Genomic DNA, 57,671 nt, shown 5'->3' with positions numbered 1-57,671 from the left:
AACCAGCAGGGACAGCGGTTCTTTAACGAAGAACAGGTTCAGAATACGACGTATACCGGCAATTCCTTATGCAATCAGACCGGCAATACAGGTTTCATGATTCTCGATGAGGCAATTAAGCAGAGCTATGTCGAAGCTAACCATGTCGATTTCACCAGCCGTGTTTGGAATACCGATGATTTCACTCAGTTTGACGCGAATTTCAAAACGATGGAAGAATCCGGATATATCGCGATCATCAAAGCTGATTCGTTAGACGAGCTGGCTGCGAAGATGGGCATTGACGCCGCAGGTCTGACAGCCACGGTGGAAAGCTACAATCAGCTGTGTGCTCAAGGCTATGATCCACTGGGAAAGAGTGCGGCTTATCTCAAACCGATCACCACGGCGCCGTTCTATGCCGCTCAGTATTATCCATCGAGTTATGGAACCCTGGGTGGAATCAAGGTTAATTCAAACCTGGAAGTGCTGGATCAGAACGATCAGGTCATCGCGGGTCTGTATTCCGCCGGAACGGATTCCTGCACAGTCTATGGCGACAGCTATATGTTTTTGCTTCCAGGCAACACGATGGGCTATTCCGTCAACACCGGAAAGTTTGTCGGAGAAGCCGTCAGCGAACTGCTGAAAAAATAGATTCAATCCCATCTCAGGCAGAACTGGAATCGAAGGGTTCCAGTTTTTGCTTTCTTTTCTCATCTAACAAAAAGGCAGAGAAAGGATGAAAACAAAACTATTGAATTAACAATGATTCTTAAAAAATGCTTAAAAGGATAGAAATGTTTTCCAAAAGATTGGAAAAATCCCTTGTTTTAAAGGGAGATTGAAGGATTTCACTAGGCAAATCAAAAAAATATGGTAAACTGTACCATGAACATTTCGGAGGTGAGAGTGTGCTGAACGATACGATAGCGGCGGTCTCTACCGCTTTGCAGGACGGGGCGATTTCGATCATTCGGATAAGCGGTCCGGAAAGTCTGATCCTTGCAGAAAAGCTGTTCAGCCGCAGCGTAGTGGACCAGCCGACGCATACCGTTCGGTATGGGTATATCCTGGATCCGATCAGCCGGGAAGCGGTGGATGAGGTGCTGCTGACGGTTTTCCGCGCGCCGAAAACCTTTACGTGCGAGGATGTCGTGGAAATCAGCTGCCATGGCGGCCGCTACATCACCCGAAGGATTCTGGCGCTGGTGCTGGCCGAAGGCGCTCGGCTGGCCGATCCCGGGGAGTTTACCCGCCGGGCTTTCCTCAACGGCCGCATCGATTTGACCCAAGCGGAAGCGGTGATGGATATGATCGACGCGGACTCTTCCCAGCAGGCACAGATGGCGATTCAGGGCATTCGCGGCAGCATCCGCCGTCTGATTGAACCGCTGAATGAAGCCCTGCTCAACATCATTGCTAATATTGAAGTGAATATCGATTATCCTGAATATGAAGATGCCCAGCAGCTGACCTGGGAAAGCGTTCTGCCGCAGGCCCGCCGGTGGCTGGGGCAGATGGATGAAATTCTGCAGCGCGCCGAAAGCGGACGAATTATGAAAAAAGGCGTAAAAACCGTCATTCTTGGCAAGCCGAATGTCGGCAAGTCGAGTCTGCTCAACGCCCTTTTGGAGGAAGACAAAGCGATCGTCACCGAGATTGCCGGAACGACCCGGGATCTGGTGGAAGGTGAAATCCATCTGCGCAATGTGACGCTGCATCTGATTGACACTGCCGGTATTCACAAAACGGATGACCGTGTGGAACAGATCGGCATTGAGCGGTCAATGAAAGCGCTGGAAGAAGCGGAACTGATTTTGATCGTGCTCGATGCCAGCCGGCCGCAGGATGATGAAGATCGCCGTCTGCTCGATCTGACCGAGGGCCGCAACCGCATTGTCGTCGTCAATAAAAAAGATCTGGCGCCGCAGTGTGAGGATCGTTCCGGAACAATTTCCATCTGTGCCGCGCAGAATCAAATTGAACCGCTGATCGGTGAGATCAATCAGCGTTACGAGCACCATCATGCGATGCTGGAACTGCCGTCGTTAGCCAATGAGCGGCAGATCGCTTTAGCTCGGCAGGCCCGTCATTCCATGGCTCAGGCCGTCAGTGCCCTGGAAGAGGGAGCGGAACTGGATCTGGTGACGATTGACCTGCAGGCAGCCTACATGGCATTAAAAGAAATCATCGGCGAAGCCAGTCGGGAAGACCTGCTGGATGCGCTGTTCTCCAAGTTTTGTTTAGGAAAGTGAGGGAAATCCCATGAAATTATTTGTAAACCGTTTTATTGCTTTAGTGATCGACAGCCTTTTGATCGGAATTCCGGTCGGAATTATTGAAATGGCGTTTTCGCTGATTCGCTGGATTTTAAGCTGGCTGCCGTTTCTGCATTATTTCCGCTTCCTGTTTTCGACATCGTTTTTGTTCATGATTGTCTATGCTTTGTATGAGGCGGCGATGATTTACTTCGCCGGCGGGACGGTAGGCAAGCTGATCATGAAGCTGGAAGTCGAGAAGGAACGCGGGGCCATGACCTTCGGCGACTGTCTGATCCGCGGCGTGATGAAAGCCTTCTCGCTGCAGATCTGGATTCTGGGCGTGTTCTCTGCGATTCTGGCCTATTCGGATCAGCACAGTTCATTGCATGATCGGATGGCCGGCACTTCAGTATGGGAAAAGCTCTAGGCTGGATTGATTCGCACTGTCATCTGACCTGTGCTGATCTGATTGAAGAGGCTCAAGGGGTCCGCCAGCGGGCGCTGGAAGCCGGTGTGGCGCGGATGATGATCGTGTGCTGCCGGCTTGAAGAAGCCGAAGCTGCCTTGAAAATGAAAGCGGAAGATGCCCGTTTTGACGTCGCGGTGGGCTTTCATCCCAGTGATCTGCGGGATTTTACGGAAGAAGACTGGCATAAACTAGAAACTCTGGTCTATAATGAGAATGTCACGGCCATTGGTGAAATCGGCCTGGACTACTATTGGGATAAGGATAACCACCCCGAACAACAAGCGGCGTTTATCCGCCAGATTGAGCTGGCAAACCGAGTCAATAAGCCGATTTTGGTGCACAGCCGCGATGCGATTGCTGAAACCTATGCCATCCTTCGCGATCATCCGGCGGCCCGGCGCGGGATTATCCACTGCTTCAGTTCCAGCCGGGAGATGGCCCGGGAGTTTGTCAAGCTGGGCTATACGATCGGCTTGGGCGGCCCGGTAACCTTCAAAAACGCCAAGACTCCAAAAGAGGTGGCGGCTGACGTGGATCTGAATCATCTTCAGATTGAAACCGACTGTCCCTATCTGACGCCCGTTCCATATCGGGGAAAACGGAACGAGCCGATGTATCTGCCGCTGACAGCTCAAACGATTCTGGAGCTGCGCGGGATTGATGAGGAAGCGCTGAAGCAGCAGCTTTGGGATAACTATCAAGCCTTATTCCATCCGCAAGACGAACTCTGAAAATAGAGAAGCGTCTACGATCTCTGGTGAAAGGAGGAAAATAAAATGAAAAAAGCAGTGCTTTTTGGAATTTTAGTATGCTTAGGTCTGGGCATGACCGCATTGATCATGATCCCGGAAGAAGTCAAGACACCACTGATCCTGCAGACCTTTAGTTATTCGCGAGCCGCAAGCGAAGAACCGCTTCCGTATAGAACTGCGCAGGAAACGATCACCACCTTCCTGGAAGCGCAGGAAACGATCTTTGTCCATCCGGAGGAAATCCCGGCCGACGGTGTTTCCTGGATGATCTCCAAGACGGATGACGGAAGTCCGAAGGTTCAGAATGATACGTATGAAATGACCTACGACCAGGAGGGCAATCTGTTGTCCCGTGTCCTGGTTCCTTATTCGACAGAAGTGATTGAAGCCCAGCCGATCGTCATGAGCTATGGCTCAGCGGTCAAGGAAGAAGCTTATTTCTATTCCAGCCGGGTTACTTCCTATGGCGCAGATTGCGTCGGATGCGGCGGGGGAACGCCGGCCGGCATTGCGATCAGCACCTCCGGAGTTCGTCAGTCTGACGGTACCTGGAAAGATGGAATTACTTATGACGGTTATTATTTGATCGCAGCGTCATCCACGCTCCCGCTCTGCACCCTGGTTGAGATCAGCGACCATAAGTTCAATGGTCAGGGATTAACCCCAGGCGAACCATTTCTAGCGGTGGTCGCCGACCGCGGCGGCGCTGTACAAGGATCCACAATTGATCTGTTTACCGGTTCGGAAGCTTATCCCAGCGTGCGTAACGGCAAGCGCTCCAACGTCAAGGTTTCGATTGTGGACTTCGGCCGCAAACGGGCCAACGGCTGTCGGTTTAATTAAAAATTAAAGAAGAGAAAGAGGGCATTCTGATTCAGGATGTCTTTTTTTTGGACTTGCGCTTTAACTGTGCCTATCATATAATAACAGTGGAGGAAGAGTTATGCGCATACTTCTGGATCCCAGTTCCCATGATCCGAATTATCTGCAGATCGAAAACGCGATTCGATCGGCAATCTGTCAGGGACAGCTGCACCCTCAGGAACAGTTGCCTTCGATCCGGCAGCTGGCGAAACAGCTGCAGGTGGCAATCATCACGGTCAAACGGGCGTATGACGACCTGGAACAGGCAGGATTGATTGAAACCCGTCAGGGCAAGGGGTGTTTTGTCTGTCCGATGGATCTGTCCGATCTCTACCAGCAGGCCGGAATTCAGCTGAAGCAGCAGTTTCAGACGACTTTGGAACAAGGCTTAAAGTTGGGAATGACGGTTGAGCAGATCCGGGAATTATTTGATCAGGCCTGTCTTGCGGTGAATTCTGGAAAAGAGGAATAATCAATGAGTGAATATGCGATCAAAGCTGAAAACCTGCAGGTACATTATCCAAATTTTGAATTGGCTGTGGATCAGTTTTACTTGCCCAGCGGTTATGTAATGGGATTAATCGGCCGCAACGGGGCAGGCAAAACGACTTTGATTGACGCTTTGCTGGATAGTACGCCCGCTCACGCAGAACATTGTGAGCTGTTGGGAATGCGGATGGATAGGCAGGAGCGTCTGATCAAAAATCAGATCGGTCTGGTTAGCGACCGCTTCATTTTTCCTAACGCTTATCATGCGATGAAATTGATACGCCGGATCGGTCCGTTCTATGACCAGTTTGATGAATCTTTGTTTCGATCCTTCATCAAACAATTTAAGCTGCCGTTAAGCAAACCGTTTGGGGAATTTTCAGCGGGAATGAAAGCGAAGCTTTCGATCATTTTCGCCCTTGCCCATCATCCGAAGCTGATGATCCTGGATGAACCGACGGCTAATCTTGATCCGGTATCCCGAAGGGAAGTGCTGAATTTGCTGTATGAGTTTATGCAGCAGGAGGATCATTCCTTGTTGTTTTCGACTCACAATACCGCGGATTTAGATAAGATTGCGGATTATGTTACCTGCTTGGAAAATGGCCGGGTGAAGTTTTCTTCATCAAAAGAAACATTAATGGAAAATATTCAGCATTTCCAGTGTGAAGGAAAAATGCCCAAAGCCATGAAGGAATTCGTACTCAAGCCGAAAGCGACGGAGACGGGCTGGGAAGGCGTGTGTACCCGTGCGAGTCAGCTGCGGCATCTTCCGGTGGAATTTACCCCCTTAACTCTGGAAGAAATCATGTTAGCTCAGGATTTGACTTATGAAGACTTCTGAAATCCTGCGCAGGGCTTGGGGGTATTGGCTTAGCTGCAATCGCGGACTTTTGGGCATTGTCTTGATCGCACTGATTTTATCGCTGCCCTTCGTCACGTTTGGAATGACAGCGCTGTTACTTTACACAATCGTCCAGACCCGCAGCATGCTGGACTGGCGCAAGGATACGGAAGGCAATTTCGGCTTGATGCTGGAAAGTTTGCCGATGACCCGGCGGGATCGGAAAAAGATCTTAATCCTGAATGTTGCTTTTAACTGGATTGGGATCTTCAGCGGGTGCGGCTTGCTGATCACGATCCGCAAGCCTGAAATGCTGGGAATTGTTTTAGTAACGGGTGTGCTTTACTGGCTTTTGTACAGCTTCATCGTTTTGCGGTGGGAAAAAGAAAAGCAAGTTCTCAATACGTGGAGAACTGGAGTCTTGTTTCTGGCTTTGGTAGGGATGGCGATCATGGCTGCTCAGGAAATCGCTGATCAAAATCTGCTTTGGACAGAAGTTCTGCTTGCTTTGATGATTATTGCGGCGTACTTTGGATTAACCCGATTGGAATTGATTTCCAAACAGAAAGCGGATACTGAATCGGAGAATACGTTCTTTTGGTTTCCGGAATCCATCCGTGGGGTGCTGGATCTGGCGGAAATCGAGCTGCAGGATAATCGTACTTCAATGACGCAGTTAGGCCGTGGCGTAATGCTTGCGGCAACCTTTTGCAGTCTGGTGCTCCTGTCGGGCAGCTATGTGTATCTGATCTTTTTTATCACAGACTTCGTAGTCAGCTGGCAGCTGACAAAGAAATTTCAAAGCGGGATGTATGCTGTCAATCTGATTCCCATTTCACGTCTTGCACGCCTAGGCTGCCAACTGCTCGTCCAAAGCTTAACGCTGGCAGGTTTATGGGGAGTCAATCTTATTTCCCTGGGAATTCATCGGATCCTGCCAACCAGCAGTGCCGGGCTGCCGCTCACATTGAGTTCGGTTTTGATTTCAATCTGTGCTACGATCTGTTTTGTGGCTTACAGTCTGACCTGGGGTTCAGGATATCGGCAAAATACAAGATCCGCATCCTATTTTACAGGCTGCTTGATTGTGTGTGTTTGTTCAGCCGGAGCCTCTGCCGGCAAAATTCCACTTTTGCGAACAGGGTTATTCTGGAGCTGTCTGCTGCTGGTGAGCTTCGTTCTCATTGCACGCTGGCTGCGGAAGCAGGCTCGCCAAGGCGGATTTTAAACTAAGAACAGAGAGTGAAAAGTTTCCGAGGATTATTGCGGAAGCTTTTTACTCAATATACGGAATAATGAGAAAATTCTACAAGAAAGTGATGCAAGCATCACTTTGAAAGTCAAAACCCATAAAGTCCCTCTTTAATTTTAGTAATATGTGTATTTCTGCAGCATAAATAAAAAAGGAACAGCGAGATAAAGCAGTCGATTACATGATGCTTATTCGCGTCTGTTCTTTTTTGTTCTGAACAGGATTTATTCACCCTGAATTTTTATCCAAATTTCCATCTGATATCCATGGTCTTTGATTAAACTATATTTTTCAGCGGAGAAGGGATCGACGTGGAGCTGATGTGCAGGTAACCAGGTACCAAACAAATATTTTCCAGCTTTATCCAGGATATCAGTTACCAGCATTTCAAAGGTTTCGGCTTCGAGCTTACACACGATATACTCTCCTTTCGGCAAAGTGACTGTTGTAAAATCGGAAAGTTTCGGACACGCGGTAATCAGCGGTGCACCTGCGAAATAAGTGAAGGTTTCTTTCTGCGGATCGGCCTGATAAGACATTCCTAGTTCATAATCAGGGCTGATATAATCTGACAATTTTGCTTTTTCGTGATGGAAAGAAGTCCAAAGCTCTCCCGGCATATCTATTCCGGTACTCTCACCCATCGGTATCTGCCCAGCGATGGATACCTCGGCTTCAACGCCAATAAAGGTTTTTGCGGAGTTGAAGGTCTTCCGTTTGATTTCCATCAGAAAATCATCCAGAAGCAAAGGAACATCTTCATCGAGATGCTGATAAGCTAAAGCAATCTCGGGTTTGATCAACGTATTCAGCCGAGGTTGATTTTGTCGGTAAGCAGAAGGTGTCAGTCCATACGCCTCCTTGAAAGCCCGGGTGAAATGGGCGTGGCTGGAAAATCCATACTCCAGCGCCAGATCCACGATTCTGCAGTCTTGCTGCTTCAGAGCTTCGGCGGCTTTTGCCAGTCGGCGAAGCTGAATATATTCCTGCGGTGATTTGCCAACTAAGCGTTTAAATAATTTTTGAAAATAAAACGAGGATAAAGATACCTGATCGGCCAGGTCCTGTGTCTTCATTTCTTCAAACAGATGTGCTTCAATTTCATCAACAGCGGTTTGTATTGCTTCCCATGCGTGCATGATTGAGTCCTCCTAAACTGTTTCCATTATATCAAAGGAAAGGACCTGCGGCTTTTCCCGGAATGTCCTTTTTAAATGTGAAAACGGTCAAGCAAAGAAGACCTTTTTCTGTAAGAAGGACAAGCCTGCGAATGGGACAAAAGACAAAAGGATGCATTTGATCGTAGAGGAGTACTGTCAAAAACAAAGAAAGTTCAGTAAAATGTCGGTATTTTAGGATAAAATAGCTGATTTTTCGCATAGTAAAGCGCTTACATTTTACATACAATAAAATCAGAAAACCGAGGAGGGAATGAAATGAAGAAAATAACTACACTTCTGCTGGGTATGCTTTTAGTCTTAGCGGGTTGCGGTTCACCAACAGAAAAAACACCGGAAACCAACGCGCCGGACGACCATGCCGATTCAGGAACCATCACAATTTATACGCCGACTGCCCAGGATAATCTGGACGTCATGATTCCAGCTTTCGAAGAAGCGACTGGCATCAAGGTTGAAGTGATTCGCGGTTCTTCCGGCGAAGTCTATTCCCGCATTCAGGCCGAAGCCGAGAATCCGAAAGCCGATGTCGCCTGGATTCCAACCAGCACCGTCTTGTTGGATACATCCTATTTTGAAGCCTATACTTCTGCCTACGATGATCAATATGATGAAACCTTCCGCAATACCTCCGGCTTTACCACTCAAATTGGATACAACGCTCCGGTTATCATTTACAATACCAACCTTGTAGATTTTGAAATTCACGGCTACGCCGATCTGTTAAACCCGGAATTAAAAGGCAAGATCGCAATGGGAAATGCGGCCAGCAGTTCAAGCGCTTATAATCACCTGGAAAACATGCTTTTAGCCATGGGAACCGGGACGACCAATGATGAAAAAGCAGCTTCGAAAGAAGCCTGGGATTTCGTTCGGGCATTCTATGAAAATCTGGACGGCAAGATTGTCGACAGCTCCAGTGTTACTTATGAAGGCGTTCTGTCTGGCGAATATGCGGTAGGCATGACCTGGGACACACCGGCGCAGGCCTATATGGCTGAAGGGATTGACAACTTGAAGGTCGTTTATATGGATGAAGGCGTCATTCCGGGAACCAGTAGCGTCAGTCTGATTAAAAATGCTCCGAATCCGGAAGGGGCAAAGAAATTCATCGACTGGTTTGCTTCACCGGAAGGCCAGTCGGTTTATGGAATGGACTGCCTAGGTGCGAATCCGATTCTGCCGGGCGCCAAGGTTGCCGATTATAAGCTGGGCATCAAAGATCTGAATGTCATTCCGCGGACGACGGAATGGCAGGCCGAGAACAAAGAGAAGATTCTGGATCTGTACGAGGATATGTATTTGGAAATCTTTGAATAATCCAATCATCCAACAAAGGGATAGACAAACATATCCCTTTGTTCTTCTCATCAGCAATCATAAACATGCAAAATAAGTGAACAGGAGGGGCTACGATGAGCGTATCCATTGATATTCAGCATGCGGTGAAGCGATTTGGAGATAAAACCATCATTCCGGATTTGTCGCTGCACATTGAAGAAGGGGAATTCTTTACTCTGCTGGGATCCAGCGGCTGCGGTAAGACAACCTTGCTCAGAATGATCGCCGGCTTTAACAGCATTGAAGGCGGAGAGTTTTATTTTAACGAGAAACGGATTAATGATCTGCAGCCTTATAAACGCAACATTGGAATGGTGTTTCAAAACTATGCGGTTTTTCCGCACATGTCTGCGGGTAAGAATGTCGGCTATGGCCTTAAACAGCGGCAGGTTAAAGAACCGGAATTCAGCCGGCGCGTGGATGAAATTCTGAACGTTATGCAGATTCAGGAACTAAAGGATCGAATGCCGGCCAACATGTCCGGCGGGCAGCAGCAGCGGATCGCTCTGGCCCGGGCGATTGTCATTCAGCCGGATGTCCTGTTGATGGATGAACCGCTGTCCAATCTGGATGCCAAGCTGCGGGTAGAAATGCGGCTGGCAATCAAGCGCATTCAGAACCAGTTTAAGATCACGACGCTTTACGTAACCCATGATCAGGAAGAGGCGCTGTCCATGTCTGATCGGATCGCGGTCATGAATCATGGCGTGATTCAGCAGATCGGCAAACCGATGACGATCTATTCTCATCCGCGAAACCTGTTTGTGGCGACATTTATCGGCCAAAGCAATTTGTTTGATGCTGAGGTGGTCGAATGCGAGGGAAAGAAAGCGTTAAAGTTCTTTGACGGCAGTCTGCAGGTCATGCCGCGGCTGCAGAGCAGCGTTCCAGTTGGAACACCGGTGAAGGTCGTCATCCGGCCTAATGAAATTGATTTTGCCGATCAAGGTATTGTCGGAATGATCGTGGAAACAATCTATCTGGGAGCGGAAATCCGATATACTGTAAATTTGGAGAACGGCCAGACAGTTGAAGTTTCGCATGACATCAAACGCCGGTTTGCCCAAAATGGCGAGGTCGTGCACCTGGCTTTTGATCATACCCGGGCCAATGCCTTTGACGCTCAAACCGAGCTGTCGCTGATGGAGGAAAAATAAGATGAGCCGCAAACGTTGGAAGCTGGACGGCTGGACGCTGGTGTCGCTGCTGTGTTTCCTTTACTTTGCCGTCTTCTTTATCTATCCGATTACCCGTATTCTCATCAGCAGTGTCTACGATGCAGCGACCAACACCTTTGATTTCAGTTATTTTATTAAATTCTTTTCCAAGAAATATTACACCAATACAATCATCAACAGCCTGAAGGTAACGGTGCTGGCTACGGTATTTACCTGTGTTGCCGGAACCGCTTTGGCCTATGTAACACGAACCGTGAAAATTAAATTTAAGAGCACGCTGGATATCCTGCTGATCATCTCTGTCGTGTCTCCGCCGTTTATCGGCGCTTATTCCTGGATCACTCTGCTGGGACGGCAGGGCGTTCTGACCAAAATAATCAATCAGGTATTTCATATTACCTATCAGGGAATTTACGGATTCGCGGGAATCCTGCTTGTCTTTACAATTAAATTGATTCCGTTAGTGTATCTGTATGTTTCCGGAGCATTAAAAAGTATGGACAGCTCGCTGAGTGAAGCGGCAGAAAGCCTCGGCGCTGTCGGCTGGCGGAAAATCAAAGACATCGTCATTCCGTTGGTGCTGCCGACGATCCTGGCTTCCGGTCTTTTGGTCTTCATGCGGATCATGGCCGATTTTGGCACACCGAAGCTGATCGGAGAAGGCTACCGTACCTTGCCAACGCTGATCTACGATTCGTTTGTCGGCGATCTGTCGGCCGATAAGCGCCTGGCAGCCACAATCAGTGTGATTGTCGTCCTGTTTACAACCGTGATTTTCTTAGTCCAACGGTATGTTTCCAACCGTAAGCAGATCGAAATGACCGGCATGCATCCGATTGAACCGCGGGCAGAAAAAGGGTTTAAAAATATTCTTTGCCACTTCTATGTCTATCTCTGCGTCTTCCTGGCGATGCTGCCGACTTTAGTTGTGCTGCACAACTCCTTCCGCAATACCAAGGGAACGATTTATCTGCCGGGCTATTCATTGAACAATTATAAAAAAGCATTCAGCACGATGGGGCGGGCCATCACTAACACCTATCTTTATTCCTTTGCGGCGATTCTGCTTGTTGTGATCATCGGCGTGATCATTGCCTACACTTCCGTCCGCAGGAAAAACAAGCTTACCAATGTTCTGGACGTGATTTCGATGTTTCCTTATATTATTCCGGGATCCGTTCTGGGCATATCCCTGATCTTGGCGTTTAATAAAAAACCGCTGCTGCTCAGCGGAACGGCGTTGATCATAATCATGGCCTATGTCATTCGGCGTTTACCTTATACAATCCGAAGCAGCTCGGCCATTCTTCGGCAGATTGACTTGGGCGTCGAAGAGGCATCGCAGAGTCTGGGAGCCAATCCTGTGAAAACCTTCTTCGCTGTGACGCTGCCGATGATGGCTTCCGGGATTTTATCCGGAGCGATCATGAGCTGGCTGTCGATCATCAGCGAGCTGAGCGCTTCTGTGATGTTGTGGGTTACATCAACGCAGACGCTTTCCATCGCGATCTATTTTCAGGTCATGGATGGAAACTACGGCGTCGCCTCAGCATTGTCAAGCATCCTGATTCTGACGACGATTATCGTGCTGCTGCTGTTTTTCAAAATCACAGGCAAGCGTGAAATTGAATTATAAAGTTCTGTTATAATAAGAAATAGAAAAAGAAAGGACAGATGAATATGGAAGAAACGCAGTTTCCCTATCATAAGGTCATTCAGGAAAAGCTCGTCAGATCGACGCTGATCCCGGTGGCTTTGTTAGGAATGGCGCTGATCGTCATCACGCCCTTTCTTTTGGTTTTTCTGCTTTGGCAGCAGGTCAATCATGAAGCGTATCTGGCCAGTCAGGCAGTCAGCGTCCCGTTAAAGGAATACATTGAAGGCATGAAGCAGCTGCAGTCAGATCCCAAACTGATCTCATTTCTGACAAGCGGCGAACATTCCATCGAAGCGTATGAACGACTTTATCAATTCCGCAATGAACAATCCGTATTTGCGTATTTCCAGCTGGAAAATGAACAGTACAGTGCGGCGCAGATGCCGCCGTCCAGCGCCAACCGCCTGCTTCCCTCCATTCGGGCGGAGGTCAGCCGCAGTTCAGAAATTGTCGGCAGCACCAGCACGATGACAGGACTGTTTACCGATCCTATCCTGTTCACACTGTCCTGCCGGATGGGAGAGGAAGGTCTGGGTACCTTGTCCTTTCATTTTACCGAAGGCAGTCTGAAAGCTCTGCTTCAGCAGGGCGGTGTTCATTCGATGCTGCTCAACGCCAGCGGTCGGTTACTGGTCAGTACCGATCCGATGTTTGCGGTTTATGAACGGCTGGAGGATCAGTCGATCGTGGGACAGCTCAGCCGGATTAACGGTGAAATCATGCTGATTCAGAAAACCCCGCTTTCGGTATTGGGTTTATCTGTGTGGACAGTTCACTCACTGGATATTGTGATTTCTATGATGGCCGCGGAATTGGTCATCGGGTTTCTGATCTTTCTGTTCTGCGCGTATTTTATTGATAAAATCAGCCGCATGACTGCCCGCAGCAGTCTGAAGAATGTGGATAATTTATTTTTGTCCTTACAGAGCTATGCTCAAAGCGGCCGGCTAGAATATCTTCCGGAAGAAGAAAATGAAATGCGCCCGATTGCCCAACAGTACAACCGTATTTTGGATGAAGTCAAGCAGCTGATCGATCAGAACGGGGAGCTGCAGAAACAAACCCGAATCGCTCAGATCCGTCAGCTGCAGTCGCAGTTTAATCCGCATTTTATCTTTAATACGCTGGATACCATTAAATATATGATGGTGCTGGATCAAGATAAAGCGGAAGACATGATTGTCCGCTTATCCAAGCTGCTGCGTTATTCACTGGAGGCTTCTGAGGAATCCCTGGTTGATCTTGATCAGGATCTGGCTTATATCGAGGATTATCTGCAGCTGCAGAAGGTCCGTTTGGGTGAAACCTTTCGTTATCAGATCGAAGCGCCGAAGCAATCCGGCCTGCGAATTCCTAAGATGGTCATTCAGCCGATGGTGGAAAACAGTCTTGCGCATGGATTTGTGCAGGATCGGGAGTTCCGGCTGCGGATCAAGATTCGTCAGGAAGGCGAGATACTGCAGGTCATCGTACAGGATAATGGCGAAGGTATGGATCAAGCTCAGCTCAATCAGATCCGCAGTGATCTGAAAACCATGCGGGAAGACTACCGGCATATTGGGATTATGAACAGTCATAAACGAATCCTGCTGCATTTTGGCGAGGGCTGCGGGATACAGGTAGAAAGCGTCCTGCATGAAGGGACGACAGTAACCATGACGATGAAAGCGATGGGAGGCATGAGCGATGATTCGGATTCTAATTGTGGAGGATGAAGCGATTCTGCGGCAGGGATTTCGGCAGTCGCTGGATTTTTCCCGGCTGGGCTGTCAGATCTGCGGCGAAGCGCGCAATGGTAAAGAAGGGCTGGCCCTGATCCGTCAGCTGCACCCCGATATCGTGTTTACCGACTTGAAGATGCCGGTGATGGACGGTTTGGAAATGCTTCGCCAATCGAAGGAAACGGAACAGTATGAGGCGGTGATTTTGACCGGCTATGGTGAATTCAGCTATGCTCAGGAAGCGATATCTCTGCAGGTGGCGGAATACTTGTTAAAACCATTTAACCGCAAAGAATTGGAAGCAGTGCTGATCAAGCTGACCGAACGGGTGCGGAAGAAGCGGGAACAATCCAATCCGATGATTCCAGAATCCATTCAGGTGCTGATGGAGATTCCCGCAGGCTGCTCGGCCTATGTTCAAAGCGCGGCGGAATGGATTGGCGTGCATTATGCCCAACGGGTTACCGATGAAATACTGGCGGAAACACTGGGGGTGTCTGCGGATTATCTCAACCGCCTGTTCCGTCGGGAAACCGGCTGGACGCTGCACCGCTATCTGAATCGTTACCGCATTGCCCAGGCATGTCTGCGGATTTTGTGGGGCAGTGAGAAGATTTATGAAATTGCCGAACAGGTAGGTTTCAGTGATTATAAATATTTCTTTCAGGTATTTACACGGTTAACCGGAGTATCGCCGACGCAGTATAAGAAAGTTCAGCTGTCTTCCGCAAAGAAAGATGCTGAAGCTGATCGGTGAACTGCTTCAGGCGATTCTGTCTGAAACGTAAGCCGTGAAACAAAAGGACCGAAATCAATGATGCATCTAAAACAGGGAAGATGGAGGAGTATCTTTCTGGTTATCTGAATTCTAATTCAGATTTATAGCTAACTGAGCGGATAAAGATCGATTCATGGAAAGGAAACGGGAAATTTCCAAGTCTGGTCTTGACTTTCAAAGTTAGCTTTTTTCTGTTTGTTGGAATCTGAAAGTCCGCTGTGATAGTGTTTGGCGCTTATCTGCCACTTATGATAAAATAAAAGCGGAATGAGGAACGAACATGAAGATCAAAGAAATCATCGTCGTGGAAGGTAAAAAAGACACGGCGAATTTAAAACGATGGCTGGATGTGGATACGTTGGAAACCAGCGGCACAGGTTTGACAGACAGCACGCTGGATCAGATCCGGCAATGGGCCACAACCCGCGGCGTGATTATCTTTACCGATCCGGATACACCTGGAGATCAGATCCGCCAGCGGATCAATGAAGCTGTACCAGGATGTAAGAATGCCTTTTTGCCTTCGAGGAAAGCCTGGGAAATTGTCCGCGGCAAGCGCAAGGTCGGTGTGGAACATGCCGGAAAAGAAGAGATTCTGGCTGCTTTGGAACATTGCCTGACCTATCAAACTAAGGAAGAATCTACGCTGAGCTGGCAGGAATTTGTAGAGCTGGGTCTGACCGGTTTGCCCAACAGCGCTGAAAAGCGGCGTGAAGTGGGAATACGCTGGCATGTCGGCGAAGCGAATGCCAAAACGTTGTGGAAACGTCTGAATATGCTGAAAGTGACGAAAGCCATGTTGGAAGAAGGGCGGGATACCGATGAATAAACCGATTGCCACGATGGCGCGCACGAATGAAATTTTGGAAAAATATGATCTGTACGCAAAGAAGAACTTCGGACAGAACTTCATTATTGAACCAGGTATTGTGGAAAAGATTGCGCGCTTGTCCAAAGCGGATGAGCACAGCGCTGTGATCGAGATTGGCCCGGGAATCGGCGCTTTAACTGAACAGCTGGCGCATGTCGCCGGTCAGGTGCTGGCGTTTGAGATTGACGATCGGCTGATTGATGTACTGGCCGATACCCTTTCTGCCTGTCTCAATGTCACGGTTGTTCATCAGGACTTTCTGGAAGCTGATTTAAACGCAACCGTCAGCCAGCTGAAAACAACCTGGGACCAGGTTCTGGTGTGCGCTAATCTGCCGTATTATATTACGACACCGATCTTGTTTAAAATCTTTGAAAGCAAAGCTGATATTCCGGTGATTACGGTCATGATGCAGAAAGAAGTAGCGGATCGCTTCACTGCTTCGGTTTCCACCAAGGACTACAACGCCCTGAGCGTGATTGTGCAGTATCAGTATCAGGTGCAGACGGTGATGAAGATTCCCAAGACGATCTTTAATCCCCGCCCGGCGGTGGATTCCGCCGTCGTGCAGTTTACCAAAAAGCAGCCGGACCGCATCGCCGGCGATGAAGCCTTGTTTTTTGCGATGGTTAAAGGATGTTTCAAGCAGCGCCGCAAGACGCTCTACAACAATTTCCGCGAATATCTGCAGGATAAGGAGGAAGCGATGCGGCTGCTGAACGAAGCCGGGTTGGAGCCTTCGCTGCGCGCGGAAACGATGACGTTGGATCAGTTTCTCGATCTGTATGAGGTGACCTATGAAACAAAGAGCTTACGCGAAAATTAATCTGTGTCTGGACGTCGTATGCCGGCGAGAAGACGGGTATCATGAACTGGAAATGATCATGGCTCCGGTCAATTTATACGACACGCTGAATTTTGAGTTCTGTGATGAACTGCGCTTGCAAAGCAATGTCCCTTATCTGCCGTTAGACCGCCGCAATACGATCATCAAGGCGATTGAGCTGCTTCGGGAGGAATATGGATTCAAGGAAAACTTTGAAATCACCCTGCAGAAGCACATTCCGACTCAGGCCGGCATGGCCGGGGGCAGCACCGACGGCGCGGCAGCGATCCGGGCGCTGAACAAGATGCTGCGCTTAGGGATGGATAATGACAAGATGGTGGAAATCGCCAAGAAGGTCGGGGCGGACGTGCCGTTCTGCCTGCGAAGCCGTCCGGCTTTTGTCACGGGTATCGGCGAGAATCTTGAACATTTCCGCGTGCATACGCCGTTCTATCTGTTATTAGTGAAACCCTATAAAGGTGTATCGACCAAGGTTGCGTTTGAAACACTGGATTTTAGCAGTGCGCAGCATCCTGATTGTCGGAAAATGCGTCAAGCTTTGATGAATAATGATTATGACGGAGTGATTCAATCGCTGGGCAATACGCTGGAACAAAGTGCCTTTAAGCTTGTTCCGCAGATTGCGGCCATTAAAAAAGATCTGTTGGCAATGGGTTTTGACGGAGCTTTGATGTCGGGCAGCGGCTCGACGGTTTTCGCTTTGACGCGGGATCCTGAGCTGTTGGAGAAAGGAGCGGCCGCGATGCGGAAGAAGGCGGCGTTTATCCGCAAGACCGAACTGCGTCCGCAGGAAACAGTAAAGCATAGTTTTTATTAAAATAGAAAAGAGGAAGAACATGAAGCCGAATATCGTATTTTATTTTACCGATCAGCAGCGCTGGGATACCTTGGGCTGTTATGGCCAGCCGCTTCCGATTTCCCCGGTTTTGGATCAGCTGGCCGAATCCGGCGTACTCTTTGAACAAGCTTATACTGCACAGCCTGTCTGCGGGCCCTGCCGGGCTTTATTTCAGACAGGATTATATCCTACGCAAAGCGGCTGTTTCCGCAACAGTATCGCTTTGCCAGAAGGGGTTAAAACCCTAGGAGATTACCTGACAGAGGCTGGCTACGAAACTGGATATGTTGGAAAGTGGCATTTGGCCAGTACAGGAGAATTGGAAAAGAAACCGGATATTGACTATACGATAACCGCGGTTCCGCCTGAACTGCGGGGCGGCTATCGGGGTTTCTGGAGAGCGGCTGACGTTTTGGAATTTACATCCCATGGCTATGATGGCTATGTCTTTGACGAACACATGCAGAAGCGGGAATTCAAAGGCTACCGCGTGGACTGCATTACCGATTTTGGGCTGGAATTTTTAGATCAGGTTCAAAAAGACAAGCCGTTCTTTTTAACGATCTCGCACATTGAGCCGCATCATCAGAATGATCGGCATTGTTATGAGGGGCCGGCAGGTTCTAAGACCCGGTTCCAGGATTTTGTGTTGCCTGCGGATTTACAGGCTTTGCCGGGGAATGCGGCCGAGATGTATCCAGATTATTTGGGCTGTTGCCGCTCTTTGGATGATAACTTAGGCCGTGTAGTGGATAAGCTGAAAGCCATGGGCATATGGGAGAATACGATCCTGATCTTCGCTTCCGATCACGGATCCCATTTTATGACCCGCAATCGGGATGCCCATTTAAACGGCTATGATGATTACAAACGTTCCTGTCATGACGCCTGTCTGCATGTACCGTTAGTGATCTGCGGGCCAGGGTTTGAAGGAGGCAAACGAATTAGCGAACTGGTCAGCACCGCTTCGCTGCCAAAAACAATTTTAGCCATGGCGAGTATCGACGTTGGAGATCAAATGATCGGCGAAAATCTGCAAACAGTGGTTGATGGTAAAATTCAGAACCGGCCAAACCGAATTTTTGCCCAGATCTCGGAAAGCCGTGTGGGCCGCTGCATCCGGACTGCGGATTATCTTTACAGTGTGTATGCGCCGGGCGTGCATGGCGGAGAGGTTATGGACAGTGATCTCTATGAAGACGATTTCTTATATGATCTGAAAGCCGATCCAGCTCAGCTGCACAACTGTGTCGCAGATCCTCGTTATCAGAAGATCAAGGAAGACTTGCGAGCACAATTAATTGAGGAAATGATCCAGGCTCACGAGAAAAAACCGGTTATCCGTGACGGAAAAATAGAAGCTTAATCTTTACCCAGCTTATTTTCATGACATTAGGATTGAGAATAAGCTTTTCTTTTTCCAAATGCGATCCATTCAGACGATCACAAAAGAAAAGTCAGTGTTTAGAGAATGAAAAGCAGGCGGATCCTGCATCAAGAAAGATGGATTCTGTGATCTATATGAAGAAACATTATGGTTTCAACGGCTGGATGATCGGATTTCTGTAACGTCAAACAAAAAGGAAGAGGATGATGGAAATTCGATGTAAGCCCCTTCATTGAAGCGCTGAGGTCAGGGAATCTCCTGACTTTTCAAAAAAGGACGTAAAAAACGGGAAAACAAGGGAAAAAAGATCACTTTAGGCTTTTTTTAAAGGTCGAGTTTGGGTAAAATAGACTATGGAGGACGATGGAGAATGAAATCTGCGATTATTATGGCGGCAGGTAAAGGGACGCGTATGCATTCCGAGCTGCCGAAGGTTATGCATCCGGTCTGCCAGAAGCCGATGTTGGGACATATTCTTGACAATCTGAAAAAGATTCAGGTAGACAAGATTGTGACGGTAGTCGGTTTTGGTCACGAACAAGTGGAAGCGGCAATGAGCGGACAGACGGAGTTTGTGCTTCAAGCCCCACAGTTGGGAACGGGTCATGCCGTGATGCAGGCGGCGCCGATTCTAAGCCAGGCAGAAGGAAAAACCCTAGTCGTCAATGGGGATTGTCCCTGCATTCAAAGTTCAACTTATCAGGGAATGCTGGACGCCCTGGATCAGTGCGGCATGGTCGTTTTGACCGCAGTGCTGGACGATCCGAAACAGTACGGCCGAATTGTCCGTAATTCCGAAGGGTTAATTGAAAAGATCGTCGAATTCAAAGACTGTACGGAAGAACAGCGGAAAATCTCGGAAATCAATACCGGCATCTATTGTTTTGACAATCAGGCTCTGTTTGAGCATCTCAAGGAAATCCGCAACGACAATGCCCAGCAGGAGTATTATATTACGGATTTAGTTGAAATCTTGAACCGGCACGGACTCGGTGTCAAAGCCAAGATTGTGGAAGACAGCTTTGAAGCCAGCGGCGTCAACGACAAGAAGGAACTGGCGCAGGCAACCCGCTGGATGCAGAAGCGGATCAATGAACATTGGATGGAGGAAGGGGTCACGCTGATCAATCCGGACAGCACGTATATCGGACCGGATGTCATTCTGGGCAAAGACGTCACTTTGTATCCGAACGTCTATCTGGAAGGCAATACCGTGATTCATGACGGAACGACAATCCTTCCGCAGTCGTTTCTGGTTAACGCCGTGATCGGAAAGAACTGCACGGTCGACAGCTCGCGCATTACCGACAGTATTATCCATGACGAAGTGAAGATCGGACCTTACGCTCATCTGCGCATGAACTGCGAAGTAGACAGTAAGAATCGAATCGGAAATTTTGTCGAGTTTAAAAACACCAAGTTTGGCTTTGACAGCCGCTGTGCTCATCTGACCTATCTGGGTGACAGCGAAGTGGGCTCCAAGGTGAACATTGGCTGCGGCGTCATCACCGTCAATTATGACGGAAAAAACAAGTTCCATACTGTGATCAAAGACGGAGCCTTTATTGGCAGCAACGTCAATTTAATTGCACCGGTAACGGTCGGAGAAAATGCCGTCGTTGCCGCAGGATCCACTGCGACCAAGGATGTGCCGGACGGGGATATGGCCATCGGCCGCGTACGCCAGGAAAACAAACCGGGTTATGGTCTTGTCTACAAAAATAAAGAGAAAAAATAAAAGGAGAAAACATGATCGAGAATGCAATTGTCTTCGCACTGTCCAGCAGTGTTGAACTGGCTCAGGAAATCGTTGAATACCTGGGCTTACCGATGGGAAAGATTTCTGTTAAGCATTTTGCCGATGGAGAAATTATGGTGGAGCCGGAAGAAACCGTTCGCGGCCGTTCCGTTTATATCGTTCAGTCGACTTGTTCGCCGGTATCGGATCGATTAATGGAAGTGCTGATTGCGATTGATGCCTGCAAGCGGGCCAGCGCAGGTGAAATCACAGTCATTATGCCGTATTACGGATATGCGCGTCAGGACCGCAAGGCCCGCGCACGGCAGCCGATTACAGCGAAGCTGGTTGCGGATCTGCTTCAGACAGCCGGCGCCGACCGCGTTGTTACGATTGATCTGCATGCTACGCAGATTCAGGGTTTCTTCAATATTCCAATTGATGATTTAAGTGCTGTGGCGATGATCGGCCAGTATTTCCGTTCCAAGAACTTGGATAATGTTGTGGTTGTTTCTCCGGATCATGGCGGAACAACGCGGGCCCGGCGTTTGGCAGACTGCCTGAACGCACCGATGGCCATTATTGACAAACGCCGTCCGAAACCGAATGTTGCTGAAGCGATGAATGTCATTGGTGAGGTTGAAGGCAAGACCGCGATCATCGTTGATGATATGGCAGATACATGCGGTACGTTAATTGCCGGTGTTAATATTCTGAAAGAAAAGGGCGCTAAAGAAATTTATTTCGCCTGCACTCATGGCCTGTTAAGCGGCCCGGCGATTGAACGGATTCAGAATTCCTACATTAAGGAAATGGTCATTACCAATACGATTCCGTTAAGTGAAGAAAAGAAACAAGGCACGGATAAGATCACATTATTATCTGTCGGCTACATGCTGGCGAAGACGATTGAAGCGATTCAACTGAAAAATCCAGTCAGCGCTGTTTACGATCTGTTTAACGACTAATTTACACTCCACTCTTTAACAAAAGGAACGCTCTCAGCTGGGTGTTCCTTTTTTTGGTACACCCGACATGGGTGATAACTAGACGGTGAAAGACCGTTGCGCGGTTGTGGCAACAGGGATTAAATCGCTGGCCGAAGGCAAGGTTAGTGGTGTTAACCTAAGAAATGAGGTTGACATGATTTTTTATTTTCGAACTTAATTATATTTTAAATACAGATCATTCAAGCTTTTTATAAGAAATACTCGATTATCTGTGCCTGCTTTTTAATTGTATAAAAAGTGGATAATAATATCAATTCATGACTGCGTTTGCACAGTTCTAAATTTTCAGTGCGTGATCTAATAAAATGGCATAGATTATTTTTTCGGAATCAAATAATAAATTACAGAATACTAACTATATATTAAGGTATTTTTCTTAGCTTTATTGTTTAGCATAGCTCCCAAAAATATAATAAACATTTTATCTTTAATTATAATATATAATAAGAATGATTAATTGAAATGCGATCAATAACATGACTTAACTACATACGAGATACTCATATTTAGAGTGATTATAATGACAGAAAAATCGTCAACTCATTTCTTGGTTCTTACTCGAATTTGAGTAAACCATAACGAACAAAAAAGAGGAATAGTTAAATTATGTGCAGTCAAAGGCATAATCTTATTGTTCTTTTATAATTGTCTTTAACTATACCCTTGACTGAGTAGAACCCATTTCATAGGTTAAAATCATTGTCCTTTATTCAAAGGTGTTTCTAACCTTTGTCTGACCAGATTTCATCCAAAAGTGTTGAAAATCCGACGAATTGGGAAAACATCAATATCTTGTTTGTATCAATTATGAGCTTAGTTACAATATTAGTATTATGTGCTGTAAATCAAAAATTTGTGTTATACTAAAAATAGGTTAAGAATATACCAAAACGTCAAACCTAGAAGGAGGTGCACATAAAATAGGAGACGTATCTAATAATAATGAAGAAAGGGTGAAGAATATGAAAAAAGTTGTTTCAATTATTATTAGTATTGGATTTATTCTCAGTTCTTTTATTTCAATTGCTGCTGAATCTTCGATCTCCAGTGATCTTGTAGACCAGACTGCAAAGTTGATTGCAGGAAGTGATTTGTACCCATATGTATCTGGTCAGGAGGCTTATCTTGGTGAAAGATTATTATAAGTCAACCAATTCTGGAATAATTGATTTGTATCCTAGTCAAGAATATTATCCTTTGTATTCGGGAGAAAATGTGATTGGGATTATAAGTGTATCGAAAGACGAAGATGCATTTAAAACATATACATTATCTCCAAGTTTTGCTAATGATATGAACAAAATTCAGAAAATCACTAATCAGTTTGCTATAATTTATAAAGACACTTCTGTTATTATAGTAACAGCTAATGAAATTGAATCTTTTGGAGAAATAATTCAAGATCTAACACTGGAAGAAATTAATGAGATTAGAGCTAATATTAAAAATGTTAGATATAATGAAAAAAGAAAAGTACCATTATTTCCTCAAGTGCGTGCACAAAAGTACTATAATCTTCCTGTTAAATCTCAAACGGATACTTATGATTGTTGGGCTGCGGCTGCAGCTTCTATACATGAGAAAAAATCAGGAAAGTATACATCAGTTGCAGATGTGAAAGATGATTGGGGATTTTCTACAGCAATTCCAACAGATTGGGCGGTATCTAGATTCAATTCAGTTTGGGGATATGATAGCTATAAAACAACAGGATCGACTGCAATTAGTGATTTAATGATTTTAGTTTTAAATAACAAGCATTCAATGATGTTGTTTAGTGGACCAACGAGTGGACATTTTTGTGCATTAAATGGCTATTACAGTCCAACAAGTACGATCAGTTTTATGGATCCTGCTAAGGAAGGCTCCAATTATGGACAAATTCGTACATCTTCAAGTGAAAATAGCCAAGGACATTTGACTTTTACAAGTAATGGTAATACTTGGACTCTGTCAGAACAAGCTGTAATTAGTCCATGAAGAAATTTTTAATACTAATTTTAAGTTTCCTTGTTTTATATGGATGTTCATCTGCTAATCCGGAAAAATATGAAACCGTGCAAAATGAGGAAATACCGTTGACCATTCATGATACGATACTCTATGAGGAAACGAGTGAAAAGATTTTTACAATTACGAAACTCAAGGATAAAAGAAAAATTATTGATGAGATGGTATTGCATCAAAATGGTACTGAGATTCAACCGGAAGATCTCTTCCTTTTGTCCATGGGGCGTATTCTTCGCTTTGTTTCACAGGAAAGAGATCTTGTAATGATATATTACGATCAAGGCACATACGACTATATAATCTATTTCTACGGGCAAAGTGATCCGGATAAAATAACAGCGCAGTATGATTTCAATATAGCTGATAAAATTTTAAGATTTGATGACCCGCACGGAAAAGATTCTAGCTTGGAAATCATAAATTATCTGCGTAAGGTATATTCCAAAGAAATTGTTATATCAGGACTGGAATGAAGTTTAATTCAGGAACGCTCTCAGCCGGGTGTTCCTTTTCCTATGTCTTTATTGACATTCTAACAATTTCATTACCTTTCTGCTTGATTGACGACGGTTCCGGACAAACATGGTATAATGAAAACGACAAAATTCGACACCGCGGAGCAGGAGGAAAATCATGAGTAAAAAACAGAATCAGTCGATCATTCGTAAGATGATCAGCATTACAATCATTGCATTAATATTAGGCGCAGTTTGCTTTTTAGGCGGTGTCCTGTTAGCCCAGCGCACCCATTCTGGGAAAACTGTGATTACCAGTGATACACTGTTCCAGCAGCTGCGGTCTGTCAGTCAGCTGACAACGGTAGAATATCATTATACCAATATGGGGAAGTTTGAGAAAAACGCGGATCTTAATGGCTGGACGATCCCGCTGACCAAGGCTAGCTTTATCCTAGCTTATGATGGTAAAATCACAGCTGGAGTTCGTCTGGATGACGTCAAGATTGATGTCGCTCAGACGACGATTACGATCACACTGCCCGCCGCGGAGATATTAAGTCATGAAGTAGATGAATCCAGTATTGAAGTGTATGATGAGTCCAATAATATCTTTAATCCGATCAGTATTTCTGATTATGCCGCTTTTTCCAAGCAACAAAAAGAAGTGATGGAAAATAAAGTGATTGAAGGCGGATTGCTTCTGCAGGCGCGGCAGAAAGCAGGCGAAGTGATCAGTCAGTTATTGACGACGGCCAATCCAGAATATACAATTGTCGTGCAGGAAGCAAAATCGGAATAGCTCATTGAAAAAGAATTGCTTTTCATCGAAACAAAACAAAAATGTTATGCTGCAATAAAAAATCTCTGATCTTCTCCATGCGGGACAAGCAGAGATTTTTTGTTTTGTTCTAGTTGGTCAGAAAGCGCGTTAATCTGTTCTGCGAGATTCATTCATAACGATTAGAATGAAATGTGAAAACAGGCAGTGCTAAGTCGTTTTTTAGAACTAACAAAGTAAAACTAAGCAGCCGCTAGTTCTGTTTCCGGCGTCATTTCAATAAATTGATCAAGATCAAAAGAATACAGATAGGCCTGGATCTGCTTTTCTGGGTACATTTGATGTAAACAGCGCTGATAAATAGAAATCTGCCGGGCATACAGCGTCTTTAGCTGATCGACCTGAGCATGACGGTCGCTCTTGAAATCAATGAGAATCACATGGGATTCATCCTGAGCAACATAGTCCATCTGCCCATGAATCAATTCATTGCCGGAAAGAACGGCAAAGGAAAGTTCTTTCTCTATGTTCATCCTCTGACATTGTTGAAATAACGGTTGTCGGTTCAGCTGAAGCAGAAGCCGAATATCAGAAAACCTGATTTCCGGAAGAAGTGTGCGGATCAGAGTTTCCGTCCACGCTTCATTCGGCAACCTTTCTACCGCTTCATGCAGTTGAATGCCGCGCTGAGCCGGCCGGATTGCCGCTCGATTTGGAAACAACGCGGGAATATAGGCTGTTTGTTCCGTTTCCGAGGGCGTCAGTGTGACTGGAAGCGGCTTTTCTTCCGTGTAGCGCGGCAGCGTTACAACGGAATGGCGGCGGCGCTGAAGCTGCTGGACTTCCCAACGATCTTCGATTATGCGGACTTTCCAGAAATCAGCCTGACTTTGACTCATCGCGGATAAAATCAGGTCGGTTGTGCCTTTCCGCTCCAGCAGAGTGTTCATCGTCATTGGTTTTTGCGGCAGTTCCCCTTTGACCGTATCGACAAGAATCATTTGATTCTGGGCCCGCGTTAATGCGACATAAAGAATCCGGATGTTTTCTTCCAGTTCTTCCAATGTGATTTTGTATTCAATGGCCTGCCGAATGACGGTAGGGCGCTTAAAACGCCACGGCAGTTCCAAAGCCGGCAGACCAATACCCAGATCAGCGTCGGCGATGCAGGTTTCCTTTTTATCCATGATGTCGATGCGGCTGCTTGCCCAGTAAAAGACAACCGGAAACTGCAGACCCTTGGATTGATGAATCGTCATGACCTTCACAACGTCATCTTCATTCCCTACAGGAATGGCTTCTGAGGTTTTTTCTTCGCTGACCTGTTCAATCATGCCCAGAAATCCAGTCAGAGAATCAGAATGCTCTCGACTGTATTGTTCCGCTTTCTGGCGCAGTAAGTCACAGTTGGTGCGTTGCTGAGCCGTGCAGTGTTCTTCATAAAAATGATGAATCTGAAACATTGCGTCAAGCAGGGCGCACAGACCCTGTTTCTGCACAAGGCCATTCAGTCGCTGGCGGTCAGCGACGAGCGGGTGGTGAATTTCTTTCAGCATATCAAACAAGAGCCGGCGTCCGCGTTTCATTGCCAGCTCAGCCAGTTCTTCATCGTCCATCTGATAAAAATCCGAAGATAAAACCGCGGTCAGCGATAAATTATCAGCGGGATTGATCAAGATTCTAAACCAGGAAAGCAGGATCTGCATCGCTTCCGATTGGAAGAAACCGGCTTTGGCATCAATGTAATAGGGAATGCCGGCCTGTTCAAAAGCCTGCTTTAAATGCGTTTTAACCGCATGGGAGCGAACGAGAACCACATAGTCTTTCCAGTGCCGGAAGTCTGAGGTTTCATGCATTGTCAGAATCTGCTGGGCGATGTACTGAGCTTTGATTGGATTGGCAGCGAGATTCTCCATTCCCTCGTCCTGTTCTTTCAATGCTTTTACCATTAAAGCATGGAATTCAACTGGATAATTATCCTGCTTTTGTGCCGGAGCTCCGGTTTTAACACAGTCATGATCGGTATATTGATCAGAACCGCCGGGAATATTCATCAGCCGCAGAAACAGATCGTTGTTGAAATCCACGATCATCTGTTTGGAACGGTAGTTGCTGGAAAGATGAATAAAGCAGTTTTCCGGCCGCGGATCGTTCATCAAATCGCGCATGATCTGAGGCTTTCCGCCGCGGAACCGATAGATGGACTGCTTGACGTCACCGACGCGGAAGACATTAGCGCCGCGGGAAATTAAGCCGATAATCGCGTTCTGCAGATCGTTGGAATCCTGGAATTCATCGACCATGATTTCGTCAAACCGCTCACGGTAACGCTGCGCGGCCAAACCGTTTTCAGCGGTTAAGATCCGATAAGCGAAATGCTCCATGTCATCAAAATCGATGCCTTCCTGCGCTTCTTTGAGCTGAGCATAGAATGTCAGATAATCCAGCGTCAGTGCGGTGAGGGGCTTGAGTACTTCGTAGGTCAGCGCCAGATCCGAAAGCAGCGTTTCCTCGGAATAGGTGCGGCTGACAAGATCTTTCGCCAGAGCATTGAGCTGTTTGCGCAGGTTGTTGAATTCCAGCGCGTCCTTCAGCGTGCTGATTTTCGTCTGGATCGCGCCGAAAAGCGCGCGGCGGTATTCACGGTAATCCGCGTTTTTTGCCGCTTGAATCGCAGGTGTTAGTTTTCCCAGAAACAATAAAATTTCATTTGCCTGCTTCGCTTGATCCGGATAAGCGTCAAACAGAAGACGCTGCATCTGAACCGCACAGTCTTCCAGCCGGCCGGCTTCCACCGCGCAGCGTTCAAAGAAGATTTCCTTAAGCGGAGAAGGCAGCTGGTCAAGCCGGGCAATCGGGGCATAAGCTTCTGCCGCAGCCTGAATCCAGGTTTGGGGATCCTGGGATCCGCCGGCTTTGGCGGCAATCGCCAGAACCGCCTTTTTTAATTCGGAAATATCCTCACTGCGGCTGGAAAAATACTGCAGCAGCGTTGTAAACTGTTCTGGATCCTGCCGCATGTGATTGCGGCAAGCCTGAGTGAAGGCTTTCTCTTTCATCTGCGCGACTGCCGCATCGTCAAAAATATGCCGGATGCGGGCCGGATTTAATCCGATCAGCGCGTAATCGGCTTTAATGACAGACAAGCAGAAGGAATGGATGGTGCTGATATGGGCACTCTGCAAAAGGATCAGCTGCTGCCGGCAGAATTGGGCTTCCGCTTCGCTCAGATTGGGTTCCTGCAACTTGTCGTTCAGACTTTGAAGCAGCCGTTTTTTCATTTCACTGGCGGCGGCTTCGGTAAAGGTCATTGCGACAATGCGGTCAATGCTGATGTGATCCTGAAGCATTCGCTTCATCAGCCGGGCAACCAAAACGGTTGTTTTACCGGCTCCGGCAGATGCTGAAACAAGAATGTTATGATTGACAGTGTGAATGGCTTTCAGCTGTTCCTCACTCCATTGAATTGCCATCAGAAGACTCCTTTCCTTCATTGATTCCAACCCACGGCACCGGTTTTTTCGGCGCTTTCCGAAGGCGGCAGATCGGTTTAAAATCACAGAACAGACATGCGCCCTCAACGGGATCTAATTCAATCCGGCCGCTGCAAAGCTGTTCCACTAAGTGCTGATACAGCTCTAAAATCAGGGCTTCAACATTATCAAAATCCTTGAGACTGCGGACTTTAACCTGTCCGTCTTTGCAGGTCAGGCCCTGAACATGAGTGCCATCATAATCCAGTCCCTCGCACTCCTTCATCGTCCAGCCTTTGAGCTGATGACTGCTCTGCAGCTCGCTCATCCACTCATCGCGGTCAATTTCCTCAATTTCCATTCGCCGGCCGTTCAAAGAAGCTTCGCTGACCGGAATTGTTTCGTTTTTCAGTGAACAGTAATAGGCTCCAACGGGGTTTAAATTCAGTTTGCGGACAGCGATGATCAGGTATGTCAGCAGCTGCAGCTGCAGGCCGGCTTTCACTTTTGTTTCGCTGAGCGTCTTGGCGGAGCTTTTGTAATCGAGAATCCGCAGATCATTGAAACAAATGTCAATCCGGTCGATAATCCCTTTTAACCGGACAAGAATACCGTTGCTTTCGATCAAATCTTCCTCAAAGCGGAACTCCTGATGCGCCGGCTTAAATGAGGTATTTTCCTCCATGCCGGCCAAGGATTCCAAAAGCTGTTTCAGATTCAGCTGCATCCGCCGCTGAATCTGGTCAATTTCCGCCTGCTGATCCGGAAACAGATCATTCAGCTGACGGAAATAGGGATCCAGAATCGCTGCAGCCTCGTCTTCGCTGATTCTGGCATAATCTTTATCCCAAGTCTGTATACTTTGTTCCAAAAGGGCGTGCTGGATCGTACCGGTAATCGCGGCGTCAACGGAGGTCAAACTGCCTTTGGACAGCCGCAGTCCGCTTTTTAAAAAATAAGCATACGGACATTGGAAATAGGTTTCAAAGGAGGAAATACTGCCGCGCAGCACGTTATCAGGAACAAACAGGCGGCGGGCTGTTTCCGGTGAAAGCTGATGATGCGGGTCAGTATAAACCTCATTCTGGATTAACGGCCACAGCACAGCGGGACGGGCAGCACGCTGTTCAATTTCAAAAGCGACATCCCAGCTTTTTCCTTCGTAGTTGCCTGCGGCGTAGGAAAAGATCAAACAGCGCGAAGCACTCGTGTAAATCCATTCCAACTGCCTGGTGTAATGATCATAACGTTCGGCTTGGGAAGGCATCGATGTATTCTTGAGGTAGTCTTCATCAAAGATTCCGGTGCAGGCGATATTTCCCGGGAAACTATTCTGGTCTGCGCCGAAAAGAATAGCCAGCGGACGGCAGGGCAGCGGGTGTTTCAGATCAGTCAGCGCAATCCTTCCGTCAACTTCTTCGCTGACCTCCAGTTGTTTCTGATCCAGCAGCGCCATCAACATATCCACAGCTTCCGGCTGACCAAGTAAATCCCAGCAATCTTCCAGCGTTGCTTTTAAATTTAATAAAGCGCGGCGTTCCAACTCATCATTTAAGCAGGGCTGCTGGCGCAGCAGCTCGTAGCAGCGGTTCAGCTTTTCACTCAGCGGCGCTTCTTCCAATAACGGAAGCAGCCAAGGCAGCAGCTGTTCATGGATATTCTGTGCCTGCGCTTCCATTCGCAGAAGGTTTTCTTTTTCAATCGTATTCAGCAATGTGTTGGTTTCCAGAGCCTGCTGAACATGGGTGAAAACCGGTGCCCGCAAGTCGTTTATATCGAAAACAAATTGTGTCAGATACTGAACATAAGCTTCTGAAATAGGCGTCGGATAAGCTTTTAACTGCAGCGTTGTTAAAACGGCCTCGACAGAAGGCGCGCGCGTCAGGGTGACAAGGGCGCTGAAGCAGCGCAGGATTTTTGACGGCTTGGAGTAAGATACCTGAGCCGCGGGCAGCTGATAACGATTTAAAACAGAGCGAACCAAACTTCCGTCGCGCTGACTGTCGCACAGGATGATCATGACATCCTCCGGCTTCCATTGTTCACGCAGCAAAAATTGTGCCACGCCTTCGGCCTCCTGCCGGGAATTCAGAGCTTTGTAAAAGGCTGTGCCCGGCTGTCCTTTTTTCAGCGGACAGATTCGCAGGCCGAGCTGCTGCAAGGCCTCAAGAAGACGCTGCTGGTGCAGATCTTCCACCCAGCCGGGTATGCATTCGATTCCGCTCAAATCCGAACTTTTCACTTGATCTAAAAATCGTATTTCCTGTTGATGCGAGAAAGGCAGATCGCTGATTCGTGTCAGCAGCGCTTTCAGCTCGCGCTGGCCTTCCGTCTTCACGGGCAGTTCTGTGAGCTTCAGCCCATAATCCTGCATCAGCCGGTGGAACGTGATTAGCTCACGGTGAAAATCCGGATACCGGACCATACCATGATAAACCCGGCAGTCATCCGCCGCGTCTTGAATTCTTAACGCCGCGATCAGGCTGTCGCGCGTTTCGTTTTCATTATCCAGAGCCTGCCCGCGAAACAGCCCGGATAATGTTCCCGCCGCGTAATGCGTCAGAAACCGGCCGTTCTGTTCTTCGATTTTTGCTTTGATCAGCAAGCTGTGCAGGTATCGCGGCGCCAGTAAGTTGGGAATTTTCATGATCATTGCCTCCGCTGTTTTCAATATGCTTCATTTTATCATAGATAGCGTCCGCCGGCAAAAGCCAGAACTTGCCTGAAAATGCAAAAACAGACGAATTTGGGCTTCGTCTGTCAGCGATGAATCATTAAAAGGGACTGATTCTCATCAAATTCTAATTGATCTAACGTCGGCTGTGAAGCTTCGACGATCAAGGTTTGGGGACCGGCATAAAATGCTTCAGAAGTATACCATTTTCCCTCCCGCAAGCCGCGCAGGAAAATCTTCAGTCCGTTTTTAAATTCTTCAGCGTCGTCGCCGACCGCATAGATATTTAAGCTTTTCATTTCCTGATTTTGCAGGGAGTCGGACAAATCCGTTTGCTGCTTATACTGGCCGGGCGGCAGGGTCAGCTGTAAACTGCCGTTGCCCAGGTTCGGATTATCGCGGAAGACAACATCCTCATAATAGAATGAGAACCGGACTTGATCCAGCTCCTCCGTCGGAGTCAGATGGATCGTTTCAGTCTGAACGAGTTCGGGGAAATCTTGGCTGATCGGTACTTCCTGATAGCGGGAAAATTCGACCATCATCCAGGGGACGCCAATGCCCGTGATGACCAAGCTGGCGATCAAACTGGGTAATAACGAACGTTTTTTTGCAGCCGGGCGCACAATCCGCCACAGTCTTGAAACTACAGAATGGAAAATACCGGCCAGCCCCAGGCAGATTAACGTCACGCCCCACAGTTTGGCGCCCTGAAATAACAGGAAGATCAGCAAACCGAAAGCGAAACAGAAGACGAATTCGCCGAGGCCAAACGGAATGACGATCATCAGCGTGATCAGCTGTACGATTCCGATCATCAGCCGGGCTGCCGCTTTGCCGATGCCCCTTCCGGATTTTTTCCTGAATCCTTCCTCATTATAATAATAAGGGTGAGAGGCACGCGGCTGAATCAGTGGATCAATCGGATCTTCCAATATCCGTTTATCCTCATCCTCTAAAGTCTGCGTGATTTCTGCTTCCGTTCTATCGATAATCTCCACTGCCGCTTCCGCCTGAGCTAAGGCTTCCCCGGCTTTGTCATCTGTGTTTTTCGCCTTCGTAATTCCATCCGGATTTAAGGCGTCGGCAGTGCCGTTTCGAGGGGTGCCGGCGTCGCCATGATGCCAGTGAAAGTTGAATACGAACGGCTTTTCAATGAGATCCCGAAGGGCAAGTTCTTTATTTTCTAATCCTCGGGAAATAAAGCTTGCCATTAACAGGACGACCAGGCAGAGATAAATCAGGTTGATTGCTAAACGAACAAATAAGTTTAGCGGGGCGGCTAGAAAGTTCGGCAGGATCACGCGCAGAAGACCTGTCGCCAAAGTTTCCAGCAATGAGAACGGAATTTTGATCAGGCCGATGACGACCAGCGCGATCAAAATCAAAGCGACCAGCCGGATTACGGCTTCTACGCTGAGGTTGTTGAAATGCTGCGTAAAATACGTGACGGCCGAGTCGATACCCTGGGTCATGATGTCAACGACATTGTCGATAATATCGCGGCTTTTATCATGGGTATATTTATCATCAATCTTATACGCGCTGAGAATCTCCCGCGCCAGATCATCAAGATTGCCGAAGTCCGCGACCGCTTCATCTTCGGTTTTGCCTTCCTGCAGCTTGTTGTCGATATATCCTGAATATTCGTCCAGGATATCCTGAATTTCATCCTGTTTAAGCAGATGCAGCTTATGTTCTAACTTTTCAAGAAATTCCTTCTTGCTCATCGTGAGTTCCCCCTTCCAGGAAAAGATTTAATTGTTTGGAAAATGCCAGCCACTCCGTCTTAAGCTGATTCATTGTCGTTAAGCCCAGCGCTGTGATGCGGTAATATTTGCGCGGCGGGCCTTCTGTGGATTCAACCAGGTAGGTTTCAAAATATTTCTCGTTGGTCATGCGTTTGAGCAGCGGATAAATCGTGCCTTCATTCACCTCAACGACTTCGCAGACCCGCTTGACCAGCTCATAGCCGTAGATGTCATGCTGACTGACAACGACCATGACGACCAGATCAAGCACGCCTTTTTTAAATTGTGCGTTCATGGCGATCCTTCCTTCTGGTTACCATGCTAAACCAACTACCTTGCAATGTCAAGTAGTTAAAGCAGAACATTTTACCAGTTTTTACACCCTGAGGGCAAATTTTACTTTTTTTATTGGCTGATTGTGATAAAACTGATATAGAAGAAACTGAAACAGGGGGACCAAACACATGGCAATTTATCAAATTTTAGAAGAAATTAAAGATGTCAGAAAAGAGGGGGAGCTGTGCGACTTTAACGGCTACCTGGAAGATTACTTGGAAATGATCGACGCTTCTGAAGATCAGCCGATGAAGGATATCCTGCATGCGCTGTTTGAAGAAGATCATGATTTAAAGATCTGCGTGAATCTGCGCGCCGATATCAACCGTCAGGTTATTTCCAATCAGATCATTCGATATAAAGATGCGTTCAAGCTGCAGGGACATCCGGTAATTTGTCCGGTTATTGTTTACGGCAAACAAGAGGATGCCGAACGGGCGCTGATCCTGGTTAAGCACAGTGACCGCAGCTATCTGTATGCCAAGGGCCTCTATTACACGCTGACGGAACCATACAGCTTCTTAGCTGACTGCAAGAACGAACTGGTTGCCGTGACGGCAGAGAGTGTTGACGGTGTGCTGGCGACTTTCCGCAAACTGTTCAGCGTCAAAGCGGGGGCTTTGCAGCGGGAAGCGGACCGCAATCGTTTCTCCAACTATGAACAGCTGAAGAAAGACGCACTGGATGAAGCCGAAGCTGTGAAGGAAAATGCCGAAACCGAGCTGCGCGATGCGGAGGATAAGGAAGCGATGATTTATTCGCTGGTTGTACGCTGGTTCTTACTGAAAAAGGTTGTTTACGTTCAGTACATGGTCAACAAGGACATGCTGCAGAACGTTCATGAAGGCAATATCAAGAAACAGCGGAATCAGGCCAAGATCAACGCGGATGAAATCCCGTTTATTTCTTACAGTGAACTGTGGAGAAGCATCTAAATCAAACAAACTGACAAGCATGACAGAAATGTTGTGCTTGTTTTTCTTTGTGATGAATTGTAAGTCGACTTGCCTTTGATGATTCACCATCGGCGGACAAGCCGATCCGGACAGACAACGGTTGCCTGTTGAAAAAAGTTGTGCCTGCGGCTGAGCAGGAAGGTGTTCATTTTCACCGATAAATAAATTATTCTGAAAATGAATAAAATAAAAGAATAAATAATTCGACATCAAATCATCTTCGTGATAGACTATGAAAAAAGGGTGGATTCGATCATGACGATGCAGGTCAGCTTTGAAAGAATTGACATCACTCCGGCGCTGCCGGTCCGCTTATCCGGTTTTGGAAAAGTCCGCTGGGCCGAAACGGCGCACGATCCGCTGTTTGCCCGCTTGCTGTTATTCAGCGGGGAACAGGAAACTTTATGGGTTCAGCTCGACTGGTGCGCGGCGGATTCCATGCTTTTTGATCAGGTTGCGGATTTAACCGGAATTCATCAGCCGCATCTTATCATTTCAGCGACGCATACCCATTCCGGGCCATGCGGCACGGTCCGCTGCGATCAGGGTATTCTGAAGGGCCTGGAGCCGGTATTCGGGGATGTGAATGCCGACTATATTGCGGAAACTGCCCGCCGGATTGCGGATGCTGTTGAGCGGCTGCGGCAAACGAAGCAGAATTTTCAATGGCGATTGGTCCGCGGAACGGTTGCCGGACTAGGAACGGACCGGCATGATCCGCAGCTGCCCTGCGATCAGGACGCCTTCGTTCTGGAACTGATCACGGAAAAGGGGCGGCGCTGCTTGTGGACGCGCATGGCCTGTCATCCGACAGTCCTTAACGGCGATAATCTTGAGCTGACGGCCGATTTTCCCGGCGCGCTGGAAGCCTGCTTCGATGCGGTAGAAATGGTGGCTTATGTGAACGGAAGCTGCGGGGATATGAGTACGCGTTTTACCCGTCAGCAATCCAGCTTCGCTGAAATGGAACGCTTGGCTCAGCTGGCGGCTGATCAGCTGAAATCGCTGTTGGCGCAGCCTGTTCCTTTCACGCCGGGCGAGAAACTGACGTTGAAGATCCATCAGAGAACCTTTCGGGTAAAAGCGAAGGTTTTGGACTCGGTGGAAGTGGCTGAAGCCCAAGTCAGCACCTTGAAGGCTCAGGTTGAACAAGCTCGCAAAGAGGGGGCGGATGCCCATGCCCTGCGGCTGTTGGAGTCCCTGAAAGAAGGAGCAGAGAATAATCTGCTGTCCTGCCGCAATGCTTCCGGCCTGCGGGAAATCGCGTTGTCTGTTTCCTGTATCCAGCTGCCTTCGCTCAATCTGATCACTGTTCCGGTCGAGCTTTTCAGCAAGCTCAGCAACCCGGTAAAGGCAGAATGGAATGCTGAATTTATCGGCTATACGAATGGTTACGCTCTGTATATGGCGGATGAAAATGCCTTTGTTCAGCAATTTTACGAAGCGATGAGCAGTCCGTTTGAAAAAGGCGCCAGGGAGGAGCTGATCCGGCAGATAGGCAGCTGGCTGCTGACATTGCACTGATTCATTTTTCTTATTAGTCCGATTTTCTGCCAGTAAACGCTTATAATTCTCAGTGTGCAGCGGCCGCGAAACGGGCCGCTGTTTTAGTAGACCCCTTTTTAAGCGTTGATTTTTAAACCCTTGCAATGCTTATGGATTGCTGAATTGTCTTGCGGAAGAAGGATCTAGTTCTGATTTTGCGGGTTCGTGAAGATTCTTATCCGTTCATTTGGGTCTTTCAGAGAAGACGGAGTAAAAAACAAAGCTGACAAAGCAGTCGGGATTTAATTTGCCGACGCTGTTTTCCGATTTTCTCACCGCAGTTTCATAATTTTCATTTCATAGTAAAAATTCACTTTAAAATAAGTCGGTAAAGCACGTTTTAATGCCCTCTTAACTGTGATATAATTAACGCGAGTTCTTATCAGAAAGAAACTTCAGAACTCATGCAAGGGGGACAAAATGAGAAATTCCTGGATCTTTCCGGTGCTGTTTTTTATGATGATATTTGGATTTGGCGGGATGTTCAGCGGCCTGCTTTTTCCGCTTATCATCTTTTTTATAATTTATAAATCGGTAACGAAGAATAATAATGAGCGGCAGACAATTCGCCGCCGGTCTTCGTCAGGACAGAGCCGTACGCGGCTGTCCGGCCGTCAGAGTGATCTGGTCAATGAAGCGCTGGGCCGTTATTTCCGCACGCATGAAAAACTGCCGCTTTTGGAAGAAATCAGCCTGCGTCCGGAAAAGGCGGAATATACCGGACTGCGGAATCTGATTCTGTTAAAAGAGGACGACTGCATTGGAACACTGGATGAGTTTGGAGAACGCTACCCGCGGCTGTATAACGAAGTTCTGCGCCTGTTGGTTGAATTTGCCAAACAGCCGCAAACCGAGGAAACACCAAAGCCGAAAGTAAAACCGGAAACGGTGCAGGCGGAAGAGCCGGTACCGGCCCAGCCGGAACCGCAGCAGCCAGAGTTGGATCGGGCGGAAGCCTGCATTGAAAAAATTAACGCGCTGAATACCGAAATCGCCAATGAATCGATTACCAATGGACTTTATCAGACCTGCGCCTTGCTGAAACACCTGGCGATTGCCGAGGAAAAATTTCCTGAGAATAAAGATAAGCTGGATAAGCTTTATCAATACTATCTGCCGATTTTGCTGGATATTCTGGAAAATTACAAAAACATCGGCCAGTCTGCCGCCAATCATGAGGATTTCCACGAAGCGGAGGATCGTCTGAATAAGACGATCATTCTGATCAATGAAGCGATGAAAACGATCAGCGCGACGATGGCCGAGGATGATTTGATGAGTTTGTCCGCAGATATGACAACTCTGGAAGCCCTGCTGAAGAAGGATGGATTGGTCCAGGAAGGCACGCTTTCAGGCGTCAGAAAGTAGGTGAAGCAATGAGCCAGAAACAAAAAAATACTGATTATTTGGATGATTTGTTTGACAAACATTTTAATGACAAAGATTTTATGAACACCAATCTTGCCGATTTCGGACAGATGGTGCGGGATACCATTAATGAAGAAGCCCGCAAGCAGGGTTATGATACGATGAGCGATCTGATCAGCGGTGAGATTCAGGAAGGACTCAGCGGCAATAGCCGGACCCGCAAGCGTCCGGTTGCCGCGGCGGTTCACCGCCGTCACGGAAGCTACCGCACCCGTTATGAATACGTTCGGGAAATGCTGGAAAATGTCGTTTATCCGCCGCGTCAGCGGGGCTATTACCGCGATGGGCATCAGGATGCGATACAGCGTTATCTGCGCAGAATGGCCATCAATCAGAATGACATGATGATGTATGAGAAAATTGTGGATGAGGAAATCCGCAAGTATTATCAACAGAATAACCGTCAGCGCGGCAATAAATACGACGAAGGCTATTACGATGGATTAAAGCTTGTGGCCCGCGCGCTGAAAGAGTCCCGCGATCTGATGATGGAAGAAATCGGCGATCGGCTGGCGGCAGCGCTGAAAGTCTATTAGAGGATAAGGCATGTCAAAAGAAAATGAAAAAAAGGATCTTGAACAGCTGATGAATTCAATGTTTCGCGGACATCGTTTGAATACGGTGTCGGCGGAAGACTATCTTGAGCAGGTTCAGAAAAACCAAACGGAGCTGCGGACCGGACTGGATCAGGCGCAGGCCCATCAGAAAAAGGCGGAGGATACGCTGCGTTCGACTGAAAACGCGATGGATCAGCTCAATGCCATTCTGCTGCGGCAAGGCGAAGAAATTCAGAAACAATCGGAAGCGCTGCGCGAACAGTCGCAGGATTTAGGCTTCAGCGATCAGGATTTTGCGAAGCTGCAGGCCGAAGTTCAGAAAGATTTCGGGATTCAGGTCGATATTGAGAACAAGGAGAAACGTCAGGCTCAGGATCTGCAGGCAGTGCTGACAGGAATGCGGGAAGCCGCAGAACAGACGGGCGCGGTTGTGTTGGGCCAGGAAGTCTTTCTGAGCGATTTGGCCCGAGCGTTCTTTCGTCCTTTCGCCAGCGGTCAGCCGGAAGGCGTGCTGCGCAATGTCTTTGTCATCAGCGGCCCGGTTGGCAGCGGCCGGCACCTGGCGCTGTCGACGATGATCCAAACCCTGGCTGAAAAACACTGGCTGACCAGTGCGGACACGGTGACGATCAACGGCTCGCATTATGCCGGAAGTGATCAGGAAAAAGTCTTCATTCAGGATATGTACGCGGCTTCCTGCGCCGAAGCCGAAGTGATTGTCATTGAACAGGCGGAAGCAATGTATCCGCCGTTTCTCAATCAGCTGATGAAGCTGTGTCAGAATGAAGAAGTGACTTTGAATAAACGATATGTCTTAAATAAAGGAAAACAGCTGGTGGAAGCCAACAGCTCATTGGTCACCCAGACGGTGTCAACGCTGAAATTGACAGATAAATACATTGTTTTCCTAACGGCTTCACGCAAGACGCTGATGCAGAATTTCCCGAATTCCATGACGGAAGTGATTTTAGATCAGCCTTCATCGCAGCCGCTAAGCCAGGAAGTTCTCCTGACGCTCTTTCAGCGGCGGTTAGAGGAAACGATGCTCAACGCTGCCAGACAGCTCAACATCACTTTGACCTTTGAGGCGGATGCGGCTAGGAAACGGCTGGCAGTCTTGGAAACGTCAACCGGAGCTTTGGCCTTGGAAAAAGATATCCGGCAGCTGAATGCCGCTTTAAACGAGCTGTGTCTGAAACAATCGGAACCGCTCCATGAGGTTCATATCAAAGTGGAAAAGGAATGGATTTTTGAAGCTCACGGTCAACCGCTGGCGATTTCTGATTTAATCCGGCTGGAAAAGGATGATCTTGAAGCCATTCGTAAAGAAATGGATGCGATTGTCGGCCTGCAGGAAGTCAAAGATACGTTAAAATCCATGGAAGAACATTACAAAGTCACCCAACTGCGGCAGAAACAAGGCTTGAAAGCCGCGCCGCTGTCCCGCCATATGATCTTTACCGGCAATCCCGGAACGGGCAAGACGACGATGGCCCGCTTGGTTGCCCGGCTGTTTAAGGCCCTAGGCTTGTTGTCGCAGGGGCAGCTGATCGAGGTCAGCCGCAGTGATTTAGTCGGCCGTTATGTCGGCCATACCGCACCGCTGACCCAGCAGATTATTGAATCGGCTTTGGGCGGCGTGCTGTTTATTGATGAAGCGTATTCATTAGTCCGCGGCAAGGATGACAGCTTCGGTCTGGAGGCTGTCGACACGTTAGTGAAGGGCATGGAAGATCACCGCGATGATCTGATTGTCATTCTGGCTGGCTACAGCCGGGAAATGGAAGACTTCCTGAATGCGAATTCCGGATTGAAGTCGCGGTTCCCCAATATTCTGAACTTCGCCGACTATACCGGCAGCGAACTGACGCAGATCGCCGTTTCACTGGCGCAGGGGAAAGACTACGTCATCGACGAGGGCTGTCTGAACGATTTAACGATTTATTTCAACGCGGTTCAGATGAACTCCGCCGCTCGCAGCGGCAACGGCCGTTTAGCCCGCAATACTGTAGAAAAAGCCATTCTGAATCAATCCCGCCGGATTTTGAACGATCCGAAAGCACGGATGGATCTGCTGCTGCGGGAAGATTTTGACCTTGAGCTGCAGGACTAAATTTACTGAAGATCAATAAAGCTGCCGGGAAGGCTTACTAACCAGCAGCTTTTCCTTTTCTTGCAAATGAATGGAAGCTTTCCGAGGAAGATAACCACACTGTTCCGCTGATTCAGGAGCATCAAAGCAGAAAGCGGTGCGTGCAAACAAAATTCATCGCTGACCAGACTCGGGAGTTTCTTGACAAGCGGAAAGCGACCGTCTAAGATTAAAGAGGTAAACGAATTCAATGGATAGAAAAGAGGAATAATGATCATGGCTGAAGAGAAAATTACGCTGACGCTGAATCCCCAGATTTCAGAAGAAGAAACTATTGCGGAACCAGCGCCGCAGTTAAAGACTGCGGATCAGCAGCAGGAAGTCAAATTAAGCCCGGAAGAACAGAAAATGGTCGATGACTTTTCCAAGCAGATCGACGTGACATCATCCACAACCGTATTGCAGTACGGCGCTGAAGCCCAGAAGAAAATTGCGGATTTCTCCGATTCTGCCCTGCAGAATGTCAGAACGAAAGATCTCGGTGAAGTCGGTGAAATGATGGCGGATCTGGTCGGTGAGCTGAAAGGCTTCTCGGCGGATGAAGAAGAAGAAAAAGGCTTGTTCGGCATGTTTAAGAAAACGACGAACAAGATGGAAAAGATGAAAGCTCGCTATGATAAGGCGGAACTGAATGTCAACAAGATTTCCAAAGCGCTGGAAGATCATCAGATTACGCTGATGCGCGATATTGCCCTGCTGGATCAGCTGTATGAAAAGAACATGGTTCATTTCAAAGAGCTGACCATGTATATTCTGGCAGGGAAAAAGAAGCTGCAGGAAGTTCGCAGTCAGGACCTGCCGAAGATGATTGAGGCAGCCAAGCGCAGCGGACTGCCGGAAGACGCACAGAAGGCCAATGATTTGGCTAATGCCTGCGACCGGTTTGAGAAGAAGATTCATGATCTGGAACTGACGCGCACCGTTGCGCTGCAGATGGCTCCGCAGATTCGTCTGGTTCAGAACAATGACACTCTGATGACGGAAAAAATCCAGTCGACGCTGGTCAATACGATCCCGCTGTGGAAAAGTCAGATGGTGCTGGCACTGGGGCTGAATCACTCCAAGCAGGCGATGGAAGCTCAGCGTGAGGTCAATGAAATGACCAACCAGCTGCTGAAAAAGAATGCCGATACATTAAAGATGGCCACGATTGAAACGGCCAAGGAATCCGAGCGCGGCATCGTGGATATCGAAACGCTGCAGCATACTAACGAAGCGCTGATCTCGACGCTGGATGAAGTCGCTCAGATTCAGAAGGAAGGCCGCCAGAAGCGGATTGAAGCGGAAGCTGAACTGCGCAAGATCGAAAAAGAACTCAATCAGAAACTGCTGGAAATCAATCGTTAAAACAACAGTTCTGTGCTGAGATCTCATTGGTAAAAGAAAGACGGAATAAAAAACAGGAAGCGCTTGGCGTATGCATAAGCATGAAGCTAAGGCTTCCTTTTTGTCAGCCTTCTCCGCAGCCTCTGTCTTAGGCGATTTTTGTGCAGTTCCCAGCGGTCATCGAAGCTGCAGCCATGAAAAAACAGGTTGTTTGCGTTTCTGTAAAATAGAGGAATTATACGCTGCTTTCTGATTTAGGAGCTCAATCTTTGGCAAAAAACATTCTTTCACAAGAGTTTTACAGTGGATGCCGAACATCTATGATATAATATAAAAGTAAGATTAAAGCAGGAATTGAGATTGCTTTTCAAGCTTAATTACGGTACTATGAATCACTGTGAGCAAACGGAGAGGAAACACGCTGCAGACGAAAAAGAAGCAGCGGAATAAGGGAGGATTTTTATGGTTTGGATTTATTCTATCGTCGTTCTGTGCGCGACGACCATCGGAGCGATCGCCGGTTTGGGCGGCGGTGTAATTATTAAACCTTGTTTTGATATGCTGGGATATCATGATGCGGCAACAATTGGGGTGTATTCATCGATCGCGGTCTTCACGATGTGCATTGTTTCCATCATTAAGCAGCTGCGGCACGGTTCCCGGTTTGATGTCCTGACAGTCGTCATGATTTCATTGGGATCCATTCTGGGCGGATTCGCCGGGGAAAGTGTGTTTAATTTAGTCAATCAGCAGTTCTCTTCCCAGGGGACGGTGAAGGGAATCCAGGCAATTTTATTGGCGGTTACGCTGGTCTGCATCCTGATCTACACGCTGAATAAATCGAAGATCAAGACCTACCGCGTCAAAAATAAGGCAGTGATTACGCTGCTGGGTTTCGTTCTTGGGGTTATTTCGGTCTTTTTGGGCATCGGCGGCGGTCCGATGAACATTGCGCTGTTGACCATCTTCTTTTCCTTTGATATGAAGGAATGCGTTGTCTATTCGATCGCGACCATTTTCTTTTCACAGATTTCAAAGCTGTCCCAGGTGTATATCGCCAACCAGTTTACAGCGTATGATATGTCGCCGATTTTGTTTATCTGCGTGGCTTCGGTCATCGGCGGCTATCTTGGAACGTGGCTGAACAATCGGCTGGATAACCGGCAGGTGGAAAAAGTCTATATCGCCACCATGGCTTGTCTGCTTCTGCTCAGCTGTTTCAACGCTTACCGCGGTTTTTTTGGATAAAATAGAGATAAAGAAAGAGAGGATTCTACAATGAGTATTCCTGTACCTGCACCGTATATCGCCCAGTTTGAACAACGCGGTTTCGGTATGTTTATCCACTGGGGGCTGTATTCACAGCTGGCTCAGGGGGAATGGACGATGAATCTGCATCATATTTCCAATGAAAAATACACGGAGTTATTCAAAAACTTCACAGCGGAAGATTTCGACGCCAGACAAATTGTCGCGCTGGCTAAGCAAGCCGGCATGAAATACATCACGCTGACCACCCGGCATCACGATGGTTTTTCCCTGTATGATACCCGTGGTCTGACCGATTATGATGTCATGCATACCCCATGCGGCCGGGATCTAGTGAAGGAGTTTGTGGAGGCGTGCCGGGAAGAGGATATTCTTCCGATGCTCTATCACACGACGCTGGATTGGGTGCACCCGGATTTTGATCAGGATTTTGACGCCTATTTAGAATATCTGTCCAAGTCGGTGGAAATTCTCTGCACGCATTACGGTAAGATCGGAGGGCTGTGGTTTGACGGCAACTGGTCTAAACGGGATGCGGACTGGAAGCTGGATGAGTTCTACGGCATGATCCGGCGGCTGCAGCCGGAAGCGATGATTATCAACAACACCGGATTATCCCAGCAGGGAAAGACCGGTCATCCGGAAATTGACAGTGTCACCTTTGAACAGGGACAGGCTTCTCCGATGAATCGGGAAGGCATGCCGAAGTATGTGACCGCTGAAATGTGCCAGACGATGAACCGGCATTGGGGAATCGCTGAGCATGATCTGGATTACAAGAGCCCGCGGCAGATGATCGAACGGCTGTGCCATGCCCGCAAGGTCGGAGCGAATTATCTGCTGAACATCGGTCTTACCGGCCAGGGCGGCGTGACCAAGATGACCGAGGCGCTGCTGGAAGTGATCGGTCAGTGGACGGCGATGGCGAAGGATTCGCTGTATGACGGTCAGGTCAGTCCGATCCGCTGCAGTCATGAGAAGGACTTTGTGCTGGAGAAGGACGGCTGCGCTTACGTCTATGTTCATGATCTGCCGTTATTGGGGCCGAAGGATGTCGTAGCGGCCTATGAAAGCACCGATGAAGATCATGCACTGTTGGGCTTAACCCGCAAGGTCAAAGCGATTCACTGGCTGGATAATGATGAAGAACTGTTGTTCAGTCAGAACGGCGATCAATGCAGCTATCGGGCCGTGGGCTTCCCTTATGGAACGCATTGGATTGTGCGCGTCGCCAAGGTTGATTTTGAATAATCAGCCAGGAAGATCCAACACCGCTGCTTAAAAGGAAGCGGTGAAGTGAAACTTGTTTCAATCTTAATCAATAAAAGAGGAACAGCCTCATTACGGATGGATAACGTAAAGGAGCTGTTCCTTTTTCTGTGCTTCAATTTTCAGGCGCATTCCATGTCATAAAATCAGCGCTTTAACAACGAAATCCTGTTGGTGAGTGATCCTCAGCTTTGCTGCAGTCCCTCATTGTCCGGCAGCCCGTCGGCGGCGTTCCTGTTCCGCTGCCTGCAGCTCCTGTTGACGCTGTTGGGATAACAATCCGGCACTGAGATGACATTGCTTTAAGAAGGCCTGGGCAGAACGGGTCAGATATTTGGAACGATGGTAAACCAGGTGGCAGGTTCGCCGGAAAGCCATATCCGGAATTTGAAGCAGCTGGACTTCCCCCTGCAGAATATCATCTTTTACCAGTTCATAAGGCAGAACGGAAATCCCGATATTGGCTTCCACGGCGCTGACGATGGCCCGGGTTGAGGAACTCTGCCATAACGGCTCGACCTGGATTTGATGCGCTGTCATAAAGTTTTCAAAAATCTCCCGGGTGCCGCTGCCCAATTCCCGCATCAACAACGGTTCACGAACAATATCCTCCAGCGTAAGCCGATCCTTTTTGGCCAGCGGATGATGAGCGCCGCAGAGGACGACAAGCCGGTCTTCATAAAACGGTTCGGTGATGATATCCGGTGAATGAATCAGACCTTCGCATAAAGCGATGTCTATTTCATTATTCAGAATTTTGGCTTCAATGGTTTCTGAACTGTTGACAATCACCGGAATTTTAATGCCGGGAAAGGATTGAGAAAACGCTTTAACAATCTGCGGAAGCAGCCGAATACCCAGAGAAATACTGGCACCCACGCGCAGCGTTCCGAAATAATCCCAGTTTTTAATTCCGGTTTCCATCTCATCAAAGGTAGCGGTGATGTGCTGGGCATAGCTCAGAAAGTTCTTGCCTGCTTCCGTAATGTAAATTCGCCTTCCAATCCGGTCGAACAGCGCGATACCGTAATAATCCTCCAGCTCGCTGATGGCCAGGCTGACAGCCGGCTGCGACAGGTAAAGATTTTCCGCGGCGCGGGTAATGTTCATCGTGCGGCAGACTTCAACAAAAATACGCATGTGACGCAGGGTCATAAAAACCTCCTTATATATTAAAAACAATATGAAATATATTTAATTATAATATTATTCATATAATTGGGCAAGCACTATAATGGGGTGGAAGGAAAGGGAAAGAGAAATGGATAAAAAACAGGAAGTCAGTCTTATTAAAATGTTTACCTCAACCTTCACCCTCAGCATGTTCACTTTCGGCGGCGGCTTTGTCATCGTCCCGTTAATGAAAAAGAAGTTCGTTGATGAGCTGCATTGGGTGGAAGAGAAGGAAATGATGGATCTGGTCGCGATTGCGCAGAGCTCGCCGGGAGCGATTGCGGTCAATGGTTCAATTATTATCGGTTATCGGCTCAAAGGGATTGTCGGCGCTCTAGTCAACATTCTGGCGACGGTACTGCCCCCGCTGATCATTTTGACCATCATCTCGTATTGTTATGATGCCTTCCGCAGCAGCGCCGTCGTCAGCTTTGCGATGCGCGGGATGCAGGCGGCCGTTGCCGCGGTCATTGTCGATGTCGTCTTCAATATGATCAAGGGACTGATCGTGGAAAGAAATCGAGTCGGCATTGTCGTCATGATTCTGGCGCTGATTGCCAATAGCGTCTTTAAGGTCAACATTCTCATTCTGATCGTCGTCTGCGGCGCGATTGGGACTGTGAATACGATGAGCCGTGAAAAGGCCAGAAAGGAGCGCATCGGATGATTGAAATCTTCTTTAAGCTATTCTGGAGCTTCTTCCAGATCGGTCTGTTCAGTATCGGCGGCGGGTATGCCGCGATGCCGCTGATCCAAAATCAGGTGGTTGCGATTCATGGCTGGCTGACGATGACGCAGTTTGCGGATATCATCACGATCGCTGAAATGACGCCGGGTCCGATTGCGATCAACTCAGCCACATTCGTCGGCACTCAGGTCGCCGGCCTGCCGGGAGCCATCATTGCCACAATCGGCTGCGTGCTTCCTTCCTGCATCATCGTGCTGACCCTGGCCTGGGTTTATTATAAATACCGCGAATTGTCCGTCATGCAGGGAATTCTGTCCGGTCTGCGGCCGGTTGTCGTAGCCCTGATTGCCGGAGCTGGAATCAGCCTGTGCAAATTGGCGCTGCTGAAAGAAGGCGCCGCGGGATTGTCCTGGTCGCAGATTGACTTGTTGTCGGTGGGCTTGTTTGCCGCGGCATTGATCGCCTTACGGAAATTCAAATTGAATCCGATTTGGGTCATGGCCTCGATCGGCGTGTTCAACGTAGTCATCCATATCTGGGGATAAAGGAGGAAAATAGGGATGAAGTGGAATGTGACAAAGCATGGGAAACAGAGAATACTCAAGGATGAGAAAAAACAGACTGCCGTCATTTTAACATTGGAGGCACAGATGCCGCTGATTGAGTATCAGGGAAAAACGTACAGCGTTCAGGTTGAAAGACAGGCGCATTCGATTTCTTTGAAGCTGGCGCCGCTGGGTGAAGGAAACCTGATCTGGAATGGCAAGGAAGACGGGATCTGGGCACTGCGTCCGCCGGTCTATGAACAGGCAGAGATTCGCTTCGGTGATTTTATCGGTCAGCTCTGCTGCCGGGGCGTTCGCTGTCAGATTGAAAAAGCCGGGCATGTGATCGGCCATCTGCAGCCCAATCAGATTGAGATGGAAGAATCAGATCCGCTGCTGGCAGCCTTTCTCATGCTGGTATTCAGCCGAATGATTGAAGAGAAGGACATCATGCTTGTATAATTCAAAAGAACCCTCATTCTGGATAAGAATGGGAGTTCCTTTTTATATTAATTTGTTTTTCTAAGTTTATTCAATAACGACTCCGGCATAACCGCAGGAAAAATCGGCAGGCACAGCGATCCAGGATAAAGAGGACGGAAAAAGCCTGTTTCCTCGGCAGGATCGCCGCCGAAACAATTGTGCGTGAACTTTAGTTTTATTTTATGGGGATAAACAATTTAACCTCATTCTGCGGATCGTCATAGGAAATTACTTCCCGGGCGTAAACCTCAAAATCCTCCCGTTCATCCAGCTCCGCTTTGGCGCTTGGCAGCCAAGTTCCATAGATATAAAGATAAGTCGTATATAAATTACGAAAAGCTCCCCGATGAGTAAAGACCGCAAATTTCCCCCCATTCAGCGTTTTTGCGATCAAGCCTGGCGGCAGAGAAGTCAAAGCGCTGACCGGGCTGCCGACCAACACCGTAAAGGCAATGTCGCCTTCCTGGGTGTAGGTGGTCGACAACGTTTCACAGACACTGTATCCAATGGGCGAGGTCGAGAAAAAAGAATGATACTCACGCAGAAATTGTTCCCAGAGAGAAGAAATCTGGTTGTTGGAAAGGGCTGTGGTGCCGCGCAGACCACCAAGCTGAACGGCTTCGCGTTCTGCAATTTCCGGCGTGTGGGAAACGTTGAAAGCGATGTGTTCAAGATCGCCGGGAAGCAGTTTCACTTTGGCTTCGACAAACCGGCTGATACCGCGTCGGCGGTACTCGATGGGAGTGCATCCAAAATGTCCCTTGAAAGCTCGGTTAAAAACTTCAGCCGACTGAAAGCCGCATTCCAGGGCGATGTCGAGAACTCTTTGATCCGAATGCAGTAATTTCTCAGACGCGACAGAAAGCCGGCGGCGATGGATATAACGATTCACGGATTCACCGGAAACCGCGGTAAACAGGCGGGTCATGTGATAGTAAGAATAACCCGTTTCCCGCGATACATCGCTCAGACTGATCGGATCGGATAAATGCGCTTCGATATACTCAACGGCCTTTTCTAAAATTGATATGGGTTTCATGCACCCGCCTCCTTCCATATTATCATTATACCATGGCTCAAAGACACGATGATCCGTCATATTTTAGCAAAATTGATCAAGAATGGACGCTTCGGCTCTGATATGCTGAGAAGCAGACACTTCACAGTGAACACAGGAGGACGAAGAATGGAAAAAACGACGAAAACAGAATTAAAGAATACTTTGGAAACCGCGGCGGAGAACCGCGATATCGTGGTTTACGGACTGACGCAGAACAATCTGAAACATGTCACTTTCAGAATACCCAAAGAGAAAATTACGGTGTTCACCGGTGTGTCCGGTTCTGGGAAATCAAGCATTGTCTTTGATACGCTTGCCGCTGAATCGCAGCGCCAGATGAACGCGACCTATCCGCCCTTTGTCCGATCCAGAATGCCGAAATACCCCAAGCCGGCGGTCGAACGGATTGAGAATTTATCGCCTTCGGTGATTGTCGATCAGTCATCCTTAGGCGGAAACATTCGTTCCACCGTCGGCACAATCAGCGGTCTGTATGCCAGTCTGCGGCTGTTGTTTTCACGGATTGGAAAGCCGTATGCTGGATCGGCCTCCTGCTTTTCGTTCAATGATCCTAATGGAATGTGCCGGACATGCAGCGGTCTGGGCAAGGTTACAAGCCTGGATGTAACCTCTCTGCTTGATCCAGCTTTATCGCTAAATCAGGGCGGTGTGAAGGATTCCTTATATCGTCCCGGCTCCTGGTATTGGAAACAGCTGGCTCAGTCCGGTCTGTTTGATCTTGATAAGCCGATCCAGGAATATACAGCCCAAGAGTACAATCTGCTGCTCTATGGATCCAGGGACGGCAGCGGCACACCGGAAAATCCCAAGTTTCCAGGCTTGGTTCATCAATATACCAAAACCCTGCTGAACCGGGATCTCAGCGACAAAAGTCAGCACACGCAGAAGAAATCCCAGCATCTGATCAAAGAAACGGAATGCCCCAGCTGTCGGGGAAAACGGCTCAATCCGACAACGCTGGCCTGCAGGATTCACGGCTATTCGATCGCGGAGATGAGCGAAATGGAGCTGCCGCAGCTCAAAGCCGTGCTGATGGAAATCACGGACCCCACTGTAAGCATGATTGTTCAGACACTGGCCGAAGGCCTGGACCGGCTGATTGAAATCGGATTATCCTATCTGCATCTGAATCGCGAAACGCTGTCGCTTTCCGGTGGGGAAGCACAACGACTGAAATTGGTCCGCTATATGGGAAGCAGTTTAACCAACCTGCTTTATATCTTCGACGAGCCCAGCACCGGCATGCATCCCCGCGATGTCGGCCGCATGAACCGGCTGCTTTGTCAGCTGCGCGATAAAGGCAATACCGTGCTTGTTGTCGAACATGATGAAGATGTGATTTCAATCGCCGACCACATTATTGACGTCGGCCCGCTGGCCGGCCAGAAAGGCGGCGAGATCGTCTTTTCCGGCAGCTATTCCCAACTGCTTCAAACCGATACGCTGACCGGCCAGACTCTGCGGCATACGCTGCCGATTAAGCAAAGTTTCCGCAAGGCTCAGACAAGCCTGCCGATTCGCGGTGCACAGCTGCATAATCTGAAAAAAGTCGACGTGGATATCCCGTTGGGGATCATGACGGTGGTGACCGGAGTTGCCGGTTCAGGAAAGAGTACGCTGATATCCCAGGTCTTTGCCAGACAGTATGAAAACGATGTGATCATGATCGATCAAAGTGCGATTACAGCCACGCAGCGTTCTACACCCGCTTCCTATCTTGGCTTTTTTGATGAAATCCGCCGGCTGATGGCGCGGGAAAGCGGGCAGTCAGAAAGCCTGTTCAGCTTCAATTCCACCGGAGCCTGTCCAGTCTGCGGTGGGAAAGGGGTTATCGTCACAGAGCTGGCGTTCATGGATCCGATCATAACGGAATGCGAAGCCTGCGCAGGTCAGCGGTACAATTCGGAGGCGCTGAGCTGTACTTATAAAGGCAGGAATATTGTTGATTTATTGAATCTGACTGCTTCAGAAGCCTTGACAGTCTTTGAGGAAGCGAAGATCCGCCGGCACTTACGGGTGATGGAACAGGTCGACTTGGGATATTTAACGTTGGGACAGCCTTTAAGCACACTGTCCGGCGGAGAACGGCAGCGAATCAAGCTGGCCAAAAATCTGGCAAAGCGCCGGGGAATTTTCGTGATGGATGAGCCGACAACCGGCCTGCACCGCTCGGATATTCAGAATCTCTTAAAGCTTTTTGAACTGATCGTAGATCGCGGCGGAACCCTGATCGTAATCGAACATAACCTGGATGTGATCAAGCAGGCAGACTGGATCATTGATATCGGGCCGGATGGCGGAAAAGACGGCGGGGAAGTGGTGTTTACCGGCACCCCGGCTGAGATGATTCGAAGTGCCCAAACGCTGACGGCAGAGAGTCTGAGGCGATCCTGTGCCCGTACCGATCTTTTAAAATAAGGAGATGAAAGACAGCGAAAGGACAACGGTAATCGGAAAGCAGACCCAAAGGAAGAGATAGCGTATCCCTTTTAATCTTTCTTTGCTTCCTAAGCCTTAACGATTCAGAAAACAAGGAAGACTAAAAACAGTCCGGACCCCGTGATGGGAAATCCCGACCGCTTTCTTTTTGTCGCTCAGCTTTTATTAACCTGACATTCTTTTTCGACCCATTCCTGCGCTATCCACTGGCATGGAAAACGCCCGCTGGTCAGCTCTTGGACTTTTTCCGCCACCGTCGGATCGGTGGTTAAGAATTCATAGACGACTTGTTCGCCATAATCCTTAGTGAGGATATCGGCCTGATCCTTTAATAAATAATCCAGCTTGCCAATCAGATCATAGGAGAACGTCAGCGTATAACGATCCATCAGCACCATTTCCACCTTAGGCGCCAGCTTGACGGTTTCACTGACCGAACGGGAATAAGCCCGGACAAGTCCGCCGGCTCCCAGTTTGATTCCGCCAAAATAACGCACGGTGACGGCGCAGCAATCCTGCAGACCGCTGAGCTTGAGCGCTTCCAGCATCGGGACTCCGGCCGTGCCGCTGGGCTCACCCGCGTCGTTGGAACGCTGCAGTTCGTTATGCTGCCCGGCGATGTAGGCGTAACAATGATGATTGGCTTCCGGGTGCAGCTTGCGGATTTGCTGAATGAACTCCTTGGCCTGGACTTCATCCAGACACTTGTGCAGATAACAGATAAACTCCGATCGTTCAATGACGATGGAATGATGAAAATCCTCTTTCAGCCGCATGCGATCACCTCTTGATTTTCATCTTATCATGAATTTCAATCCCAAACAATCCTGACGGCTTTTCTTATTATAAGGAAGGTGGAAATTGATTCCTCCTAAGATAACACAGGCGACGTTTAAAAATCCTGTTGAATTGGGTCTTGTAGAAATTCTTCAATTCAACTAGAATAAGACTATTAGTTTTAGAAAGCAGGGATTTTATGAGTAAATTCAATTCAGATAAAATGGGGACGATGCCGGTCGGCAAGCTGCTTTTCAGCATGTCGGTGCCGGCAATATTTTCCATGCTAGTGCAGTCGTTATACAACGTCGTTGACAGTATCTTTGTTGCCCAGGTCAGTGAGGATGCCCTGGTTGCCGTGTCAATCGCCTTTCCGCTGCAAATGCTGATCATTGCCCTGGCTTTAGGCGTCGGGGTCGGCACCAATGCCCTGATCGCCCGCCGTTTAGGGGAAAAACGCCGGGAGGAAGCCAACATTGCGGCCAATACCGGAATCGTTCTGTCGCTGATCAACATGGCGCTGTGCATGCTTGTGGGACTGTTTCTGGCTAAACCCTTTGTCAGTCTGTTTACCCATGATGCCGCGGTCTTGGAGATGGGTTCGCAGTATTTGATGATCGTCATGATTTTCTCAGCCGGCGTGATGATTGAGATGACCTGTTCGCGGGTGCTGCAGGCGACGGGCAACATGATCGTGCCGATGCTTTCGCAGCTGATCGGCGCGATTACCAATATTATTCTTGATCCGATTTTCATCTTCGGCTACTTCGGCGTTGCTAAAATGGGAGTTGCAGGCGCGGCGGTGGCGACGGTTATCGGCCAGATCCTGGCGATGATCTTCGTTTTGATCGTTTTAAAAGTGGGTACTCATGAAGTCGATATCGCCCCTTGGCGGCACCATCCGCAAATGCAGGCAGCCAAGGATATTTACCGCGTTGGAATTCCAACGTTTGTCATGAATGCGATCGGCTCGGTCACGACAACGGCCATGAACGCCATTCTGATGAGCTTTTCCGCAACGGCCGTTGCGGTGCTGGGAATCTATTTTAAACTTCAATCGTTTGTTTTTATGCCGATTTTCGGGTTAAATCAGGGCGCAATGCCGATTCTGGGCTACAATTACGGAGCGGGGGATGAAAAACGGTTTACCCGTACGCTCGTCTTATCCTTCGGCGTGGCGGTAGCGATCATGTTAGCCGGCACAGTTCTGTTCTGGACAATGCCGGAAATGCTTTTGAAGCTGTTTAACGGCTCCGATCAGATGCTGAAGCTGGGCGGCTATGCACTCAGAATTCTGGCGCTGTGCTTCTTGCCGGCCGCCTGCAGCATCATCATGACCACGATGTTTCAGGCGTTAGGCAAAGGATTGATGAGTTTGATCATGTCGCTGTTGCGCCAATTGGTCTTCATCATTCCGCTGGCTTGGGTTCTCGGCCAGCTCGGCGGATTGAGCGCCGTCTGGTTCTGTTATCCGGCAGCTGAAGTGCTGGTGGCCGTGATCTTTATTCCGATTGCTTTAAAAACCATTCAACGTAGTTTTAATGCAGAACGCCGGGAAAATGGGGCATACTGAAAAAACACAGTCCAAAGTAAGGTGATAAAATGAAAAAAGCATGTTATGTCCTGTACGGCGCTTCCGCAGTCTTGATGATTTACAGTACGGTTTTCCAGCTTCAGCATCAGCTCTATGCGAAGCTTGGCTATCTCGCCATGGCCTTCGGCGTTCAGCTGATCGGTCCGCTTGTTGTTAAGCTGCTCAAGCTCAGGCAGGCCTGGGGATTGTTGTTCTGGGCGCAGCTGTTTATCGCTGTGGCGATGATCATCGGCAATACCCTGAACGGTTATGCCATTCCTTACTTCGATAAAGTGCTGCATTTCAGCTCCGGCATCCTGATCTGCGCGGTGATCACGCTGGTCTATTGCTGGCTGAAACAAAGCTGGACGGAAAGCACGCCGCGTGATTATCTTTTAAAATGCTTATCCATTCAAGGAATCAACATGATGATAGCCTTTCTCTGGGAATGCTTTGAATTCGGATGCCTGATTTTTCTCAAGATCGACGCGATCAATCACTATACCCAGGGCGTTTACGATACGATGACCGACATGATCGTCTGCTTCTTAGGCGGTTTGATCTTTCTGTTTTTGCTAACGCGCAGCGAACGCAAAGGGAAAAAAGATCCGCTGCTGAATTCACTTGAAACGTTTTATAAAACCAACCTGCAAGGCCGCTGAGGCCTTTTCTTTTTGAAAAATACACGTTAAGAGATCCGCGGCTCATCCTGAAATGGAAACAAAAAAGCAAAATAAATCTCAGAACGCCGAGGCATACTAGAGGCCAGGAGGAAATCAGGATGCAGATTGAAGGAATAATTCACAATACACCCCAGCCCCATCTTGAGCTTGCGGCGGATGCGGCGCTGCCGGAAGGACCGCTGATCATCATGCTTCAAACTCAGCTGTTTAAACAGAAAGCAGAAAGAAAAGGACAAATCTGGACGCTGGAACTTCCGGAGGAAGTCTGTTCACAATCTGAGCTTACCGAAGGCAAAACGGTCAACCTGTGGCTGGAACCAGAATCCGGTCACAGTTTGGCAGAATGTCCGCAGGCCTTACAGGAAGCACTCTTAGCCAACCGCAGTGCCTGTTATTTTTTTCAACTGCTGGATCCGGAGCAGCGCGGGCGTATTATTCATTATGCGGAACAAGGGGTGGAAGATCAGCGCATTCGGCGGATCGACAAAATTGTTGCGATGCTCTATGAACGACGCACTTTGTGAACTTGTGAAATTAAATGAAGAAAATTAGCACTAACTACTTGACAGTGCTAAAGAATGTGATATACTAAAATTGCAAGTTGGGAAAGACCCAATAAGCCAGGAATAAGACAGATAGAAAGAGGCGATTCAAGATGAGATTTGTACCGAACACCTGGATGGACAGCTTGGCCGACGAGGTTCTTAAGGATCCATTTTTCAGAAAGAATACTGTCCCGGCTGTCATGAAAACCGATATTCGCGAACGAGAAGATGGGTATCTTCTGGATATTGAGCTTCCTGGATTTAAAAAGGAAGAAATCAAAATGGAGCTGGAAGACGGCTATCTGACCATCGCAGCCGCGCACACAGCAAGCAGCGAGGAAAGAAGTGAACAAGGCAAGCTGGTGCGTCAGGAACGTGTCAGCGGCAGCTGCACCCGGACTTACTTTATCGGTGAAGAAATGAACGTCGAGGACATTAAAGCTCGTTACGAAAATGGTGAGCTGAAGGTCTTCGTACCGAAAAAAGACCCGCAGATCATGCAGACCAAGAAAACAATTTCCATTGATTAACTTCTCTGAGCGATCAGAGTTCAAATCAGGCAGTATCGCATAAGTTGAAAACAGAAAGAGGTGTGATGTATGAGATTACTACCAAGAATGATGTTTGACGACTTCTTTGATGACATGTTTGATGAACCTTTGCTCCATCGCAATGCGATCACCGCAATGCGCTGCGACATTCGTGAGAAGGACGGCAGCTATCTGCTGGATATTGAGCTGCCAGGCTATGACAAAGAAGATATTAAGATGGATTTGGAAAACGGCTATCTGACCGTATCCGCGCTTCGCAATACCAACAAAGAAGAAAAGGACGATCAGGGCAATGTGATCCGTCAGGAACGTGTCCAAGGCTCCTGCTCCCGCAGCTTCTATGTCGGCGAAGCGATCACGCCGGAAGACATCAAAGCGCACTATGACAACGGTGAATTGAAGATTGTTCTGCCGAAGAAAGACGCGCCGGCAGTGGAAACGAAAAAGACCATCATGATTGAATAATCTAATCTTTAAATCAGCGGTATCCTGGATTCCGCTGGTTTTTTCTTTGTTCAGTTTGGCAATGAACCCAATCAGAAATAAATGATATCCAAGGTCAAGGGCAGAGGATCAGTCTGCCGCGCTTATAGTCAGCCGTCAGCCGGATATTTGCGGTTGGATCAGACAAGGGAAAGCACAGCACTTATTCTATAAGGAAGAATTGACAGAATCTGATGATTGTCTATCGCTTCCTCCGTCACCATCGGCTATACTTGGACTGTAAACCGTAGAGGAGGGAAAATCAGGTGAATACAATCGAAATCCTAGTCACCTGCCTGGCTTTGTCGCTGGATTGCTTTGTGGTTATGATGGCGCGGGGCGCCGTGATGAATCCGCAGGAACACCGCCGCTCGCTGATTAACAGTTTTATCTTTGCCGGATCGAGCCTGCTGATGATCGTCTTGGGATCGCTGGCCGGTTCCCTGATCAAGAGTCAGCTTGTGCTGCATGTCAATCAGGTGATCGCGGCGCTGATCCTGTTTGCCCTGGGCTGCTTCCTGTTAATTCAGGCCTTTCGGCAAAAAGCCTTTGAAGAACGTCATGATGACAGTTTTAATTACAAAAAAGTCTTATTCCTGGGATTGATCACCAGTGTTGATGTTTTCCTGTTGGGAACCTGCATGACCTTGCTGCAGGCAGATGCCTTTCAGGTATGCTTAATTTCCACATTGGTAACGCTGGCTTGCGTGGAATTGGGACAGCAGATTGGCTATCGTTTAGGTCTGGCCTATCGCCGGACCATCTTTACAGCCGGCAGCGTGATTCTCTTTCTGATCAGCCTTAAGGTTCTTTTCCAGGTGCTGACGCATCTGCGCTAGGGGGGAGATCATGGAAAAACGGGGGATGATGAAACGCTTTCTGGCAGAAAGCCTGAAAGAACTCATGCTGCAGAAAAGTTTTGAAAAGATCACAATTAAGCAAATCTGCGATAAAACCGGCGTCATCCGCGCCACGTTTTATAATTATTTTGAAGATAAATACGCAGCTTTGAGCTATATCATTTATCTGGATACTGTCGATACAGCACTTCCTTATATAGAAAAGAAGCAATTCCAGCAGGCCGTCAAAGCCATGCTTGATAAGTTCGTGGAAAATCGTGAATTTTATCAAATTGCTTTCCGGATCACCGGTCAGAACAGCTTTTCGGATCTGTTTGAAGAAAACGTTCAGCAGTTATTTGCGGAGATGTTCCGCCGTTACGGTCGGACTGAAAAGCTGGGAACGATGACCGAAGATGAACTCGCCGGCTATTTCGGCAACAGTTTATGCTATACGGTCAGTCATTGGCTGTGCCGCAATCGAAACATGGACAGTGAAACATTTTTAAAGCAGTATGGAGCCGTTCTGACCAGTTCCGTCTTTGATTTTCTCGATATGCCTCAAGGCAGTGCCAGCGGTTTGTAAGCCTTCGTGAGAGAAAACAATCGAACTGTCTGAAATGTGGAAAACTTCCTGGAAGAAGGCTTGACAGGGGAGTGGAAGCGTGATAATTTTTAAACAGTTAACCGACTGACGGAAGTGGAATTGACCACAGGGAAGTTAATGCAGAACAGAGCCGACCGTCTGGGCCATTAAGGACCAGCAGTGCGGCTTTTTTTCGTAAAAGGAGGAAAAAAGATGAAAGAGTATGAGCTGAAATACGGATGCAATCCCAACCAGAAACCAGCCAGCGTCGACATTGAAGAGGGAGATCTGCCGTTTACGGTACTGAATGGCCGTGCCGGGTATATCAATTTGCTGGATGCCCTCAATGCTTGGCAGCTTGTCAAAGAATTGAAAGAAGCAACCGGAATGGCGGCCGCCGCTTCATTTAAGCATGTATCTCCCGCCGGCGCCGCGATTGGCCTGCCGTTGGACGATACCATGAAAAAAATCTACTTCTGTGAAGACACGGAGCTTTCGCCGATTGCCTGTGCGTACATCCGCGCCCGCGGGGCAGACCGCATGTCTTCTTACGGCGATTTCGCCGCCCTGTCAGAAGAATGTGATGAAACCACGGCCCGTTTTCTGTCAAAGGAAGTTTCTGATGGTGTTATCGCTCCTTCCTACAGTGAGAAAGCGCTGGAAATTCTGCGGGCTAAACGCAAGGGGACCTACCTTGTCTTGCGGATGGATGCGAATTATACGCCGAAAGCGATGGAAAGCAAAGAAGTTTACGGAGTACGTTTTCACCAGCAGCGCAATGATGTGAAGATTGATGAGAGTCTGCTTCAAAACATCGTATCGGAAAATAAAGAATTGCCGGAAGCGGCCAGACGAGATCTGCTGATCGCGATGATTACGGCTAAATATACGCAGTCCAATTCGGTTGTTTATGCGAAGGACGGTCAGGCGATCGGAATCGGCGCTGGCCAGCAATCCCGCATCCACTGCACACGAATGGCCGGTAACAAGGCGGATATCTGGCATCTGCGTCAGCATCCGAAAGTGCTGAATCTGCCGTTTAAAGAGAAGATCCGCAGAGCTGACCGCGATAATGCGATCGACGTGTATATTTCCGATGAATGGGAAGATTTGCTGCGGGAGGGCAGCTGGCAGGAGGCTTTCACGGAAAAACCGGAAGTGCTGAGTGCGGAAGAAAAGAAAGCTTGGCTGGCATCGGTCAGCGGGGTATCCCTGGCATCAGATGCGTTCTTCCCATTTGGGGATAATATTGAACGGGCTCGCAAGAGCGGCGTTTCGTACATCGTAGAAGCCGGCGGTTCTGTGCGCGACGATCATGTCATTGATACCTGCAATCGATATGGTATTGTGCTGATTTTCAACGGCGTCCGTCTGTTCCATCATTAAGCCGCTTCTTTCTGTCTGTCAGTATTCGTGCGTGCTGAGGTTCAGACAGAAAGAAGAATCGCCAACAACTAAAAATGAAGAGAAAGGATATTCCGATGAGAAGGCTGTTTCACTTGCGGCCGAGGAAAGGGATATCCTTTCTTTATAGAAGCGCTGCTTTGAGAGTCTGACGGAAGAAAAACAGAAAGGGAGAAGATCGATACAGAGAAAGACAGGCTTTATAAGAAGATCCGCAGAGGCAGGAAGAAACGCAGGAAGGAGAACAAGAAAGACAAACCATAATCAGAAGGAACCGTAAATGAAGTCATCAAGGAATGGGTGAAAAGCCTGAAAATAAAGCGATGTTACGAATTTCAATCCCGCGCAGTCCAGGACGAAAGCAAAAAGCAGACAAAAAAAA

General features: G+C 48.1%; 51 protein-coding genes and 1 riboswitch (1 of these 52 running past the window's edge). Of the genes, 43 read left to right on the top strand and 8 right to left on the bottom strand.

All coding sequences use genetic code 11. The features are described from left to right. The 8 genes from BN162_RS15930 to BN162_RS15895 all read left to right on the top strand — a co-directional run. Positions 1–636, top strand: partial view of an FAD-dependent oxidoreductase gene (locus BN162_RS15930; RefSeq protein ID WP_020226123.1) — the final stretch only. 1,014 nt of this gene lie to the left of the window's left edge; the window shows 636 of its 1,650 coding nt (coding positions 1,015–1,650); its start codon lies beyond the left edge, outside the window; the stop codon is at positions 634–636. Positions 637–893: 257 nt separating this feature from the next. Next, positions 894–2,237 (top strand): tRNA uridine-5-carboxymethylaminomethyl(34) synthesis GTPase MnmE, encoded by a 1,344-nt coding sequence (mnmE, locus tag BN162_RS15925; RefSeq protein ID WP_020226122.1) that lies wholly within the window; start codon positions 894–896, stop codon positions 2,235–2,237. A gap of 10 nt (positions 2,238–2,247) precedes the next feature. After that, a complete protein-coding gene (locus tag BN162_RS15920) occupies positions 2,248–2,670 on the top strand; it encodes an RDD family protein (protein ID WP_020226121.1) in 423 nt (140 codons plus the stop codon). Continuing rightward, complete coding sequence (locus BN162_RS15915; RefSeq protein ID WP_020226120.1) at positions 2,655–3,443, top strand: TatD family hydrolase; 789 nt, start codon at positions 2,655–2,657, stop codon at positions 3,441–3,443. Before BN162_RS15920 ends, BN162_RS15915 begins: the two co-directional genes overlap by 16 nt. A gap of 45 nt (positions 3,444–3,488) precedes the next feature. Further along, the gene (locus BN162_RS18160) at positions 3,489–4,307 is read left to right on the top strand and encodes a 3D domain-containing protein (protein WP_020226119.1); all 819 of its coding nucleotides are present in this window, start codon (positions 3,489–3,491) and stop codon (positions 4,305–4,307) included. Between the two features lie 100 nt (positions 4,308–4,407). Further along, positions 4,408–4,800, top strand: coding sequence for a GntR family transcriptional regulator (locus tag BN162_RS15905; RefSeq protein WP_020226118.1), 393 nt, complete (start codon positions 4,408–4,410; stop codon positions 4,798–4,800). 3 nt (positions 4,801–4,803) lie between these two features. Beyond that, complete coding sequence (locus tag BN162_RS15900) at positions 4,804–5,661, top strand: ATP-binding cassette domain-containing protein (RefSeq protein WP_020226117.1); 858 nt, start codon at positions 4,804–4,806, stop codon at positions 5,659–5,661. Further along, a complete protein-coding gene (locus BN162_RS15895; protein WP_020226116.1) occupies positions 5,648–6,889 on the top strand; it encodes a hypothetical protein in 1,242 nt (413 codons plus the stop codon). Before BN162_RS15900 ends, BN162_RS15895 begins: the two co-directional genes overlap by 14 nt. 248 nt (positions 6,890–7,137) lie before the next feature. Here the strand turns inward: BN162_RS15895 and BN162_RS15890 are convergent, their stop codons facing one another. Further along, positions 7,138–8,052 (bottom strand): AraC family transcriptional regulator, encoded by a 915-nt coding sequence (locus BN162_RS15890; RefSeq protein WP_020226115.1) that lies wholly within the window; start codon positions 8,050–8,052, stop codon positions 7,138–7,140. Between the two features lie 297 nt (positions 8,053–8,349). Between BN162_RS15890 and BN162_RS15885 the strand changes: the two genes are divergently transcribed. The 15 genes from BN162_RS15885 to BN162_RS15815 all read left to right on the top strand — a co-directional run bounded on the left by BN162_RS15885 (position 8,350) and on the right by BN162_RS15815 (position 24,724). Continuing rightward, entirely contained in the window at positions 8,350–9,411 is a 1,062-nt protein-coding gene (locus BN162_RS15885) for an extracellular solute-binding protein (protein WP_020226114.1), read from the top strand. A gap of 95 nt (positions 9,412–9,506) precedes the next feature. Next, positions 9,507–10,589: an ABC transporter ATP-binding protein gene (locus BN162_RS15880; RefSeq protein WP_020226113.1), complete on the top strand. Its 1,083-nt coding sequence runs from the start codon at positions 9,507–9,509 to the stop codon at positions 10,587–10,589. A 1-nt stretch (position 10,590) separates the two neighbouring features. Then, positions 10,591–12,246 carry an ABC transporter permease gene (locus BN162_RS15875; RefSeq protein WP_020226112.1) on the top strand — a complete coding sequence of 552 codons (1,656 nt, stop codon included), beginning with the start codon at positions 10,591–10,593 and terminating at the stop codon, positions 12,244–12,246. 38 nt (positions 12,247–12,284) lie between these two features. Beyond that, positions 12,285–13,982: a sensor histidine kinase gene (locus tag BN162_RS15870; RefSeq protein WP_020226111.1), complete on the top strand. Its 1,698-nt coding sequence runs from the start codon at positions 12,285–12,287 to the stop codon at positions 13,980–13,982. Continuing rightward, entirely contained in the window at positions 13,954–14,745 is a 792-nt protein-coding gene (locus tag BN162_RS15865; RefSeq protein ID WP_020226110.1) for a response regulator transcription factor, read from the top strand. Before BN162_RS15870 ends, BN162_RS15865 begins: the two co-directional genes overlap by 29 nt. Before the next feature lie 301 nt (positions 14,746–15,046). Further along, the gene (rnmV, locus tag BN162_RS15860) at positions 15,047–15,595 is read left to right on the top strand and encodes a ribonuclease M5 (protein ID WP_020226109.1); all 549 of its coding nucleotides are present in this window, start codon (positions 15,047–15,049) and stop codon (positions 15,593–15,595) included. After that, the gene (gene rsmA, locus BN162_RS15855) at positions 15,588–16,463 is read left to right on the top strand and encodes a 16S rRNA (adenine(1518)-N(6)/adenine(1519)-N(6))-dimethyltransferase RsmA (RefSeq protein WP_020226108.1); all 876 of its coding nucleotides are present in this window, start codon (positions 15,588–15,590) and stop codon (positions 16,461–16,463) included. Before rnmV ends, rsmA begins: the two co-directional genes overlap by 8 nt. Continuing rightward, positions 16,435–17,301, top strand: coding sequence for a 4-(cytidine 5'-diphospho)-2-C-methyl-D-erythritol kinase (locus BN162_RS15850; RefSeq protein ID WP_020226107.1), 867 nt, complete (start codon positions 16,435–16,437; stop codon positions 17,299–17,301). Before rsmA ends, BN162_RS15850 begins: the two co-directional genes overlap by 29 nt. A gap of 19 nt (positions 17,302–17,320) precedes the next feature. Beyond that, positions 17,321–18,688 (top strand): sulfatase family protein, encoded by a 1,368-nt coding sequence (locus BN162_RS15845; protein ID WP_020226106.1) that lies wholly within the window; start codon positions 17,321–17,323, stop codon positions 18,686–18,688. A 391-nt stretch (positions 18,689–19,079) separates the two neighbouring features. Further along, positions 19,080–20,447, top strand: coding sequence for a bifunctional UDP-N-acetylglucosamine diphosphorylase/glucosamine-1-phosphate N-acetyltransferase GlmU (glmU, locus tag BN162_RS15840; RefSeq protein ID WP_020226105.1), 1,368 nt, complete (start codon positions 19,080–19,082; stop codon positions 20,445–20,447). A gap of 11 nt (positions 20,448–20,458) precedes the next feature. Further along, entirely contained in the window at positions 20,459–21,415 is a 957-nt protein-coding gene (locus BN162_RS15835; protein ID WP_020226104.1) for a ribose-phosphate diphosphokinase, read from the top strand. A 1,004-nt stretch (positions 21,416–22,419) separates the two neighbouring features. Beyond that, entirely contained in the window at positions 22,420–22,602 is a 183-nt protein-coding gene (locus BN162_RS18810) for a hypothetical protein (protein ID WP_020226103.1), read from the top strand. Next, complete coding sequence (locus BN162_RS15825) at positions 22,586–23,437, top strand: hypothetical protein (protein WP_020226102.1); 852 nt, start codon at positions 22,586–22,588, stop codon at positions 23,435–23,437. The genes BN162_RS18810 and BN162_RS15825 overlap by 17 nt, the downstream gene beginning before the upstream one ends. Then, positions 23,434–23,940: a hypothetical protein gene (locus tag BN162_RS15820; protein WP_020226101.1), complete on the top strand. Its 507-nt coding sequence runs from the start codon at positions 23,434–23,436 to the stop codon at positions 23,938–23,940. The genes BN162_RS15825 and BN162_RS15820 overlap by 4 nt, the downstream gene beginning before the upstream one ends. A 160-nt stretch (positions 23,941–24,100) precedes the next feature. Further along, complete coding sequence (locus tag BN162_RS15815) at positions 24,101–24,724, top strand: DUF4230 domain-containing protein (RefSeq protein ID WP_020226100.1); 624 nt, start codon at positions 24,101–24,103, stop codon at positions 24,722–24,724. Between the two features lie 221 nt (positions 24,725–24,945). Here the strand turns inward: BN162_RS15815 and BN162_RS15810 are convergent, their stop codons facing one another. The 4 genes from BN162_RS15810 to BN162_RS15795 form a co-directional block, all read right to left on the bottom strand. After that, entirely contained in the window at positions 24,946–28,176 is a 3,231-nt protein-coding gene (locus BN162_RS15810; RefSeq protein WP_020226099.1) for a UvrD-helicase domain-containing protein, read from the bottom strand. Then, positions 28,157–30,823 carry a PD-(D/E)XK nuclease family protein gene (locus tag BN162_RS15805; protein ID WP_020226098.1) on the bottom strand — a complete coding sequence of 889 codons (2,667 nt, stop codon included), beginning with the start codon at positions 30,821–30,823 and terminating at the stop codon, positions 28,157–28,159. The genes BN162_RS15810 and BN162_RS15805 overlap by 20 nt, the downstream gene beginning before the upstream one ends. A 113-nt stretch (positions 30,824–30,936) precedes the next feature. Next, positions 30,937–32,580 (bottom strand): HAAS signaling domain-containing protein, encoded by a 1,644-nt coding sequence (locus BN162_RS15800; protein ID WP_020226097.1) that lies wholly within the window; start codon positions 32,578–32,580, stop codon positions 30,937–30,939. Further along, positions 32,558–32,896, bottom strand: coding sequence for a PadR family transcriptional regulator (locus BN162_RS15795; RefSeq protein ID WP_020226096.1), 339 nt, complete (start codon positions 32,894–32,896; stop codon positions 32,558–32,560). The genes BN162_RS15800 and BN162_RS15795 overlap by 23 nt, the downstream gene beginning before the upstream one ends. A gap of 169 nt (positions 32,897–33,065) precedes the next feature. Between BN162_RS15795 and BN162_RS15790 the strand changes: the two genes are divergently transcribed. The 8 genes from BN162_RS15790 to BN162_RS15750 all read left to right on the top strand — a co-directional run bounded on the left by BN162_RS15790 (position 33,066) and on the right by BN162_RS15750 (position 43,421). Further along, positions 33,066–33,872: a hypothetical protein gene (locus BN162_RS15790; RefSeq protein WP_020226095.1), complete on the top strand. Its 807-nt coding sequence runs from the start codon at positions 33,066–33,068 to the stop codon at positions 33,870–33,872. A gap of 276 nt (positions 33,873–34,148) precedes the next feature. After that, complete coding sequence (locus BN162_RS15785; RefSeq protein ID WP_020226094.1) at positions 34,149–35,417, top strand: hypothetical protein; 1,269 nt, start codon at positions 34,149–34,151, stop codon at positions 35,415–35,417. Positions 35,418–35,858: 441 nt separating this feature from the next. Next, on the top strand, positions 35,859–36,806 hold the full coding sequence (locus BN162_RS15780; protein ID WP_020226093.1) for a 5-bromo-4-chloroindolyl phosphate hydrolysis family protein: 948 nt from the start codon (positions 35,859–35,861) through the stop codon (positions 36,804–36,806). Between the two features lie 8 nt (positions 36,807–36,814). Beyond that, on the top strand, positions 36,815–37,402 hold the full coding sequence (locus BN162_RS15775; RefSeq protein WP_020226092.1) for a hypothetical protein: 588 nt from the start codon (positions 36,815–36,817) through the stop codon (positions 37,400–37,402). A 10-nt stretch (positions 37,403–37,412) separates the two neighbouring features. Then, a complete protein-coding gene (locus BN162_RS15770) occupies positions 37,413–39,536 on the top strand; it encodes an AAA family ATPase (RefSeq protein WP_020226091.1) in 2,124 nt (707 codons plus the stop codon). A 255-nt stretch (positions 39,537–39,791) separates the two neighbouring features. Next, positions 39,792–40,922, top strand: coding sequence for a toxic anion resistance protein (locus BN162_RS15760; protein ID WP_040452406.1), 1,131 nt, complete (start codon positions 39,792–39,794; stop codon positions 40,920–40,922). A gap of 441 nt (positions 40,923–41,363) precedes the next feature. After that, on the top strand, positions 41,364–42,149 hold the full coding sequence (locus BN162_RS15755) for a sulfite exporter TauE/SafE family protein (RefSeq protein ID WP_020226088.1): 786 nt from the start codon (positions 41,364–41,366) through the stop codon (positions 42,147–42,149). A 30-nt stretch (positions 42,150–42,179) separates the two neighbouring features. Next, on the top strand, positions 42,180–43,421 hold the full coding sequence (locus BN162_RS15750) for an alpha-L-fucosidase (RefSeq protein ID WP_020226087.1): 1,242 nt from the start codon (positions 42,180–42,182) through the stop codon (positions 43,419–43,421). 222 nt (positions 43,422–43,643) lie between these two features. On the opposite strand, the gene BN162_RS15745 is transcribed toward BN162_RS15750, so the two are convergent. Next, positions 43,644–44,594 (bottom strand): LysR family transcriptional regulator, encoded by a 951-nt coding sequence (locus tag BN162_RS15745; protein ID WP_020226086.1) that lies wholly within the window; start codon positions 44,592–44,594, stop codon positions 43,644–43,646. 106 nt (positions 44,595–44,700) lie between these two features. Here BN162_RS15745 and BN162_RS15740 point away from each other — a divergent pair, with 106 nt between their 5' ends. The 3 genes from BN162_RS15740 to BN162_RS15730 are packed head-to-tail and all read left to right on the top strand — an operon-like array spanning position 44,701 to position 46,307. Continuing rightward, complete coding sequence (locus BN162_RS15740; RefSeq protein WP_020226085.1) at positions 44,701–45,279, top strand: chromate transporter; 579 nt, start codon at positions 44,701–44,703, stop codon at positions 45,277–45,279. Then, positions 45,276–45,845, top strand: coding sequence for a chromate transporter (locus BN162_RS15735; RefSeq protein WP_020226084.1), 570 nt, complete (start codon positions 45,276–45,278; stop codon positions 45,843–45,845). Before BN162_RS15740 ends, BN162_RS15735 begins: the two co-directional genes overlap by 4 nt. 15 nt (positions 45,846–45,860) lie before the next feature. Further along, the gene (locus BN162_RS15730; protein WP_020226083.1) at positions 45,861–46,307 is read left to right on the top strand and encodes a hypothetical protein; all 447 of its coding nucleotides are present in this window, start codon (positions 45,861–45,863) and stop codon (positions 46,305–46,307) included. Positions 46,308–46,503: 196 nt separating this feature from the next. On the opposite strand, the gene BN162_RS15725 is transcribed toward BN162_RS15730, so the two are convergent. Then, complete coding sequence (locus tag BN162_RS15725) at positions 46,504–47,367, bottom strand: helix-turn-helix domain-containing protein (RefSeq protein ID WP_020226082.1); 864 nt, start codon at positions 47,365–47,367, stop codon at positions 46,504–46,506. 147 nt (positions 47,368–47,514) lie between these two features. On the opposite strand from BN162_RS15725, the gene BN162_RS15720 reads away from it, so the two are divergent. Next, positions 47,515–49,827 (top strand): ATP-binding cassette domain-containing protein, encoded by a 2,313-nt coding sequence (locus BN162_RS15720; protein WP_020226081.1) that lies wholly within the window; start codon positions 47,515–47,517, stop codon positions 49,825–49,827. 176 nt (positions 49,828–50,003) lie between these two features. Here the strand turns inward: BN162_RS15720 and BN162_RS15715 are convergent, their stop codons facing one another. Next, entirely contained in the window at positions 50,004–50,624 is a 621-nt protein-coding gene (locus tag BN162_RS15715; RefSeq protein ID WP_020226080.1) for a YigZ family protein, read from the bottom strand. A gap of 200 nt (positions 50,625–50,824) precedes the next feature. Here BN162_RS15715 and BN162_RS15710 point away from each other — a divergent pair, with 200 nt between their 5' ends. The 8 genes from BN162_RS15710 to BN162_RS15675 all read left to right on the top strand — a co-directional run bounded on the left by BN162_RS15710 (position 50,825) and on the right by BN162_RS15675 (position 57,271). Then, positions 50,825–52,198, top strand: a complete 1,374-nt coding sequence (locus BN162_RS15710) for an MATE family efflux transporter (protein WP_020226079.1) — start codon at positions 50,825–50,827, stop codon at positions 52,196–52,198. A gap of 29 nt (positions 52,199–52,227) precedes the next feature. Then, positions 52,228–52,860: a DUF2238 domain-containing protein gene (locus BN162_RS15705; RefSeq protein WP_020226078.1), complete on the top strand. Its 633-nt coding sequence runs from the start codon at positions 52,228–52,230 to the stop codon at positions 52,858–52,860. Positions 52,861–52,979: 119 nt separating this feature from the next. Then, on the top strand, positions 52,980–53,405 hold the full coding sequence (locus tag BN162_RS15700; RefSeq protein WP_020226077.1) for a YdeI/OmpD-associated family protein: 426 nt from the start codon (positions 52,980–52,982) through the stop codon (positions 53,403–53,405). A gap of 131 nt (positions 53,406–53,536) precedes the next feature. Further along, entirely contained in the window at positions 53,537–53,956 is a 420-nt protein-coding gene (locus BN162_RS15695) for an Hsp20/alpha crystallin family protein (RefSeq protein WP_020226076.1), read from the top strand. A 69-nt stretch (positions 53,957–54,025) separates the two neighbouring features. Next, positions 54,026–54,442 (top strand): Hsp20/alpha crystallin family protein, encoded by a 417-nt coding sequence (locus BN162_RS15690; protein ID WP_040452389.1) that lies wholly within the window; start codon positions 54,026–54,028, stop codon positions 54,440–54,442. Between the two features lie 284 nt (positions 54,443–54,726). Further along, entirely contained in the window at positions 54,727–55,299 is a 573-nt protein-coding gene (locus tag BN162_RS15685) for a manganese efflux pump MntP (protein WP_020226074.1), read from the top strand. Between the two features lie 10 nt (positions 55,300–55,309). Further along, entirely contained in the window at positions 55,310–55,885 is a 576-nt protein-coding gene (locus tag BN162_RS15680) for a TetR/AcrR family transcriptional regulator C-terminal domain-containing protein (RefSeq protein WP_020226073.1), read from the top strand. Between the two features lie 91 nt (positions 55,886–55,976). Beyond that, positions 55,977–56,057, top strand: a riboswitch (ZMP/ZTP riboswitch). Positions 56,058–56,098: 41 nt separating this feature from the next. Further along, the gene (locus BN162_RS15675; protein ID WP_020226072.1) at positions 56,099–57,271 is read left to right on the top strand and encodes a phosphoribosylaminoimidazolecarboxamide formyltransferase; all 1,173 of its coding nucleotides are present in this window, start codon (positions 56,099–56,101) and stop codon (positions 57,269–57,271) included. Positions 57,272–57,671: the final 400 nt, after the last annotated feature.

It is taken from the genome of Holdemania massiliensis AP2, from assembly GCF_000327285.1.
In the GTDB taxonomy this organism is placed as follows: domain Bacteria; phylum Bacillota_I; class Bacilli_A; order Erysipelotrichales; family Erysipelotrichaceae; genus Holdemania; species Holdemania massiliensis.
This window is presented reverse-complemented; position numbering and strand designations above follow the sequence as displayed.

Excerpts from the sequence above, each read along its gene's own strand:
- BN162_RS15920 (WP_020226121.1), top strand. The coding sequence starts at position 2,248 with ATGAAATTATTTGTAAACCGTTTTATTGCTTTAGTGATCGACAGCCTT.
- BN162_RS15915 (WP_020226120.1), top strand. The coding sequence starts at position 2,655 with ATGGGAAAAGCTCTAGGCTGGATTGATTCGCACTGTCATCTGACCTGT.
- BN162_RS18160 (WP_020226119.1), top strand. The coding sequence starts at position 3,489 with ATGAAAAAAGCAGTGCTTTTTGGAATTTTAGTATGCTTAGGTCTGGGC.
- BN162_RS15905 (WP_020226118.1), top strand. The coding sequence starts at position 4,408 with ATGCGCATACTTCTGGATCCCAGTTCCCATGATCCGAATTATCTGCAG.
- BN162_RS15900 (WP_020226117.1), top strand. The coding sequence starts at position 4,804 with ATGAGTGAATATGCGATCAAAGCTGAAAACCTGCAGGTACATTATCCA.
- BN162_RS15895 (WP_020226116.1), top strand. The coding sequence starts at position 5,648 with ATGAAGACTTCTGAAATCCTGCGCAGGGCTTGGGGGTATTGGCTTAGC.
- BN162_RS15890 (WP_020226115.1), bottom strand. The coding sequence starts at position 8,052 with ATGCACGCATGGGAAGCAATACAAACCGCTGTTGATGAAATTGAAGCA.
- BN162_RS15885 (WP_020226114.1), top strand. The coding sequence starts at position 8,350 with ATGAAGAAAATAACTACACTTCTGCTGGGTATGCTTTTAGTCTTAGCG.
- BN162_RS15880 (WP_020226113.1), top strand. The coding sequence starts at position 9,507 with ATGAGCGTATCCATTGATATTCAGCATGCGGTGAAGCGATTTGGAGAT.
- BN162_RS15875 (WP_020226112.1), top strand. The coding sequence starts at position 10,591 with ATGAGCCGCAAACGTTGGAAGCTGGACGGCTGGACGCTGGTGTCGCTG.
- BN162_RS15870 (WP_020226111.1), top strand. The coding sequence starts at position 12,285 with ATGAATATGGAAGAAACGCAGTTTCCCTATCATAAGGTCATTCAGGAA.
- BN162_RS15865 (WP_020226110.1), top strand. The coding sequence starts at position 13,954 with ATGATTCGGATTCTAATTGTGGAGGATGAAGCGATTCTGCGGCAGGGA.
- rnmV (WP_020226109.1), top strand. The coding sequence starts at position 15,047 with ATGAAGATCAAAGAAATCATCGTCGTGGAAGGTAAAAAAGACACGGCG.
- rsmA (WP_020226108.1), top strand. The coding sequence starts at position 15,588 with ATGAATAAACCGATTGCCACGATGGCGCGCACGAATGAAATTTTGGAA.
- BN162_RS15850 (WP_020226107.1), top strand. The coding sequence starts at position 16,435 with ATGAAACAAAGAGCTTACGCGAAAATTAATCTGTGTCTGGACGTCGTA.
- BN162_RS15845 (WP_020226106.1), top strand. The coding sequence starts at position 17,321 with ATGAAGCCGAATATCGTATTTTATTTTACCGATCAGCAGCGCTGGGAT.
- glmU (WP_020226105.1), top strand. The coding sequence starts at position 19,080 with ATGAAATCTGCGATTATTATGGCGGCAGGTAAAGGGACGCGTATGCAT.
- BN162_RS15835 (WP_020226104.1), top strand. The coding sequence starts at position 20,459 with ATGATCGAGAATGCAATTGTCTTCGCACTGTCCAGCAGTGTTGAACTG.
- BN162_RS18810 (WP_020226103.1), top strand. The coding sequence starts at position 22,420 with ATGAAAAAAGTTGTTTCAATTATTATTAGTATTGGATTTATTCTCAGT.
- BN162_RS15820 (WP_020226101.1), top strand. The coding sequence starts at position 23,434 with ATGAAGAAATTTTTAATACTAATTTTAAGTTTCCTTGTTTTATATGGA.
- BN162_RS15815 (WP_020226100.1), top strand. The coding sequence starts at position 24,101 with ATGAGTAAAAAACAGAATCAGTCGATCATTCGTAAGATGATCAGCATT.
- BN162_RS15810 (WP_020226099.1), bottom strand. The coding sequence starts at position 28,176 with ATGGCAATTCAATGGAGTGAGGAACAGCTGAAAGCCATTCACACTGTC.
- BN162_RS15805 (WP_020226098.1), bottom strand. The coding sequence starts at position 30,823 with ATGAAAATTCCCAACTTACTGGCGCCGCGATACCTGCACAGCTTGCTG.
- BN162_RS15800 (WP_020226097.1), bottom strand. The coding sequence starts at position 32,580 with ATGAGCAAGAAGGAATTTCTTGAAAAGTTAGAACATAAGCTGCATCTG.
- BN162_RS15795 (WP_020226096.1), bottom strand. The coding sequence starts at position 32,896 with ATGAACGCACAATTTAAAAAAGGCGTGCTTGATCTGGTCGTCATGGTC.
- BN162_RS15790 (WP_020226095.1), top strand. The coding sequence starts at position 33,066 with ATGGCAATTTATCAAATTTTAGAAGAAATTAAAGATGTCAGAAAAGAG.
- BN162_RS15785 (WP_020226094.1), top strand. The coding sequence starts at position 34,149 with ATGACGATGCAGGTCAGCTTTGAAAGAATTGACATCACTCCGGCGCTG.
- BN162_RS15780 (WP_020226093.1), top strand. The coding sequence starts at position 35,859 with ATGAGAAATTCCTGGATCTTTCCGGTGCTGTTTTTTATGATGATATTT.
- BN162_RS15775 (WP_020226092.1), top strand. The coding sequence starts at position 36,815 with ATGAGCCAGAAACAAAAAAATACTGATTATTTGGATGATTTGTTTGAC.
- BN162_RS15770 (WP_020226091.1), top strand. The coding sequence starts at position 37,413 with ATGTCAAAAGAAAATGAAAAAAAGGATCTTGAACAGCTGATGAATTCA.
- BN162_RS15760 (WP_040452406.1), top strand. The coding sequence starts at position 39,792 with ATGGCTGAAGAGAAAATTACGCTGACGCTGAATCCCCAGATTTCAGAA.
- BN162_RS15755 (WP_020226088.1), top strand. The coding sequence starts at position 41,364 with ATGGTTTGGATTTATTCTATCGTCGTTCTGTGCGCGACGACCATCGGA.
- BN162_RS15750 (WP_020226087.1), top strand. The coding sequence starts at position 42,180 with ATGAGTATTCCTGTACCTGCACCGTATATCGCCCAGTTTGAACAACGC.
- BN162_RS15745 (WP_020226086.1), bottom strand. The coding sequence starts at position 44,594 with ATGACCCTGCGTCACATGCGTATTTTTGTTGAAGTCTGCCGCACGATG.
- BN162_RS15740 (WP_020226085.1), top strand. The coding sequence starts at position 44,701 with ATGGATAAAAAACAGGAAGTCAGTCTTATTAAAATGTTTACCTCAACC.
- BN162_RS15735 (WP_020226084.1), top strand. The coding sequence starts at position 45,276 with ATGATTGAAATCTTCTTTAAGCTATTCTGGAGCTTCTTCCAGATCGGT.
- BN162_RS15730 (WP_020226083.1), top strand. The coding sequence starts at position 45,861 with ATGAAGTGGAATGTGACAAAGCATGGGAAACAGAGAATACTCAAGGAT.
- BN162_RS15725 (WP_020226082.1), bottom strand. The coding sequence starts at position 47,367 with ATGAAACCCATATCAATTTTAGAAAAGGCCGTTGAGTATATCGAAGCG.
- BN162_RS15720 (WP_020226081.1), top strand. The coding sequence starts at position 47,515 with ATGGAAAAAACGACGAAAACAGAATTAAAGAATACTTTGGAAACCGCG.
- BN162_RS15715 (WP_020226080.1), bottom strand. The coding sequence starts at position 50,624 with ATGCGGCTGAAAGAGGATTTTCATCATTCCATCGTCATTGAACGATCG.
- BN162_RS15710 (WP_020226079.1), top strand. The coding sequence starts at position 50,825 with ATGAGTAAATTCAATTCAGATAAAATGGGGACGATGCCGGTCGGCAAG.
- BN162_RS15705 (WP_020226078.1), top strand. The coding sequence starts at position 52,228 with ATGAAAAAAGCATGTTATGTCCTGTACGGCGCTTCCGCAGTCTTGATG.
- BN162_RS15700 (WP_020226077.1), top strand. The coding sequence starts at position 52,980 with ATGCAGATTGAAGGAATAATTCACAATACACCCCAGCCCCATCTTGAG.
- BN162_RS15695 (WP_020226076.1), top strand. The coding sequence starts at position 53,537 with ATGAGATTTGTACCGAACACCTGGATGGACAGCTTGGCCGACGAGGTT.
- BN162_RS15690 (WP_040452389.1), top strand. The coding sequence starts at position 54,026 with ATGAGATTACTACCAAGAATGATGTTTGACGACTTCTTTGATGACATG.
- BN162_RS15680 (WP_020226073.1), top strand. The coding sequence starts at position 55,310 with ATGGAAAAACGGGGGATGATGAAACGCTTTCTGGCAGAAAGCCTGAAA.
- BN162_RS15675 (WP_020226072.1), top strand. The coding sequence starts at position 56,099 with ATGAAAGAGTATGAGCTGAAATACGGATGCAATCCCAACCAGAAACCA.